The 45,385-nt window shown below is 69.6% G+C and carries 46 protein-coding genes (1 of these 46 cut by a window edge); 30 read left to right on the top strand and 16 right to left on the bottom strand.

All coding sequences use genetic code 11. The annotated features are described in order from the left end of the window. Positions 1–223: the 5' end (the start) of an RNA polymerase sigma factor gene (locus AB4030_RS11060; protein WP_442279271.1), read on the bottom strand. 563 nt of this gene lie to the left of the window's left edge; the window shows 223 of its 786 coding nt (coding positions 1–223); its start codon is at positions 221–223; its stop codon lies off the left edge, out of view. A gap of 184 nt (positions 224–407) precedes the next feature. On the opposite strand from AB4030_RS11060, the gene AB4030_RS11065 reads away from it, so the two are divergent. From AB4030_RS11065 to AB4030_RS11105, 9 genes are all read left to right on the top strand, one after another. Further along, positions 408–683 carry a glutaredoxin family protein gene (locus AB4030_RS11065; protein ID WP_442279272.1) on the top strand — a complete coding sequence of 92 codons (276 nt, stop codon included), beginning with the start codon at positions 408–410 and terminating at the stop codon, positions 681–683. A gap of 143 nt (positions 684–826) precedes the next feature. Then, positions 827–1,510 (top strand): redox-sensing transcriptional repressor Rex, encoded by a 684-nt coding sequence (locus AB4030_RS11070; RefSeq protein ID WP_442279273.1) that lies wholly within the window; start codon positions 827–829, stop codon positions 1,508–1,510. Then, positions 1,507–2,889 carry a glutamyl-tRNA reductase gene (gene hemA, locus AB4030_RS11075; RefSeq protein WP_442279274.1) on the top strand — a complete coding sequence of 461 codons (1,383 nt, stop codon included), beginning with the start codon at positions 1,507–1,509 and terminating at the stop codon, positions 2,887–2,889. The genes AB4030_RS11070 and hemA overlap by 4 nt, the downstream gene beginning before the upstream one ends. Beyond that, complete coding sequence (hemC, locus tag AB4030_RS11080) at positions 2,886–3,857, top strand: hydroxymethylbilane synthase (RefSeq protein WP_442279275.1); 972 nt, start codon at positions 2,886–2,888, stop codon at positions 3,855–3,857. Before hemA ends, hemC begins: the two co-directional genes overlap by 4 nt. Further along, positions 3,854–5,503: a uroporphyrinogen-III synthase gene (locus AB4030_RS11085; RefSeq protein WP_442279276.1), complete on the top strand. Its 1,650-nt coding sequence runs from the start codon at positions 3,854–3,856 to the stop codon at positions 5,501–5,503. The genes hemC and AB4030_RS11085 overlap by 4 nt, the downstream gene beginning before the upstream one ends. 14 nt (positions 5,504–5,517) lie before the next feature. Beyond that, a complete protein-coding gene (gene hemB, locus AB4030_RS11090; RefSeq protein ID WP_442279277.1) occupies positions 5,518–6,483 on the top strand; it encodes a porphobilinogen synthase in 966 nt (321 codons plus the stop codon). Between the two features lie 35 nt (positions 6,484–6,518). Continuing rightward, the gene (locus tag AB4030_RS11095; RefSeq protein ID WP_442279278.1) at positions 6,519–7,004 is read left to right on the top strand and encodes a MarR family winged helix-turn-helix transcriptional regulator; all 486 of its coding nucleotides are present in this window, start codon (positions 6,519–6,521) and stop codon (positions 7,002–7,004) included. Between the two features lie 46 nt (positions 7,005–7,050). Next, positions 7,051–8,388: a glutamate-1-semialdehyde 2,1-aminomutase gene (gene hemL / locus AB4030_RS11100; protein WP_442279279.1), complete on the top strand. Its 1,338-nt coding sequence runs from the start codon at positions 7,051–7,053 to the stop codon at positions 8,386–8,388. Between the two features lie 172 nt (positions 8,389–8,560). Next, positions 8,561–9,181: a putative quinol monooxygenase gene (locus AB4030_RS11105; protein ID WP_442279280.1), complete on the top strand. Its 621-nt coding sequence runs from the start codon at positions 8,561–8,563 to the stop codon at positions 9,179–9,181. Between the two features lie 13 nt (positions 9,182–9,194). Here AB4030_RS11105 and AB4030_RS11110 read toward each other — a convergent pair whose 3' ends face one another. After that, entirely contained in the window at positions 9,195–9,812 is a 618-nt protein-coding gene (locus tag AB4030_RS11110; protein WP_442279281.1) for a LysE family transporter, read from the bottom strand. A 129-nt stretch (positions 9,813–9,941) separates the two neighbouring features. Between AB4030_RS11110 and AB4030_RS11115 the strand changes: the two genes are divergently transcribed. The 6 genes from AB4030_RS11115 to AB4030_RS11140 are packed head-to-tail and all read left to right on the top strand — an operon-like array spanning position 9,942 to position 15,065. Continuing rightward, positions 9,942–10,610 (top strand): histidine phosphatase family protein, encoded by a 669-nt coding sequence (locus tag AB4030_RS11115; RefSeq protein WP_442279282.1) that lies wholly within the window; start codon positions 9,942–9,944, stop codon positions 10,608–10,610. Continuing rightward, positions 10,610–11,224, top strand: a complete 615-nt coding sequence (locus AB4030_RS11120; RefSeq protein WP_442279283.1) for a TlpA family protein disulfide reductase — start codon at positions 10,610–10,612, stop codon at positions 11,222–11,224. Before AB4030_RS11115 ends, AB4030_RS11120 begins: the two co-directional genes overlap by 1 nt. 7 nt (positions 11,225–11,231) lie before the next feature. Beyond that, positions 11,232–11,975, top strand: a complete 744-nt coding sequence (locus AB4030_RS11125) for a cytochrome c biogenesis CcdA family protein (RefSeq protein ID WP_442279284.1) — start codon at positions 11,232–11,234, stop codon at positions 11,973–11,975. Position 11,976: 1 nt separating this feature from the next. Continuing rightward, positions 11,977–13,740, top strand: coding sequence for a cytochrome c biogenesis protein ResB (gene resB / locus AB4030_RS11130; protein ID WP_442279285.1), 1,764 nt, complete (start codon positions 11,977–11,979; stop codon positions 13,738–13,740). Next, entirely contained in the window at positions 13,737–14,732 is a 996-nt protein-coding gene (gene ccsB, locus AB4030_RS11135; protein ID WP_442279286.1) for a c-type cytochrome biogenesis protein CcsB, read from the top strand. Before resB ends, ccsB begins: the two co-directional genes overlap by 4 nt. A gap of 6 nt (positions 14,733–14,738) precedes the next feature. Then, a complete protein-coding gene (locus tag AB4030_RS11140) occupies positions 14,739–15,065 on the top strand; it encodes a DUF4229 domain-containing protein (protein ID WP_442279287.1) in 327 nt (108 codons plus the stop codon). An 8-nt stretch (positions 15,066–15,073) separates the two neighbouring features. Here AB4030_RS11140 and AB4030_RS11145 read toward each other — a convergent pair whose 3' ends face one another. The 5 genes from AB4030_RS11145 to AB4030_RS11165 form a co-directional block, all read right to left on the bottom strand. Further along, positions 15,074–16,300 (bottom strand): flavin-containing monooxygenase, encoded by a 1,227-nt coding sequence (locus AB4030_RS11145; RefSeq protein ID WP_442279288.1) that lies wholly within the window; start codon positions 16,298–16,300, stop codon positions 15,074–15,076. 104 nt (positions 16,301–16,404) lie between these two features. Beyond that, on the bottom strand, positions 16,405–17,280 hold the full coding sequence (locus AB4030_RS11150) for a 1,4-dihydroxy-2-naphthoate polyprenyltransferase (protein WP_442279289.1): 876 nt from the start codon (positions 17,278–17,280) through the stop codon (positions 16,405–16,407). Between the two features lie 20 nt (positions 17,281–17,300). Then, positions 17,301–17,585, bottom strand: coding sequence for a PLDc N-terminal domain-containing protein (locus tag AB4030_RS11155; RefSeq protein WP_442279290.1), 285 nt, complete (start codon positions 17,583–17,585; stop codon positions 17,301–17,303). 47 nt (positions 17,586–17,632) lie between these two features. Beyond that, positions 17,633–18,817: an o-succinylbenzoate--CoA ligase gene (gene menE / locus AB4030_RS11160; RefSeq protein WP_442279291.1), complete on the bottom strand. Its 1,185-nt coding sequence runs from the start codon at positions 18,815–18,817 to the stop codon at positions 17,633–17,635. Then, complete coding sequence (locus tag AB4030_RS11165) at positions 18,817–20,478, bottom strand: MFS transporter (protein WP_442279292.1); 1,662 nt, start codon at positions 20,476–20,478, stop codon at positions 18,817–18,819. The genes menE and AB4030_RS11165 overlap by 1 nt, the downstream gene beginning before the upstream one ends. A gap of 140 nt (positions 20,479–20,618) precedes the next feature. On the opposite strand from AB4030_RS11165, the gene AB4030_RS11170 reads away from it, so the two are divergent. After that, positions 20,619–21,599, top strand: a complete 981-nt coding sequence (locus AB4030_RS11170) for an alpha/beta hydrolase (RefSeq protein WP_442279293.1) — start codon at positions 20,619–20,621, stop codon at positions 21,597–21,599. A 3-nt stretch (positions 21,600–21,602) separates the two neighbouring features. Here the strand turns inward: AB4030_RS11170 and AB4030_RS11175 are convergent, their stop codons facing one another. Then, complete coding sequence (locus AB4030_RS11175; protein WP_442279294.1) at positions 21,603–22,190, bottom strand: hypothetical protein; 588 nt, start codon at positions 22,188–22,190, stop codon at positions 21,603–21,605. 529 nt (positions 22,191–22,719) lie between these two features. Here AB4030_RS11175 and AB4030_RS11180 point away from each other — a divergent pair. Next, complete coding sequence (locus tag AB4030_RS11180) at positions 22,720–23,589, top strand: hypothetical protein (protein WP_442279295.1); 870 nt, start codon at positions 22,720–22,722, stop codon at positions 23,587–23,589. 29 nt (positions 23,590–23,618) lie between these two features. Here the strand turns inward: AB4030_RS11180 and AB4030_RS11185 are convergent, their stop codons facing one another. The 3 genes from AB4030_RS11185 to AB4030_RS11195 all read right to left on the bottom strand — a co-directional run bounded on the left by AB4030_RS11185 (position 23,619) and on the right by AB4030_RS11195 (position 26,561). Next, on the bottom strand, positions 23,619–24,257 hold the full coding sequence (locus AB4030_RS11185) for an NYN domain-containing protein (protein WP_442279296.1): 639 nt from the start codon (positions 24,255–24,257) through the stop codon (positions 23,619–23,621). 293 nt (positions 24,258–24,550) lie between these two features. Continuing rightward, the gene (locus AB4030_RS11190; RefSeq protein ID WP_442279297.1) at positions 24,551–24,901 is read right to left on the bottom strand and encodes a hypothetical protein; all 351 of its coding nucleotides are present in this window, start codon (positions 24,899–24,901) and stop codon (positions 24,551–24,553) included. A 286-nt stretch (positions 24,902–25,187) separates the two neighbouring features. Further along, positions 25,188–26,561, bottom strand: coding sequence for a hypothetical protein (locus AB4030_RS11195; RefSeq protein ID WP_442279298.1), 1,374 nt, complete (start codon positions 26,559–26,561; stop codon positions 25,188–25,190). Positions 26,562–26,660: 99 nt separating this feature from the next. Between AB4030_RS11195 and AB4030_RS11200 the strand changes: the two genes are divergently transcribed. Continuing rightward, positions 26,661–26,858: a hypothetical protein gene (locus AB4030_RS11200; protein WP_442279299.1), complete on the top strand. Its 198-nt coding sequence runs from the start codon at positions 26,661–26,663 to the stop codon at positions 26,856–26,858. Positions 26,859–26,891: 33 nt separating this feature from the next. Here AB4030_RS11200 and AB4030_RS11205 read toward each other — a convergent pair whose 3' ends face one another. After that, positions 26,892–27,317: a hypothetical protein gene (locus tag AB4030_RS11205; RefSeq protein ID WP_442279300.1), complete on the bottom strand. Its 426-nt coding sequence runs from the start codon at positions 27,315–27,317 to the stop codon at positions 26,892–26,894. Between the two features lie 400 nt (positions 27,318–27,717). On the opposite strand from AB4030_RS11205, the gene AB4030_RS11210 reads away from it, so the two are divergent. The 6 genes from AB4030_RS11210 to AB4030_RS11235 all read left to right on the top strand — a co-directional run bounded on the left by AB4030_RS11210 (position 27,718) and on the right by AB4030_RS11235 (position 34,253). Next, positions 27,718–28,971, top strand: coding sequence for an ABC transporter substrate-binding protein (locus AB4030_RS11210; protein WP_442279301.1), 1,254 nt, complete (start codon positions 27,718–27,720; stop codon positions 28,969–28,971). 59 nt (positions 28,972–29,030) lie between these two features. Continuing rightward, positions 29,031–29,978: a carbohydrate ABC transporter permease gene (locus tag AB4030_RS11215; RefSeq protein ID WP_442279302.1), complete on the top strand. Its 948-nt coding sequence runs from the start codon at positions 29,031–29,033 to the stop codon at positions 29,976–29,978. Between the two features lie 160 nt (positions 29,979–30,138). Further along, positions 30,139–30,927 (top strand): carbohydrate ABC transporter permease, encoded by a 789-nt coding sequence (locus tag AB4030_RS11220; protein WP_442279303.1) that lies wholly within the window; start codon positions 30,139–30,141, stop codon positions 30,925–30,927. Positions 30,928–31,032: 105 nt separating this feature from the next. After that, positions 31,033–32,040 (top strand): SDR family oxidoreductase, encoded by a 1,008-nt coding sequence (locus AB4030_RS11225; protein WP_442279304.1) that lies wholly within the window; start codon positions 31,033–31,035, stop codon positions 32,038–32,040. 68 nt (positions 32,041–32,108) lie between these two features. Beyond that, positions 32,109–33,140, top strand: coding sequence for an aldo/keto reductase (locus AB4030_RS11230; protein ID WP_442279305.1), 1,032 nt, complete (start codon positions 32,109–32,111; stop codon positions 33,138–33,140). A 108-nt stretch (positions 33,141–33,248) separates the two neighbouring features. Then, positions 33,249–34,253, top strand: coding sequence for a LacI family DNA-binding transcriptional regulator (locus AB4030_RS11235; protein WP_442279306.1), 1,005 nt, complete (start codon positions 33,249–33,251; stop codon positions 34,251–34,253). Positions 34,254–34,339: 86 nt separating this feature from the next. Here AB4030_RS11235 and AB4030_RS11240 read toward each other — a convergent pair whose 3' ends face one another. The 3 genes from AB4030_RS11240 to AB4030_RS11250 form a co-directional block, all read right to left on the bottom strand. Then, entirely contained in the window at positions 34,340–34,573 is a 234-nt protein-coding gene (locus tag AB4030_RS11240; RefSeq protein WP_442279307.1) for a hypothetical protein, read from the bottom strand. Between the two features lie 125 nt (positions 34,574–34,698). Further along, on the bottom strand, positions 34,699–36,321 hold the full coding sequence (locus AB4030_RS11245; protein ID WP_442279308.1) for a hypothetical protein: 1,623 nt from the start codon (positions 36,319–36,321) through the stop codon (positions 34,699–34,701). Beyond that, positions 36,314–36,742, bottom strand: a complete 429-nt coding sequence (locus AB4030_RS11250; RefSeq protein ID WP_442279309.1) for a hypothetical protein — start codon at positions 36,740–36,742, stop codon at positions 36,314–36,316. The genes AB4030_RS11245 and AB4030_RS11250 overlap by 8 nt, the downstream gene beginning before the upstream one ends. Before the next feature lie 556 nt (positions 36,743–37,298). On the opposite strand from AB4030_RS11250, the gene AB4030_RS11255 reads away from it, so the two are divergent. From AB4030_RS11255 to AB4030_RS11280, 6 genes are all read left to right on the top strand, one after another. Then, complete coding sequence (locus tag AB4030_RS11255; protein WP_442279310.1) at positions 37,299–38,333, top strand: DUF4192 domain-containing protein; 1,035 nt, start codon at positions 37,299–37,301, stop codon at positions 38,331–38,333. Between the two features lie 105 nt (positions 38,334–38,438). Then, positions 38,439–39,338, top strand: coding sequence for a hypothetical protein (locus AB4030_RS11260; protein ID WP_442279311.1), 900 nt, complete (start codon positions 38,439–38,441; stop codon positions 39,336–39,338). A 70-nt stretch (positions 39,339–39,408) separates the two neighbouring features. Then, entirely contained in the window at positions 39,409–39,678 is a 270-nt protein-coding gene (locus tag AB4030_RS11265) for a hypothetical protein (protein ID WP_442279312.1), read from the top strand. A 316-nt stretch (positions 39,679–39,994) separates the two neighbouring features. Then, positions 39,995–40,780, top strand: coding sequence for a hypothetical protein (locus AB4030_RS11270; RefSeq protein WP_442279313.1), 786 nt, complete (start codon positions 39,995–39,997; stop codon positions 40,778–40,780). Between the two features lie 316 nt (positions 40,781–41,096). Continuing rightward, positions 41,097–41,696 (top strand): recombinase family protein, encoded by a 600-nt coding sequence (locus AB4030_RS11275; protein ID WP_442279314.1) that lies wholly within the window; start codon positions 41,097–41,099, stop codon positions 41,694–41,696. A 1,136-nt stretch (positions 41,697–42,832) separates the two neighbouring features. Further along, entirely contained in the window at positions 42,833–43,219 is a 387-nt protein-coding gene (locus tag AB4030_RS11280) for a hypothetical protein (RefSeq protein ID WP_442279315.1), read from the top strand. 627 nt (positions 43,220–43,846) lie between these two features. Here the strand turns inward: AB4030_RS11280 and AB4030_RS11285 are convergent. After that, positions 43,847–44,077, bottom strand: a complete 231-nt coding sequence (locus AB4030_RS11285; protein ID WP_442279316.1) for a DUF7455 domain-containing protein — start codon at positions 44,075–44,077, stop codon at positions 43,847–43,849. Positions 44,078–45,385 lie beyond the last annotated feature (1,308 nt).

Below are 45,385 nucleotides of genomic sequence, written 5' to 3' on the forward strand. Positions count from 1 at the left end.
CGACGTGGCGCCGGGAGGTGTGCGAGCCGGGCGGCCCGGGGGCGGCCCGGGTGAGCTCGGCACGGTCGGCCCCCTCGTTGGCCAGGGCCGCCCAGACGGCGTCGAGCGCGGACCGCCAGGTGGGCACGACCGGCAGGCCGAAGCCTCCGGGGGCGGGCATCGCGAGCACGGGCGTGGCGGCCACGAGGGTCGGCGCGGCCCCGCGGACAGGTGTCAGCAGCACTCGCGCCGGGGTCGTTCCCGACGCGGTGACAGGTGGGTACCGGCGCCCCGGTGTCCTGTTCGCGCGCATCGTGCACAGTCTGTCTCACTACGCCCTCGGGCGGGACCCCCCACGCGGCGTCTGTGGCGCATCGAACGCGCCGCTGGGGCGTGCGTGCCCAGCGGGCGTGCCTACAGTGGGTTCCATGTCGAGCGAACCATCCGCCGAGGCTCCCGTGCCACGGTCGGCACCGCGCGTCGTCCTGCTCGGGCGCCCCGGCTGCCACCTCTGTGACGAGGCCCGCGCCGTGGTCGAGCGCGTGGCCGGCGAGCTGGGCGTGGCCTGGCAGGAGCAGTCCGTCGACGACGACCCGGAGCTGCTGCGGCGCTATGCCGAGCAGATCCCCGTGACGTTCGTCGACGGGAAGCGGCACGACTTCTGGCGGGTCGACGAGACGCGCCTGCGCGCCGCCTTGCAGTGACCTGCCTCAGCGGCGCGTCCCATGCCGTGGTAGGCCGCTGAAGTCAACTTTGTGCATGGGTTCACAAACGTCTAGCCTGAACGGGTCCCCACGTGCTCCGCGTTCGGGACAAAGCCTCGTTCGAGAGGAGCCGGTGAGCAAGAGTGACCGCCGACCCAGCACTGCGTCGAGAGATCCCCGACGCAACCGTCGCGCGGCTTCCCGAGTACCTCCGAACGCTCTCCCGCCTCGCTGAGGACGGCGTCCTCTCGGTCTCGTCCGAGGAGCTCGCGGCCGAAGTCGGAGTGCGCTCCGCGCAGCTTCGCAAGGACCTCAGCCACCTCGGCTCCTACGGCGTACGCGGCGTGGGCTACGACGTCGAGACGCTCGCTCTCGAGATCTCCCGCGCCCTCGGCCTGACCGAGGACTGGCCCGTGGCCATCGTCGGCATGGGCAACCTCGGACACGCGCTCGCCTCCTACTCCGGTTTCGTCACGAAGGGGTTCCGGATCGTCGGGCTCTACGACGACGACCCCGCGCTCGCCGACGAGCGCATCGTCGGCGTGCCGATCCGCCCGCTCGCCGAGCTCACCGCGCACCACGCCGTGGACCCGATCGCCATCGGTGTCATCGCGACGCCCGCGCCCGCCGCCCAGGCCGTGTGCGACGCCCTCGTCGGCGCCGGCATCAGCTCGATCCTCAACTTCGCCCCTGCCGTGCTGTCCGTGCCGAGCGGCGTGGACGTACGCCGTGTCGACCTCTCGACGGAGCTGCAGATCCTCGCCTTCCACGCCCAGCGCAAGTCCCTCGCCGCGGGCGACCTCCGGTCGGCGGTGGTGGCCCAGTGAACCTGCTCGTCATCGGACTGTCCCACCACACGGCACCCCTGTCGGTGCTCGAGGCGCTGTCCGAGCGCCCAGACCGAGCCGAGGCCATCTCGGCCTCGGTCCTCGGGTCGGCCACGGCCACCGAAGCGGTCGTGCTCTCGACGTGCAACCGCCTCGAGGTGTACGCGTCGGTGCCGGCCTTCCACCCCGCCGTCGCCGCGATCGGCGAGGCGCTCGCGCTCGCGGCCGGCATCGAGGAGCCGTCGCGAACCCGTCGGCCCGCCGAGCTGACGCCGGGCGCACCGGCGGATGCGTTCGCCGCCCGTGCCGAGGCGCTCGCCGACCACCTCTACGTCCGCTACGACGACGCGGCCGTCGCCCACGCCTTCACCGTGGCCTGCGGGCTCGACTCGATGGCCGTCGGTGAGGCCCAGATCCTCGGTCAGATGCGTGACGCGCTCGCCGGAGCCCAGGGCCGGGGACAGGTGGGGGAGTCGCTCAACGCGCTCTTCCAGGGTGCCCTCCGTGTCGGCAAGCGCGCCCACGCCGAGACCGACATCGACCAGCACAGCGTCTCGCTCGTGCAGATCGCTCTCGAGGAGGCGGCCTCCGTCCTCGGACCGCTCGACGGCGTCTCCACCGCGGTGGTCGGAGCCGGGGGGATGAGTGGCCTGGCCGCCGCGACCGCCCGCCGCCAGGGCGTCGAGTCCCTCACCATCGTCAACCGCACCCCCGAGCGCGCCGAGCGCCTCGCCGCCGCGACGTCCGGAGTGGCCCGGTCGTGGTCCGAGCTGCCCGACGTGCTCGCTGCGAGCGACCTCGTGATCACCTGCACCGGGGCGGTCGGCCACGTCATCAACGCCGACATGCTCACCGAGAGCGCAGCCCGTCGCGACGGTCGCCCGCAGGTCGTCGTCGACCTCGCGCTCCCGCGCGACGTCGAGCCCGTGGACTCCTGGCCGCACGCCGTGCCGGCTGTCACCCTCGTCGACCTCCAGGCCCTGGGACTCCTCCTCGAGGGGCGTGCCGACACGACGCAGGTCGTGCGGGTCCGTGAGCTCGTCACGGGCGAGGTGGCCGACTACCTGACGCGCCGCATGGAGAAGTCCGTGGCCCCCACCGTGGCCGCGCTGCGCGAGCGGGCCGCCACTCTCGTCGCGACCGAGATGGACCGGCTCGACCAACGGCTCCCGGGACTCGACGAGGCGACGAGGGCCGAGGTCGGCCTCGCCGTGCACCGCATCGTCGAGAAGCTGCTCCACACGCCGACCATGCGGGTCAAGGAGTTCGCCATGGAGGGGAGCGGGGACGACTACGCCGCAGCCCTTCGCGAGCTCTTCGACCTCGAGCCCAAGGACGTCGCCAACGTGTCCACGCCCCCCAAGCGGGCCCAGACATGAGCGCCCTGCGCCTCGGCACGCGCCGTTCGGCCCTCGCGACCACCCAGTCCCGCTGGGTGGCCGACCGCCTGCGCGAGGCCGGCCACGAGGTCGAGCTCGTCGAGATCACGACCGAGGGCGACGTGTCCGGTGAGCTGCTCACCGCCATCGGAGGCACCGGCGTCTTCGCCGCAGCCATCCGCCGTGCCCTCCTCGAGGGCCGCATCGACGTCGCCGTGCACTCGCTCAAGGACCTGCCGACGACGCCCGAGCCGGGGCTCGTGGTCGCCGCCGTGCCGGTGCGCGAGGACAGCCGCGACGTGCTCGTGGCTCGCGACGGCCTCACGCTCGGCGAGCTGCCCGCGGGTTCTGTCGTCGGCACCGGCTCGCCGCGTCGCACGGCCCAGCTCGCAGCGCTCGGGCTCGGCATCGAGATTCGTCCGATCCGCGGAAACGTCGACACGAGAATCGGATTCGTCTCCACTGGTGCACTCGACGCCGTCGTGCTGGCCCGGGCGGGTCTCGCTCGCCTCGGACGTCTCGACGAGGCCACCGAGGTGATCGACCCCATCCAGGTGCTCCCCGCCCCCGGGCAGGGCGCCCTGGCCGTCGAGTGCCGGTCCGACCGCGACGACGTCGTGGCCGCGGTCTCGGTGCTCGACGACCCCGACACCCGCGCCTGCGTCGTCGCCGAGCGCTCCCTTCTTGCCGCGCTCGAGGCCGGGTGCACCGCCCCCGTCGGGGCGCTCGCCGAGGTCGTCGAGGGCGACGACGGCCTCGAGCTGTCGCTGCGTGCCTTCGCCGGCACCGAGGACGGCTCCGTCGAGCTGCGTCGCTCCCTCGTCGGCCCCTACTGCGAGCCGGAGGTCCTCGGCTCGCGTCTCGCCCGAATCCTGCTGGAGGACGGCGCCGCCGACATCCAGATCGCCACCACGTCAGCTGGACCTGCCCCAGACCACGCCCCACACCAACCGGAGCAAGTTTCGTGACTCCTTCCCGCCAGCCGTCCGAGCAGACGGACCCGACTCCCACCCACGCGACGACGCCAGCGCGGGTCGCCTTCGTCGGCTCCGGCCCGGGCGACCCCGGCCTGATGACCCTGCGCGGTCGCGACCTGCTCGCCGCCGCTGACGTCGTGGTCCTCGACCGCATCGCCCGTGACGACGTCGTGCTCGAGCACGCCCGACCCGACGTCGAGATCATCGACGCGGGCCACGGCGAGCAGGGCCAGGAGCTCACCCACGCGGTGCGCGCCAAGCTCGTCGTCAAGGCGGCGAAGTCCGTGGCCCCCGGGGGCCTCGTCGTCCGTCTCATGGACGGCGACCCCGCAACCTTCAACGGCCTCGTCGAGGAGGTGCGCGCCTGCCGCAAGGCCGGCATCACCTACGACGTCGTGCCGGGAGTCTCGGCCCTCACCGCCGGGCCCACGTATGCCGGGGTCCCCCTGACGTCGAAGTCCACCGGGGCCGTCCACGTCGTCGGCGTCGAGCGTACGGGCATCGACTACTCCGCCTACGCGGCCGACACGGACACGCTCGTGCTACTCGGCGGCACCGAGGGCATCCGGAACGCGCTCGCCGCACTTCGCGCTGCCGGCCGGCCCGCGGACTCGCTCGTGGCGTTGACGGCCCACGGCACCACGGTGCGCCAGTCGTCCGTCGCCACGACCCTGGGCGAGGCCGACGCCGTCTTCGCCGGCAAGGAGCCGCTCGCGGTCACGCTCGCCGTCGTGTCGCCCACCGTCGCCCTGCGTGACGAGTTCGCCTGGTTCGAGTCCAAGCCGCTCTTCGGGTGGAAGGTCCTCGTCCCGCGCACCCAGGCCCAGGCCGGCTCGATGGTCGAGCGCCTCGCCGGCTACGGCGCGACAGCGGACGTCGTACCCACCATCTCGGTCGAGCCGCCGCGCACGCCGCAGCAGATGGAGAAGGCCGTCAAGGGCCTCGTCACCGGCCGCTACGAGTGGATCGGCTTCACGTCGGTCAACGCCGTGCGCGCCGTGCGGGAGCGCTTCGAGGAGTTCGGCCTCGACGCCCGCGCCTTCGCCGGCCTCAAGGTCGCCGCCGTCGGCGGCGTCACCGCGTCCGCCCTCCGTGAGTGGGGGATCAACCCCGACCTCGTCCCCGCGGGCGAGCAGTCGGCGGCCGGCCTGCTCGAGTCGTGGCCCGAGTTCGACGAGACCCTCGACCCGATCAACCGGGTCCTGCTGCCCCGCGCCGACATCGCGACCGAGACCCTCGTCGCCGGTCTGCGCGACATGGGCTGGGAGGTCGACGACGTCACCGCCTACCGCACCGTGCGCGCCGCCCCGCCGGCCGCGCACATCCGCGACGCCATCAAGGGCGGCGACTACGACGCGGTGCTCTTCACGTCGAGCTCGACGGTGCGCAACCTGGTCGGCATCGCCGGAAAGCCTCACGCCGCAACGGTCGTCGCCTGCATCGGACCGGCCACGGCCAAGACGGCGCAGGAGCACGGCCTCCGGGTCGACGTCCTCGCGCCGGAGGCGTCGGCCCTCAGCCTCGTCGACGCGCTCGCAGGGCACGGTGTCGGCCTCGCCGTCGCCGCGGCCGAGGCGGGCCAGCCGGTGCAGCGTCCCAGCGACAAGCGTCCCGCGTCGCGACGCCGCGCCCGCTGAAAGGGGGCGCCCCGATGATCGAGCGTCCTCGCCGCCTGCGGCAGAACCCCGTCCTGCGGTCCCTGGTCGCGGAGACCCGGCTGCACCCGCGCGACCTCGTGCTGCCCGTCTTCGTCGCCGAGGGCATCACCGAGCCGCGGCCGATCGCGAGCATGCCGGGCGTGGAGCACCACACCCTCGAGAGTGTCGTCGAGGTGGCCCACCGCTGTGTCGCTGCGGGGTTGGGCGGGATCATGCTCTTCGGCGTTCCCCAGCACAAGGACGCCACGGGCTCGGGCGCGGTCGACCCCGACGGCATCCTCAACGTCGCGCTGCGCGCGGTTCGTGAGGCGGTCGGTGACGACCTCGTCGTCATGGCCGACACGTGCCTCGACGAGTTCACCGACCACGGCCACTGCGGGGTCATCGACGAGCGCGGTCGTGTCGACAACGACGCCACCAACCTCCTCTACGCCGAGATGGCCTGCGCCCAGGCACGCGCCGGCGCCCACGTCGTCGCGCCCTCCGGGATGATGGACGGCCAGGTCGCCGTCATCCGCGAGGCGCTCGACGCCGAGGGTCTGACCGACACCGTGATCCTCGCGTATGCCGCCAAGTACGCCTCCGCGTTCTACGGCCCCTTCCGCGACGCCGTGCAGTCGAGCCTGCAGGGAGACCGCCGCACGTACCAGCAGGACGCGGCCAACATCGTCGAGTCGCTCCGCGAGATCGACCTCGACATCGCCGAGGGCGCCGACATGGTCATGGTCAAGCCCGCGATGTCCTACCTCGACGTCGTCGCGGCCGCAGCCGAGCGCTCGTCGGTGCCGGTCGCGGCGTACCAGGTGTCGGGGGAGTACTCCATGATCCAGGCGGCGGCCGCGAACGGCTGGATCGACCTGCGAACGGCGGCGATCGAGTCGCTGACGTCGATCCGTCGGGCCGGTGCCCAGATCGTGCTCACCTACTTCGCTCTCGACGTGCCCGAGTGGACCGCGTGACACCACTACCATCTGTGGAGTCACAGGAGGTCGACATGTCAGGTGCAGGGGACGACGGCGTGCGGTGGCTGAGCCACTCGGAGCAGACCTCGTGGCGCGCCATCCTGCGTGGGACGCGGCTGCTCGAGCGCGCACTCGACGACGCGCTCGGTGACGCCGGTCTGCAGCTGAGCGAGTACGAGATCATCTCGATGCTCTCCGAGAGCCCCCACCACCGGTTGCGGATGTCCGAGCTCGCCTCCATGGTCGTCCAGTCACGCAGTCGTCTGACGCACACCGCCAAGCGCCTCGAGGACCGTGGCTGGGTCACCCGCGAGCAGTGCTCCGACGACAAGCGCGGGGTCGAGCTCGTCCTGACGACGGGCGGCCTGGGTGCCGTCCGCGACATCGCCCGGGTCCACGTGCAGAGCGTCCGCGACAACCTGGTCGACATCATGACCCCGGCGCAGTTCACCGCGATCGGCGATGCCATGGCGATCGTGCGGGACCACCTCGACCCCAACGGGAGCACCGACCGCTGACGACCCGGCAGCACGGACGCCGGGCGACGGTTGAGAGACTGGGGGCATGAGCTCGCAGCCCGTCCCCGTCCAGACCGCCTCCGACGCCCCCGCGTCCGCAGCGCTGCTCGCGCGAGCGAGCGTCGTGATCCCCGGTGGGGTCAACTCCCCGGTGCGCGCCTTCCGCGCCGTCGGCGGCACGCCGCGCTTCATGGCGAGCGGCGCGGGACCGTGGCTCACCGACGCCGACGGCAAGCGCTACGTGGACCTCATCTGCTCCTGGGGCCCGATGATCCTCGGTCACGCCCACCCTGAGGTCCTGGCGGCCGTCAACGAGGCCGCCGCGCGCGGTTTCTCGTTCGGCACGCCGAGTGAGAACGAGGTGCGCCTGGCCGAGGAGATCGTCGCCCGTGTCGAGCCGGTCGAGCAGGTGCGCCTCGTCAACTCGGGCACCGAGGCGACGATGTCGGCCATCCGGCTCGCGCGCGGTTTCACGGGGCGCGACGTCATCGTGAAGTTCGCCGGCTGCTACCACGGCCACGTCGACGCGCTGCTGGCCTCGGCCGGCTCCGGGATCGCGACGTTCGCCCTCCCCGACTCGGCCGGGGTACCGCGTTCGAGCGCCGGCGAGACGATCGTCCTGCCCTACAACGACCTCCCCGCGCTCGAGGCCGTGTTCGCCGAGCGCGGGCACGAGATCGCCGCCGTCATCACCGAGGCAGCGGCCGGCAACATGGGCGTCGTCCCGCCGGCGCCCGGCTTCACCGAGGGCCTGCTGCGCGTCACCAGGGCCCACGGCGCCCTGCTCGTGTCGGACGAGGTGATGACCGGCTTCCGCTGCAGCGCCTCCGGCTTCTACGGCCTCGAGGGGCCGTATGCCGCGGGCGCGCCCGACCTCTTCACCTTCGGCAAGGTCATGGGCGGCGGCTTCCCGACCGCCGCCTTCGGCGGCCGCGCCGACGTCATGGCGCTGCTCGCGCCGCAGGGGCCCGTCTACCAGGCCGGGACCCTGTCCGGTAACCCCGTCGCCTCGGCCGCCGGCCTCGCGACGCTGCAGGGCTGCACGCCCGCGGTGTACGACCGCCTCGACGTCGTCTCGCGCGCCATCGCCGGCGCCGTCGCGAGCGAGCTGAGCGCCGCCTCGGTGCCGCACACGATCCAGTGGGCCGGCTCGATGTTCTCCGTCTTCTTCCGCGACGGCGCCGTCACGAGCTACGACGACGCCAAGGACCAGGACACCGGTGCCTTCCGCCGGTTCTTCCACTCGATGCTGAGCCAGGGCGTGCACCTGCCGCCGAGCGCCTTCGAGTCGTGGTTCGTCTCGGCCGCGCACGACGACGAGGCCGTCGACCACGTGCTCGCGGCGCTGCCGGCCGCGGCCCGCGCCGCCGCCACGCCCGACTGACGGCACGCCCGACTGACGGCACGCCCGACTGTCGGCACGAGCGAGCGGAGCCGGCCACACGGCATACGCGCCCAGGCGGCCCGGGGCATTGTGGTGGGCGGCCGGGGTGGAGGACGCTGGTCGGTGACGGCGGCGCCGTCCGGGCGTCGCCCCGACCGAGGGAGGTGGGGTCGTGCACGCACGCTCCACGACGGTCATGGGCCGTCCCGACATGATCGAGACCGGCATCACGCACGTGCAGGACGTGGTGATGCCGCAGGTCAGGGCGATGGACGGCTGTGTCGGCCTGTCGATGGTCGCCGACCGCGCCAGCGGCCGGTGCATCGTCACGACGGCCTGGCGCGACGAGGCGGCGATGCGGGCCACGGCCGACAGCGTCACCCCCCTGCGGCAGCAGGCGGCCGAGCTCCTCGGCGGTGAGGCCACGGTCGACGAGTGGGAGATCGCCTACCTCCACCGCGACCACCGCGTCGCGGACGGCTGCTCGGCCCGAGTGACGTGGGCCGAGGGGGACCCGTCGAAGATCGACTCCATCCTCGACGCCTTCCGGATGGGGATCATGCCGCGGGTCGAGCAGCTCGAAGGCTTCTGCAGCGCAAGCCTGTTCGTGGACCGGATGTCCGGTAGGTGCTGTGTGACGGCGACGTACGACTCGCCCGAGGCGATGGTGGCGACCCGCGACGCGGCGATGGGGCTGCGGGCGGACCTCGTGCAGGACACCGGCATGAGGATCACCGAGATCGGCGAGTTCACCCTCGCCATCGCCCACCTGGACGCGCCCGAGCTCGTCTGAGCCCGCTGCGCCTCTAGTGGACGGCGGCGAGCAGCACGCCGACGCCCACGAAGAGTCCGCCGAAGACGCGGTTCAGGGCGCGCTGGCCCGACTCTCGCTGGGTCAGCCGCCCGAGCCCGCGTGCCGCCGCGGCGAAGAAGAACCACATGACGACGACGTCGATGGCGACGATCGTCGCGGCGAGCACGGCGTACTGCGCGACCAGCGGCCGGTCCGGGCGGACGAACTGCGGTGTGAAGGCCAGGAAGAAGACGACAGCCTTGGGGTTGGTGAGGTTGACGAGGAGGCCCCGGCGGAACATCGACGACGCCGGTTCGCGATCCACCTTCCCGACCCGGGCAACGGCTGCACGCGAGCGGAACTGCCGCACCCCGAGGTAGACGAGGTAGGCGGCCCCGGCATACCGGATGACGTCGAAGAGCACGGGGGAGCCCGCGACGAGGACGCCGACCCCGGCGGCCACGACGACGATGTGGGCGAGCAGCGCCACCTGCTGGCCCAGGATGCCCCAGATCGAGCGGGTCCAGCCGGACCCCAGCGAGTTGGCCATCGTGTTGACGGCACCGGCCCCGGGGGTGAGGGAGATGAGCACGCCCGCCCCGACGAGCGCCAGCCAGACAGACCACGACACGTCGTGGAGTGTAGGCGGGGCAGTCAGGTCGCCGCCCGGTGTTCCACTGGCGTTGCAGCACGTCACAGGGGGTGCACAGGCTCGGACGCGGATTCGGTCCTGAGCAGGACGTTTGAGAGACTGTCGTCCATGGGTCAGAGCACGAGCGGGGAGTCGGCGAGCTCCGGCGACCTCACGGTCGTGCACCTCATGCGACACGGTGAGGTCCACAACCCCGAGGGCGTGCTCTACGGCCGCCTCGACGGCTTCCACCTGTCCGAGCTCGGCCGCGAGATGGCGCGACTCGTCGCAGCCCACCTCGAGACCAACGACATCACCCACGTCGTCGCCTCGCCGCTCGAGCGGGCCCGGGAGACGGCGGCCCCGATCGCGACCGGCCATGACCTGCAGGTCGCCACGGACGTGCGCGTCATCGAGTCGGAGAACGAGTTCGAGGGTCGCAGCGTCAGCCTGAGCGACCTGATGCACCCGCGCAACTGGCACCTCTTCACGGACTTCACGAAGCCGTCATGGGGCGAGCCCTACGAGGACATCGCCACCCGCATGCTGGCGGCGATCGCCGACGCCCGCGACGCCGCCCGCGGCCACGAGGCCGTCGTCGTCAGCCACCAGCTCCCGGTCTGGACGGTCCGCAACAAGCTCGAGGGCCGACGCCTGTGGCACGACCCCCGCAAGCGCGAGTGCACCCTCGCGTCGCTCACCTCCCTGACCTACCACGGTGACGAGCTCGCCTCGATCACCTACTCCGAACCGGCCGCCGAGCTGCTCGCGAGGGCGAGCAAGAGCGTGGGCGCCTGATGGACCACCTCGACCGACGCACCGCGCTGCGGTGGGCCGCCGTCGCCATGGCCGGAGGCATCGCCACCTTCGCTGCCGGCTGCTCGACCGACCCGAACTCCGTTGCGGACCAAGCCCGCTCGGGTGACCGCAAGGGTTACGTCGCCGGCGACGGCTCCATCGAGCAGCTGCCCGTCACCGATCGTGGCGAGCCCGTCAAGCTCGAGGGCACGACCCTCGACGGCAAGCCGTGGAGCAACGCCGAGCGCGTCGGCACCGTCCTCGTCGTCAACGTGTGGGGCTCCTGGTGCCCGCCGTGCATCGAGGAGACACCCGCGCTGCAGAAGGCGTGGGAGAGCGTGCAGGCCAAGGGCAAGAAGGTCGAGTTCCTCGGCCTCGACAAGCTCGAGAGCCCGGACACCGGCCGCGCGTTCCTCACCGCCAACAAGGTCACCTACCCCTCGCTCGCCTACGACGGCGGCGTGCCGATCCTCTCGCTCCAGGGCAAGGCATCGGCCACCCCGACGACCCTCGTCCTCGACCACGAGGCCCGCATCGCGGCCCGGGTCTCCGGCCCGGTCTCCACCTCGACGCTGCTCGGGCTCATCGACGACGTCCTCGCCGAGAAGGCCTGAGACCGGCGTGGATACCGAGCTCGCCACCGGTTCGCTCCTCGTGGCAGCGCTCGTCGCCCTCGTGGCCGGGTTCGTCTCGTTCGCCTCTCCGTGCGTGCTGCCGCTGGTCCCGGGCTTCCTCGGCTACGTCACCGGCCTGTCCGACGTGTCGCTCGAGAAGCGGTCACGGGGGCGGCTCGTGCTCGGGGCGCTGCTCTTCGTCCTCGGCTTCACCGTCGTCTTCCTCGTCGCCGCAGCCGCCGTCTCGGCCGTCGGGCTCGCCTTCCGTGAGCACCAGAGCGCGCTGCTGCGCCTCGGCGGCGCCGTCGTCCTCGTCATGGGACTGCTCTTCCTCGGGGTCGGGCGGTCGTATGCCGTCCCCGTCAGCTGGCGCCCGCGCGCCGGTCTCGCGGGCGCACCCCTGCTCGGCGCCGCGTTCGCGATCGGGTGGTCCCCGTGCATGGGTCCGACGCTCGGGGCGATCCAGGCCATGGCCGCGCCGATCTCGGCGGAGTCGGGCTCCATCGGGCGGGGCCTCGCGCTCGCCGCCGTCTACTCGATCGGGCTGGGCCTGCCCTTCGTCCTCATGGCCGCCCTGTGGGAGCGCGCCGGCACCGCGAGCGACTGGCTGCGCCGTCACCACAGGGCGCTGCAGAACGTCGGAGGACTGCTCCTCGTCGCGGTGGGGCTGCTCATGCTGACCGGGGTCTGGGAGGACGTCATCGTCTGGCTCCAGGTGCGACTCGTCAACGGCTTCCAGGTGGCGATCTGACATGAGCACCGACACGAACCCGGCCACCGACCCGGCCACCGACCCGGCCACCGACCCGGCCACCGACCCGGCCACCGAGCAGGGCTCGAAGGACGGGGCGCGCACCCAGGGAGCCCAGCGACTACGCAACGGGATGCGGCCCGACCGTCAGGAGCCGACGCTGCCGACCCTCGGCGTCTTCGGGATGCTCCGTTGGGGCTGGCGCCAGCTGACGAGCATGCGGACGGCGCTCTTCCTGCTCCTGATGCTCTCGATCGCCGCCGTGCCGGGCTCGATCTTCCCGCAGCGCAACATCGACGCCGGCCGGGTCGCCGACTACATCGCGCAGAACCCCAAGACGTCGCCGTGGCTCGACCGGCTCGGCTTCTTCGACGTCTACGCGTCCCCGTGGTTCTCGGCGATCTACCTGTTGCTCTTCATCTCCCTCGTCGGTTGCATCGTGCCCCGCACCAAGGTGCACCTGTCGGCCCTGCGCTCGACCCCGCCGCGCGCCCCCGCCCGGCTGAAGCGGCTCGACGAGCACACGGAGCTCACGACCGCCCTGTCGCCTGACGAGGCCCTCGATGCAGCGCGGAAGGTCCTGAAGCGCAAACGGTTCCGTGTGCACTCACACGACGGCACGAGCATCTCCGCGGAGTCCGGCTACCTCCGCGAGACCGGCAACCTGCTCTTCCATCTCGCGCTCACGGGGATCATCATCGGCATGGCCGTCGGTCACCTGTTCGGCTGGCGCGGCGACGTCATCCTCGCCGAGGGCGACAAGTTCGCGTCGTCGGCGGGCACCTACAACACGATCTCGCCGGGGCCCTGGGTCGACACGGAGACGTTGCCGCCCTTCGTCCTGTCGCTCGACAAGCTCCACGTCGAGTTCAACGACACCCCTGGGCGCAACTTCGGCAAGCCGCGCTTCTTCGACGCCCAGACGACCCTGCGCAGCTCGCCCGGCGCGCCGGCGACGAGCGAGAGCGTCTCGGTCAACCACCCGATCACCGTCGACGGCGCCGACATCTTCCTGCTCGGCAACGGCTACACCCCGGTCATCACGGTGCGTGACGCGAAGGGCGCCGTCCTCTACCGCGAGGCGACGCCGTTCCTCCCGCAGGATCCGAACTACCGGTCCGTCGGCGTCATCAAGGTGCCGTCGGCGTCGCCCAAGCAGCTCGGCTTCACCGGCTTCTTCCTCCCGACGGCCGAGCCGACCTTCACCAACGGCCCCGTCTCGCTCTTCCCCGATGCGAACAACCCGGAGATCGCGATGTCGCTGTGGGAGGGCAACCTCTTCCCCGGTGGTGCACCCCAGTCGGTCTACACGCTCAACACCGAGCAGATGAAGCAGGTGCTGCAGCCGGGCGGCTCGCCGGCCCTGTTCCGCCTCAAGCCCGGACAGACCAAGCAGCTGCCCGGCGGCCGCGGCTCGATCACGTTCGACAGCGTCAAGCGGTTCGCGGGCCTGTCGGTGCGCACCGACCCGGGTGCCCCGATCAGTCTCGTCAGTGCCATTCTCGCCACCCTCGGCCTCATCCTCGGGCTCACCATCAAGCGCCGCCGCGTCTTCGTCCGCGTCCGCCCGGCCCCGGTGGGCGCCGGTGGCGAGCCCGACGCCGGGGGCACGTTCGACAGCCCTCCCGGCGCCGACGGACGACCGGCTACCGTGGTGACCATCGGTGGCCTCTCGAAGGACTCCGACCCCGGGCTCGCCGCGATCGTCACCGCGATCACGACCGGCGTGCACGACCGCCTTGCAGAACGGACCGACCGCTCGTGAACCTCGCAGCCAACGCCAACGCCGCGCTCTACGCGTCGATGATCGTCTATACCCTCGCCATGCTCGCCTTCACCTGGCACCTGGCGGCGCGCGCCCCCAAGGCGGTCGACTCCGAGGTCGCCGCCGTCCCGGCCGACCAGCGCGCGGGCGTCCTCGTCGGGGCGGGGGCGCCGACGACGACCGAACGTCCTCGGGCGGCGCACGATGCCGCTGGGCCGGCTGTCGAGGAGAGCCTGAAGAGCCGCCAGCGCGGCAGCATCGCGTTGATGCTGACCTACCTCGCGTCGGCGCTGCTCGTCGCGTCGGTCCTCATGCGCGGGCTGGCGGTGGGTCGCCCCCCGTGGGGCAACATGTTCGAGTTCGCGACCGCCGCGGCAGCCGCCGTCGGTGCGGCCTACAGCGTGCTGGCCAAGCGCAACCGCTGGCAGTGGCTCGGCGTCTTCATCGTCGCCCCGATCCTGCTCGTGCTCGGCCTCGCGCTGACGGTCCTCTACACCGAGGCCGGCGAGCTCATGCCGGCCCTGAAGTCCTACTGGCTCGCCATCCACGTGACGGTGGCCTTCCTCGCCGTCGCCTTCTTCACGCTCGCGTTCGCGGTCGGCGTGCTCTACCTCGTGCGCCTGCGCCGCGAGGAGAAGCCCCCGGCCAAGGCCAGCTTCATCGAGTCGCTGCCGAGCTCGACCTCACTCGAGCACACGGCATACAGCCTCAACATGGTGGCCTTCATCCTCTGGACGTTCACGCTCATCGCGGGAGCCATCTGGGCCAAGCAGGCCTGGGGCGCCTACTGGCAGTGGGACCCCAAGGAGGTGTGGACCTTCGTCATCTGGACGGTCTACGCCGCCTACATGCACAGCCGCGCGACGGCCGGCGTCGACCACCGCAGGTCGATGTACATCGCGCTCGCGGGCTACGTCGCCGTCCTCATCAACTTCACGCTGGTCAACCTCGTGTCGACCTTCGTGGGCATGCACAACTACTCAGGCATGTGATCTGACATGGTCCGCTACTCCCTGCTCCGCATCCTGATCTTCTTCGGGTTCCTCTTCCTCTTCTGGCTCATCGGCCTGCGCAACAACCCGGTGCTCCTGCTCGGGGCGTCGGCCATCGCGTCGGCCGCTGCGTCCTACATCCTGCTGCGCGGCATGCGCGACGAGATCACGGCCAAGCTCGTCGACCGGCACGAGGCCAAGCTCGTGGCGAAGCAGGAGGTCGACCCGACGAGCGACGAGTTTGCCGAGGACGCCGAGGACGAGCGCCCGACGCGCGACGCGGACGCCACGGGAGCGGCAGCCGCCGAGGACCCCCGCAAGGCCGACCACTAGGCCGACCACTAGGCCGGCAGGCCGCTCCGGATGGCGATGCGAGTCGCCGTCGCGGTGGCGTCGTCGCCGACACCGAAGAGCAGTGACGAGCGGCGCCGACGCAGGAAGTGGACGCCGACGAAGTGCAGGTCGGGTGCCACCACGCTCTCGCCGTCGACGTGCACCGGGAAGCCCTGCTCGTCGACGAGACCTGGGATGTCGATCCACTCGGTGTAGCGCGAGCGGAATCCGGTGGCCACGACGACGGCGCCGAAACCGCGCAGGTCCAGCGAGGTCGGCGCCGTCGTGTCGAGCCGTCCGGGCTCCGGGATGTCCGGGGCCGGCACCCCGACCCGTCGGCACACCGCCTCGATCGTGTCGCGCACGAACCGGAACCCGGCGTCTCCGGCGGCGATGACCTCCGGCAAGTCATGCGCGAATGTGGCGGTGTGCCCGTCGATCGCGACGAGGTGCCCCACGAGGCGCACGCCGAGTGCGGCCAGCGTCCGGTAGTGCAGGTCGTGGCCGCCGCCGGCGCCCGTGGCCTGGATGTTGGCCCCGTGCCGCGCCGCGGGGGCCGGGAGCTGGTCTGGGGTCTGCTCGTAGAACGTCGAGTCCAGCAGCCAATCGAAGAGGTCGCGGCCGCCGACCCGGCGCAGGAACCAGGGCGCCCGCCCGCACGCCATGACGACGTCGCGTCCCGTGAGCGCGAGCTCCTCGGCGATCTGGCAGGCGCTCTGCCCGCTGCCGACGACCAGCACCGCGCCGTCCCGCAGGGCCGCCGGGTTGCGGTAGCCGGACACGTCGACGTACGGCACGTCGGGCGAGAGACCCGCCACGGCGGCCGGCACGAGCGGCCGCTGGTAGGCGCCCGTGGCGACGACCACGATGCGGCTGCGGATCCCCTCGCCGTCGGTGCGCAGTTCGAACCCGCCGCCGGCATGCCGCCTCAGGCCGCGCACCGGCACGCCTTGGCGAACGCGGCCGAGCCGGCCGGCATACGCCTGGAGGTGTCCGGCCACCTCGGAGCCGGTCATGAAGCCGCCCGGGTCGTCGCCGTCGTAGGCGGCGCCCGGGAGTCGCACCGTGTGGTTGGGGCCGACGAGGGTGAAGCTGTCCCACCTCCCGAGCCACGACGAGCCCGGGACACTCGCCTCGAGGACGACGTGATCGACGCCGCGCATCCCGAGCTCGTGGCTCGTCGCGAGGCCGGCCTGACCGGCCCCGATGACGACGACGTCGATCTCCTCGACCACGCGTCCACGGTGGCACCGGGACGTGGCCCCCGTCAGCCGAATGCGGATGCATGCCGTTGCGCCGGGTCGCGAGGGATCACCTCGACCCGCGGGGGCGGAGGGTGTCAGGCCCGCCCGAGGGCGAGGCCGACCGCGAGCAGCAGCGACCACGCCAGCTGGAACTGGCCCGTGCCGGCCAGGGCCGGGATCAGACCCGCGCCGGTGGCGCGCCCGATGACCGCCTGCATCGGCCGGACGACGAGCGGTGCGGCCAGGACCGCGAGCAGCGCCCACGGTGAGGTGAGCGCGGCGAGACCGGTCATGACGAACGCCACCGCGACGAGCGCGACGTAGAAGGCTCGCGTGCCGGACTCTCCCATCCGCACGGCGAGCGTGCGCTTGCCGTGCTCGCGGTCGGTCGGGATGTCGCGCAGGTTGTTGGCGACGAGGATGGCCGAGGCGAGGGCACCCACCCCGATCGCTCCCCACCAGCCGGCTGCCGTCGGCGGCGTCATCGTCGCCATCGTGCCGAGGGTCGCGACGAGGCCGAAGAAGACGAAGACGAAGACCTCGCCGAGCCCGAGGTAGCCGTAGGGCCGTGACCCGCCGGTGTAGTACCACGCCGCGACGATGGCGGCCGCACCGATCGGGATCATGATCCACAGGCCGGAGAGGCCGACGAGCGCGAGGCCCATGAGACCCGCGAAGAAGAAGCACGCGAAGGCCGCGATCTTGACCGAACGCGGCGCCGCGAGCCGCTGCCCCACGAGGCGCACCGGGCCCACCCGCACCTCGTCGGTGCCGCGGATTCCGTCGGAGTAGTCGTTGGCGAAGTTGACCCCGACCTGGAGGGCCAGGGCCACGACGAGGGCGAGCACGGCATACGCCCAGACGACGTGGCCGGTCTGGTAGGCGGCACCGGTGCCGACGAGGATGGGGGAGACGGCGGCGGGCAGCGTGCGAGGGCGGGCGCCCTCGATCCACTGGGACAGAGTGGCCATGGAGTTCTCGGGGCGTCCTTCTACAGCTTGCGGAGGAAGTCGGGGTCGTCGTCGGGCCCTAGTGGCCCTCTGGGTCCTCGCGGCCCGGACGGGCGGCGACCCGGCCCTCGTGGTGCGGGGCCGCCGCGGGCACCGGCTCGGCCGGCCACGAGCCAGCCGATCGGGCCGAGGACGGGCACGAGGACCGCGATGAGCCAGACCGGCTTGGGCATCGTCCGCACCACCCGGTGGTCGGTCTGCACGCAGTCGACGAACGCATAGATGGAGGCGAAGACGACGAGGGCGACGAGCATGACGCGCAGCACGACGACCTCCTTCGGCGAGGGTGGGAACACCCTTATCTTGCCACCGCTCAGGCGGGACCCTGAACGGCGCGTCGGATGGCGGCCCGGTCAGGCTTGCCGGGCCCGCGTTGCGGGATGGAGGCGAGCACGAGGACCCGGCGCGGCAGCGCCGCGTCGGGGAGTATGCCGCGCAGGCGCTCACGCACCTGGCGCGTCGTCAGGTGCCCGGTCGGGTCGACGAGCGTCACTGCGGCACAAACGGACTCGCCCCACTCCGGGTCGGGGAGGCCGAGGACCACCACGTCGAGGACGTCGTCGAGGTGCCGTGTCATGGCGTCCTCGACGACGCCGGGGTTGATCTTGAGGCCGCCGGTGTTGATGACGTCGTCGGCCCGGCCGTCGATGACGAGCAGGCCCCCGTCGTCGAAGTGGCCGAGGTCGTCGGTGCGGAACCACCGGACGCCGTCGGGGTCGACGGTGAACGCGTCGCGGGTCAGGCCCGGCTCGCCGAGGTAGCCGTGGGCGACGGTGTCGCCGCCGAGCACGACGTGCCGGTCGTTGTCGACGTGGACGCGGCTGACGGGCAGCGGGATGCCGTCGTAGACGCAGCCACCGGCCGTCTCGCTCATGCCGTAGGTGAGGCTGAGCACGACCCCGAGGGCGCGGGCGCGCTCGACGAGCGCGGGAGGTGTGGCGGCGCCGCCGACGAGCACGCCGTCGAAGCCGCGCAGGGCTGCCACCCCCGCCGGGTCGTCGACGAGCCGCGACAGCTGCGTCGGCACGAGCGCCGTGTAGCGCCGCGCGGCCGCGCTCGTGGGGTGGACCCGGGCTGACGCGGCGGCGAACGCCTCGACGGAGAAGCCGTCACGCAGGTCGAGCACGGCCGGGGCGACCCCGGCGGCGATCGAACGGAGCAGCACCTGCAGCCCGGCGATGTGGTGGGCCGGCATCGCGAGCAGCCACGCGCCACTGCCGCCGAGGACCTGGTGCGTCGCCCACGCCGACCGCTCGAGCGCGTCCGCCGTCAGCAGCGCCCGCTTGGGACGGCCGGTCGATCCGGACGTGCCGATCGCGACCGCCAGGCCGTCGGGCAGGTCGGCTGGGGCATGGGACGGTACGGCCGGCGGCGACTCGTCGACGGCATACGGCAGCACGGGGGAGCGGCCCGTGAGGGACGCCTCGAGGGCGGGCAGCACGTCGAGGACGGCGGGTCCGGCGGGGATCGCCAGCGGTCGGGGGGACGGCGCGGCCATCAGGCACGTCTCGCTCTCGGTCGGGCGGTGGGCAGGGCGCGGCGGCGCTGCCGGGCCGCCATGGCAACGGTCCACACGAGCACGACCGCGCAGACGGGGAACCCGACGTACGGGTTGAGGGGGAGCACGATGCCGAGGGTGCCACCGACGACCCAGAGCACCTGGAGCATCGTCTCGGACCACGCGAAGACCGACGTGCGGACGTTCTCGGGGACCTCGCGCTGCACGAGCGCGTCGAAGCAGAGCTTGGACAGCTGCGCCGAGTGCCCCTGGACGAAGCCGAGCAGGGCGAGGGTCCACACGCCGTACCAGATGCCTGTCGCGGCGCAGCAGACCGTCGCCGCGAGCACCGACACCATGGCGATGCGCTCCGGCCGCTGGTCGCGCACGACGTTGCCGACGACGCTCCCGAGGCAGTTGCCGACCCCGATGGCCACGGCGATGATCGCGAGGACGACCTCGCCGCGGACGCCGTCGATCGGGTGCTCCTTGGCAAGGAACGCCATGAAGAGGATGAGGAAGCCGGTGAGCACGCGCGTGCCACCCGTCGACCACATGGCGTGCATGACCGGCCACGGGATCGCCTGCTTGCGTCGACGGAACCGGCCCAGCGGTCCCAGAGAGTCGACGGTGAGGGTGTCCCCGTCAGCGGCCGTATGCCGTCGCGCCGAGGAGTCCGACCAGCCGCGCTGGGTGCCGCGGAGCGAGCTGGCGACCGGCGGGGTCCCCATGCCGGTGCCGTCGGTGCCGTCGGTGCCGTCGGTGCCGTCGGTGCCGTCGGTGCCGTCGCGCGGTGGGGCGCTGAGGGGGATCGGGGTCGTGTCGTCGATGGACATCTCACCGAGGGAGGAGTCGACACGCTCCGGCAGCCGGATGGCCTGGACGGTGCCGACGACGAAGACGACGAACGCCACCCGGAGCGCCCAGGCCGGCCCGGCGAGCATCGCCACGCCGCCGAGCACACCGCCGATGAGCGCCCCGACGACCCCGGCCATCGACACGCGCGAGTTCGCCTTGACGAGAGTGGTGCCCGGTGGCAGCAGGCGCGGGACCGCGGCTGCCCGGGTGATGTTGTAGGCCCGGGACGCGACGAGGCAGCCGAGCGCGGCGGGGAAGAGCCAGCTGCTGTCGTTGGTGATCGCCTCGCCCAGGACCCAGCAGAGGAAGGCCCGGACCGCGAGCGTCGTGCCGATGGCCCACCGCCGACCGTGCCTGAAGCGGTCGAGCAGCGGGCCGATGAGTGGCGCGACGAGGACGAACGGGACCATCGTCAGGAGCAGGAAGGTCGCGACGTCGCCGCGGGCCTGGGCCGTCTGCGGGTTGAAGAAGAGGGTGCCCGCGAGGGCCAGCGTCATGATCGTGTCGCCCGCGGTGTGACTCGCGTGCAGCTCGGTCATGCGCGCCAGCCCGGTCTCGCCGGCGCCGCCGGAGTGGGTGTACGCGTGGGCCTTGGCGGCGGCGAAGCGGCCCGAGCGCGCTGTCAGCCGGGCCGTCCCGGTGGCGGCGCGACCGAGTCCTCGCCCGATGGCGCGTGTCGCGTTGGCCGCGGTGGTGCGAGGTGGCTGACGGAAGTCCGCGGGGCGGCCTCCCTCGGGAAAGTCCGGTGAGGCGCCGGGCGCACTGCGGCCAGAGCTGGCGCGGCGGTCGTCGCTCGGTTCCACCCCAACATCCTGCCCTGTCCGGATGTCCGGCGTGCGACCGACACCGGCTTCGACGTGGCGCCGTCCCGGGCGGCTCGTTCATGCCGTGAAGAAACCGTCCGCGGGCACCGCGGCACGGCCGGCGTCGTTACGCTCGGTACGTGACGAGCGTGCCGGGCGAGGGGGAGCTCGGCCCCGAGCCAGCCGTCCGTCCTCGCCGACGGGTTCGGTTCTCCGTCGTGCTCGGAGTCCTCTGGCTCGTCGTGCCCCTCATGCTGTTCCTGCTCGACCGGTCCGTGCTGCTGGCCGGCAACCCCGCCCAGGTGATCGCGCTCGCGGCCTGCGGCCTCATCGGCGTGGTGCTTGTCGTGCGGGACCACTCCGAAGAGGTGGCGCGGGGGAGGCGCCCGTGGACGGGGTGGCGGCTCGTCGGCCGCACTCTCGGGGTCGTCGTGACCGTCCTCGTGCTCGGAGCGCTCGTCTGGCTGCGGCCCTTCGGCGCGACGCCCGAGGCGGTCGCGGCCATGTCGGGCAGCGCCGACGTGCGCATCACCGACGCGCCCGACCACATCGTCATCAGGCCGGCGAGTGGCACCCCGACCCGGGGACTGGTCTTCCAGCCCGGCGCCCGGGTGGACTCCCGGGCCTACGTGCCGATGTTGTCGGAGGTGAGCAGGCAGGGCGTCCTCGTCATCGTCGTCAAGCAGCCCTTCGGCATCGGCTTCCTGGCCATGGGCGCGCCGCAGACGTTCATCGACCGCTACCCCGAGGTCACCGCCTGGGCCGTCGCCGGCCACAGCCTCGGCGGCGTCGTCGCAGCGACCTTCGCCCACGACCACCCCGGTGAGGTCAGGGGACTCGTGCTCTGGGCGTCCTATCCCGTCGGCTCCCTCGCCGACCGCACCGACCTCGCTGTGGCGTCGGTGAGCGGCAGCCGCGACGGCTTCACGACCCCGGCCGACGTCGAGGCGAGCCGGTCGCTGCTCCCGGGCGACACGGCATACACCCGCGTGGAGGGTGCGGTGCACTCCTACTTCGGCGACTACGGCGAGCAGCCCGGCGACGGCACGCCGACGGTCAGCCGCAGCGAGGCCCAGCGGCAGATCGTCGCCGCCACCGTCGCCTTCATGAACGCGCTCTGATCCTCAGAAGTACCAGGGGAAGTCCGCCTGCGCGGCGTTCAGGTGACGGCAGTCGTTGGCAACGTTGGCCTGACCTGCGGAGATGCGTTGGGGAGTGTTGACCGTAGCTGGTCTCGGCTGGACATCTTGCGGACTTTCTGCGGACTGATGATGGGATCCAGTGGCTCGTGGACCGACCTCTGCGAGGTACGCCGGATGGTCGGAGAGCGCACCGTCGCGCGCGGTGGGGAGTACGCACATCGCCGACACAGTGTCGAGGTGGTGCGCCACAGCGATGTGGTCGATCGCGTACGCGTTGCTCGCGATGACTCGAGCATCCCGGGTGACCACACGCAGGTCGAGGCTCTCGAATGCCGCGCCAAGAGCCTGCCGCCCAGAGCTGCTGCCGACTTCCTCCGTGCCCGAGAGCGTCTGATTGAAGTCCCCGCCCCAGACGACGACGTCGTCTTCCCTCGCTTCGAGGATCGCTGCCTGATGCCGCGAGAGCACGCGTGCGAACCGGCTCTGGAAGTCGTGGTCGTCCCCCGGGGGCCAGTACTTGCCGGCTGCCCGCCACGGCAACACGGACGAGGCGAGGAGCGCACCTCCCAAGCCCGGCACCTGTGCTCGAGCCAACACCAAGGTGGGGTGTCCGCTCTCCACCGGCTCGACGGGCCAGGTGGACGCGACCCCGGACCAGTACCGCCCTGGCATGCCCAACCAACGGATCTGCGATCTCAGGTGTGGGCATCTACGGCCATGGTCGGGGTGCATGATCGACTCGGGCCAGACCGACTCGGCACTTCGCTTGTGTCGCAGTCGATCTCGAGGCTGAGGAGGCCTGGGCGTGCTGATCCGGTGCTACAACTACGCGGCCATGATCCCGGACCGCTATAGCGCCTCCCTGGGCCAGCTTCAGGGCACCTGGCTCGTGACGCCGACGTTCGCTGGTTGACCGCCCCTCTAGCGTCTGGCGTCAACGTCACCATTGGCCCTTTCCGAAACGACGGCCGGGTAGGGCTCGACTGATAAGCCCCGTGACCCGACCTGCGCCAGCACCGCCGACACCCCCGCTACTTGCCCGAGTGGCGGGGGTGTCTGTGGTTGAGCGCATGACTACAGCAGTCGGTGAAGGTGGGGGATGGTCGGGGCCTTCCAGGACTTGGCAGTCAGCCTCGTGGACGGAATGCACATAGCGATGGCCCAGACTGAGAACCAGAGCATGAACCATGCCAGAAAACCGAAGAGAACGACCATAAGCACGGTCAACTTAATAGTGATTCTCAGCATAAGTGCGAAAAGCCCGATCATGGCCGGAACCCTAGCCGTCCCCGGATGGGCACGTGGCCGGAATAGCCACGTTTGGTGGGGTGCATCAAGCCAAGTGGGATCTCAGTTCGGCTCGGGTGGCATTCTCACCGTTTGGTGCCGGAGGGGCACTAGCGTGAGTGCCACACTCTGGGCGCGGATGGAGACCAGCATGCACATGGCGGGGACCGAAGTAGACGCACTCACTGAAGAGCTTTTGGTAGTCGGAAGCTACACCCCGCACGTGTTGATAGTGCAGGCGCTGCGGTCGGTTACTGCCGACACCGCCGCCCCCGGTGTGACATCCGTGTTCACGGATCGGCCATCAGGCGACCGCACCCACTGGGTGGTCATGCGACTCGCCGGCGAGTCGCTGGCCTACCTCGACGTCACCCTCCACCCCTCCCGGCCTGACGTCACCATCCGCTCCTCCTCCCAATCCGACCTCACCATCCACAACTCCCGGCCCGACCTCACCATCGAACAGTGCTGGAGTCGTCCTTTGTCCTCTGTCCTCGCCCTCCACCTGGTGAAGTTGAATAGCTCAGGGCACCAAGACACTGACGGCTTCTGGTGGGCTCCCACGTGGGAGGTTGAGATCCAAGGCGTCGGGAGGGTCCAGATCCCGCGTTCCGAGGGGCTGACCGCTATGGACGCGTATGAAGCACTCGCGTTCGCGCTGGCGGCTCGAGCAGGCGCCTGACCATTGCCCTAATCCGTGCAAGAGTGCCGCTATCGTGACGGCTGGGTGTAGTCCGTGTCGTCTCGGATGTGGGCATACGTATCCGCACCAACCCAGTGGCAATAGACCTTGCGCTCCCCCGGGAGTGACAGCCGACGTGAGTGCCCGTTGACGCTCGACCAGGCGGCGACCTCCGGGACTGGAGTACCCCAAGCGCGCCTCTTGTCGGCGACATGTTCGAGGGCTGGCTTGAGGTCCGTGTCCGCCGAGAAGACGATACCTACGTCGTAGCGCTTCTCATGGCCCATGATGGCGAAGTCCAAGGCTAGGGCGACGTCGATGCCCTTCTCTTGTGGCCGCTCCGACGGGTCGCAAGCATGCGGCCACCCGTCGGGATACCGAAGGGCTCGCGTGATGACCTTGACCCTGTCGTCAAGCGTCCAAGCCGCGATCTGGCGACGCGCAGCTCCGTATGCCTTGGGATCTCGAGCCGAGGCCGGCAGCCCGCGGTAGACGCGCACCTCTGCGAGTTCGCGAGGCTCGCGAGCGTCAGACGCCAGATGGAGACCCAGCTTGAGTGGGTCTATTTGACCAAAAAAGTGCGGATCCCAAGCGTGGGTGTGGAAGGCCGAGCGCGCGCCACGGTAGACGTTTTGGTAATCCACGAACACGACAACGCTCTTCGTCACTGAAGGCCGCCCAACGGGAAAAAGTAATCCCCACCAGTGCAGCCCGGAGGCTGGACGGTGGGGAGGAGTAGGTACAACCTAGCACGGAGCTAGAACCCGCGCATAACTTCGGAGACATCGTGTCGAGGCCCCGCCCGCCAGGGTGAGCGGGGCTCTGTTGCTGGCCGCTCGTGTGGCGTGGGGTGCCGCGGTCAGTGTGTTGCGATTTGGTCGCTAGGGGAGCCTACGAGGCGCCACGGACAAGACAACGCCCCGACCGGAGGGCGCGGTCGAGGCGTTGTCGCCGGCCACGCTTAGCCGCAGGTGTCGTTGAAGAACTTGCGGGCGACGTCGCGGTCGAAGATCTGTTGCCCGCTCCTGACGAACGAGTTCAGCATCCCGTCCTGCATGGCGGGGATCTTCCAGGCATCGCAGATCTGTGTCTGCTGGGTGGCCGGCAGGCTGTTCCATGTCGACAGCAGGGCTCGCTGCTGGGCGTCCGAGAACCGGGTGGACGCCGCAGCGGTCTCGGTGACCGTCACCGTTGGGCTGGGGGTCTCGAGCGTCTGGGTGACCGTCTGGGTGGGCTGTGCCGGGGCTGTGGTGCCGCAGCCCGCGAGCAGTGCGGTTCCCATGAGTACGACAGCGGTCTTTCTGTTCAGCATGATTTGCCCTTCTTATGCCCGTTTTGGGTCAAGGGTAGGGCGCGGACGCCCTAGCCCGTTGGGGGAAGCGGCTAACGCGATACCAACGAACGTGCGCAGCCTGCCGAGACAGGGAGGCTCGGCGAGCGCGCGTCCAGGAGCGCGCCACAGCCGACCCCCGACCCTTTTTCCAACGGGCGGGCCGGGGTGCCTAACGGGGCCTACGACTACGCCCACCGCAAGCGCCGGGCACAGCCCCTGCCGAAAGCGTTGGGGCATCCCTGCCCGCTGTGTGACCTCGTCATGCTCAAAGATCAGGCCCTGCCGCCCCGCGCTCAGCGTCCCGTCGACGCCAGTCTCCGATGAACTCGTTCACCTTCTCGTCGTGCGTCTCCCACAGGCCCCAGCGGAACTGCATCACCTGCCGCGCCTCGTCCGAGGCGCCAGCCATGGCCCTCCCGAGGTTGTTGTTGTCGACCTCTGGCAGCAACGAAGCCCGCATGGCGTCATCCCGAAGCAGCCGTGCCCAATACGGCTCGGACCGCCTGGAGTAATAGTGCCCGAAGGAGGGGTAGTACTGGCTGGCCCAGAACCCCCGGTTGGCGTCCAGGGAGGTCAGCACTACCAGCGCCGCCAGAGCGTCGAAGGCGCACAGCGAATCCAGGACGGGGTCACTCTCCGGGATCGGAGCATCGGGTTCGGCATCGTACGCCTCGTCGTCGACGACATACGGGCGCAGCGCTGGCAGGTGGTGAGCTGCGCGACGCGCCAGCGGTATCAGCGAGGCGTTTCGCTGGCCGGGCGCGGTGGTTGGGAAGGCTCCAGCGCGTGCAGCCTCGGTGAGCCCATGACGCAGCCAGGAGGCGTAGTAGGGGTCCGGCGCCGACTGGATCGCCAGGGTGCGGACGGTCGCCCACTCTTTGAGGACAACCGCGAGACCTCCCAGGGCCATCACGCGGCTAAGGATGTCGAGCCAGACGAGTTGGGCAGGGAGCATCGTCCCGGCGCCGTTGAGCCCGGTGGAGCGGTAGAGCTGGGCGAGACACTCGATCACGTCGGTCACGACATCTCCACGCCCGAGCGTCAGGGCGACCGCACCGAGGGACACGATCCGGTCGAGGATGGAGTCAAAGACGTCACGATCACCACTGTTCACAGCGGCCAACGCTTCGCCGGGCACGCGCACCAAGAAGAGGCGGATCGGCACGGTGTCCGCACGGCGGAGGAGCTCGACGACGGCGCCGTCGAATGTGCCTTGGTCGAGTTGCCACACGAGTGCCTGCACCGGCCCCGCCGCGACTGACTGCCCCTGGGCGCCTGTCTGGATGGCCGCGACCATCGCGGCGAACTCGGTGCGGTGAGCCTCACGCTGGGCGGAGTCACGCGGGGCGAGGAGCCGTTCCACGTCACCTTCGGCCCAGCGCTCGCTGGATGTGCCGTTGCGGACGAACACGTCGCCAGGTCGCATCACCGTCTTCGGTCCGCGCGCGCCGGGTCGGTCGTAGTCGCCCAACGCCTTGACGACGGTGAATCCGAGCGGGTGCCGTGGCACGTAGACCAGCACCATGTAGTGGTCGTCGATGACGTGCTGCGCGGACACGACGTCCGTGCGGTGCAGCAGGCGCTCCACCTTCGGACGGAGGTTCGCCTCGTCGAATTTCTTGGACAGCGCCTCGTCCATGAGGTCGTTCGGGGTGCCCTGGTCGTCTGCTCCGATGACCAGGTAGCCGCCGCAGGACCGCATCGCGGCGACATCCTTGGCGAACTCGACGAGCTCGCCGTGTACGTCGAGGTCCACGCGCCGCTTGTAGTCGAGGTTCGACACCTCGCAGCCGACGGCCAGCAGAGCGCGCAGCTTCTCGACGGTCACGACTGGTTCGACCACCACGACGTCATCGCTCACAGGCGGCATTCGATCACGTGGGACCGACATGTTGGCGGTCCGACGCTGTTCATCGCCGTTCTCGCCCCGGAGTGAGTCCTGCAACCCAGGACATGCAACACGTACGAATCAGACCCCGAGCACCTCGCGGTCCTCGGCCGACAACACCACCGTCCGGGGCGACCACGCCGTCGGCCGCTCCCCCCTGTCGTCGAGGCCCAGTAGCCGGCATCGAGCCATGATCACGGCGCGCACTTCGCGGGCCGCCTCGACATTGCCGGCCATGGCCTTGTCCCACAGAGCGGCCTGCAGGGCGTCCAGCCGTGCCAGCTCGAGCTGCTGATGATCCTCGACGGCGTTCTTGCGGTCCTTGGCCAGCGCGTCGTGGACGATGTGGTGCACCGTGCCGCGGTTGGCGTAGCCGAGCTCGTCGGCGATCTGCTGGTACGTGCGGCCTTCGGTCGCCAGCTGGACGGCACGGGCCTGTCGAGCCGTGGCGAGGGCTCGGTTGCGGTGCTTGCCGGAGACAAGAGGGATGGCGGCGGGGACGCTCATGAGAACCATTTTCGGGCGTGTAGAAGGTTGGGGCCCGGACGACACTCCCTCGGTGGGCCCGCGGGCCCGATCACGCCGTCCCCGAAGGACCCGAAGGACCGACTCGGGGTCACCTCGTGGGTGACCGCTTGGCTGTTCAACCGCAGCGGTCCTTCGCGTCCTTCGCGGCGGTTGCGGCCTGAGAAGTCGTTTGCCGCCGACCAATGCGCGGACAAATGTAACCGATTACTTGACAGTGCCCGTTCGGTGCCCCCAGACTCCAGGCAACCGCTTCGCACTGGACCTGCGTGCGGCCATTCCTGTGGCGTGTCCTTCCCAAGACCCTTGTGGCCCAAGGCGGTTCGCCATGCCCGCGTTCTCGCGTCGACACCGTCGTCGTGCCTGAGTCATGGAGTGTCCAATGCCCATCACCAAGTTTTCCGCTGCCCTCGCAGCGGTCCTCACGATCGGCGCCCTGAGCCTGAGCGCCTGCGGCACCAATGAAGCCGCCAGCGGCAGCAGCGACTCGGGTCGGGGCCCGATCACCTTCGCCTCCGGCAAGGACTTCACCAAGGAGATGCAGGCTCTCCTCAACAAGTGGAACACCGCGCATCCGAGCGAGAAGGTCACGATGCTCGAGCTCTCGGCGTCGCCCGACGAGCAGCGCACGTCCTTCGTCCAGAACTTCCAGGCCAAGTCCAGCGCCTACGACGTGCTGTGGTCCGACGTCGTCTGGACCTCCGAGTTCGCCTCGCGCGGCTGGATCGAAGAGCTCGACCCCAAGGTCTACGGCGGCTCTGACATCATGCCGGCCGCGGTGAAGACCGCGATGTACAAGGGCAAGATGTACGGCGCCCCGTTCATCACCAACGGTGGCCTGCTGTTCTACCGCTCCGACCTGGTCAAGACCCCTCCGAAGACGTGGAAGGAGCTCTTCAACTCCTGCAAGGGCCGGCCGGCGGGCATCGACTGCTACGCCGGGCAGTTCTCGCAATACGAGGGCCTGACTGTCAACGCAGCTGAGGCCATCAACGCCGCGGGTGGCTCCTTCCTCAGCGCGGACGGCAGGTCCGTGGCCGTGAACTCGCCTCAGGCGCGGGCCGGGCTCCAGACCCTCGTGGACGCCTTCAAGGCCGGTGACATCAACAAGGAGGCCATCACCTACAAGGAGGAGGAGAGCCGCCGGGCCTTCGTCGAAGGCCGCCTGATGTACCTGCGCAACTGGCCGTACGTCTACACCTCGGCCAACGAGGACGGCTCGGCCGTCAAGGGCAAGTTCGCCGTGACGACCCTGCCCGGGGCCACCGGTCCCGGCACGTCGTCGCTCGGCGGCATCGACCTAGTCGTGTCGAAGTTCTCGAAGCACAAGCAGACCGCTAAGGACTGGATCGCCTTCATGCAATCGGAGGAGAGCCAGCGCTCGGTCGTCAAGGACATGAACCAGGCGTCGGTGCGCACTGCGCTCTACGACGACCCGGAACTCGTGAAGTCGGCGCCGTACCTGCCGATCCTCAAGCAGTCGATCCTCAAGGCGGAGCCGCGACCGGCGACGCCGAACTACAACGCGGTCAGCCTGGCGATTCAGAAGAACGTGTATACCGCGCTTCAAGGCCAGGCCACCGTCGATCAGGCCATCACCGCGATGGCCGACGAGCTCGGCCGCGCGGTCGGCTGACCAACACGGCACCAGCACGGCACCAGCACCGCACTACAACGCCACCGGAGGCGAGTCGCTTGTCCACTGTCCTGTCACTCCGCAGCCGCTCCCGTGCCGGCTCCTCACCCGAGGAGCCGGGCCGCGGACGGCGGCCCGGGCGCACCGGTGACGGGCGGCTCGCCTTCTGGCTCGTCGTGCCGTCACTGGTTGTCCTGGGCATCGTGATCGCCTACCCGGTCCTGCAAGGCATCGGGCGTTCCTTCTTCGGGGACACCATCGGCGAGACCCCAGCCTTCGTCGGCATCGACAACTACGCCCGCGCGCTGTGGGGCCCGGACAGCACGGAGTTCTGGGCGTCCTTCAAAGTCACCTGGTTCTTCACCATCACGACGGTCGTCCTCGAGACGGTCATCGGCATGGCGATGGCGCTTTTCATGAACCAAGCGTTCCGTGCACGCGGCCTCATGCGCGCCAGCGTGCTGGTGCCGTGGGCCATCCCGACGGCGGTGGCCGCGGTGCTGTGGCGCTGGGCGTTCGACCCGCGCGGCATCATCAACCACCTGTTCGGCACCTCGGTCACCTGGACGGGCAGTGAGTGGCCCTCCAAGCTCGCCATCGTCTTCGCGGACACCTGGAAGACCGCACCGTTCGTGGCGCTGCTCATCCTTGCCGGGCTGCAGATCATCCCCGACGAGGTGTATGAGGCCGCCGCCATGGACGGTGCCGGACCAGTCAAGCGGTTCATGTACATCACCCTGCCGCTGGTGCGCCCCTCACTCCTCGTGGCCATCCTCTTCCGGATGCTCGACGCCCTGCGGATGTACGACCTGCCGGCGATCTTCACGGGCGGCGCCAACGACACCACCACCCTGTCGATCCTGGTCGTTCGGGCCAGCCTCGGGAACCTCGAGGCCGGCTACGGGGGAGCGCTGTCGACGTTGACCTTCCTCATGATCTTCGCCGCTGCATACCTTTTCGTACGGCTGCTCGGCGCCAACGTGACCGGCTCGGACAAGGAGGCCTGAGGTGAGCGTCGCACTCCCGACATCTGCAGGGAAGCTGGAGGGCTCCACGGACCAGCCGGCCGGCGGTGAGGTTCGCGGCCGCGGGGCGCCAAAGGGCGCGAAGGGCAGGTCGGGCCGAGCCCGGCGCCCACTGGGCCAGTCCCTGCGGTTCTGGGTCGGAATGGCAATCATCGCCTTCTTCTGCTTGGCGCCCTTCTACTGGATGCTGGTCTCGAGCTTGAAGGCGCCGGCCGCCATCTTCGACAACCGACTGGTGCCGAAGGACCCGTCATGGGTCAACTACGCAGCGGTCTTCGGGGACGAGAACAACTTCGGCCTTGCACTGCGCAACAGCTTGGTGGTCGCGGGGACGGCCACAGTGGTGTCCCTGCTGATCGGGGTCATGGCGTCCTATGCCCTGGCGCGGCTGCGGTTCCGGTTCAAGAACGTCGTGCTGGGCCTGTTCCTCGCGACGTCGATGTTCCCCGGCGTGGCCATCCTGAGCCCACTGTTCCAGCTGTTCGCCGACCTAGGCTGGATCAACACCTACCAAGCGATGGTGGTCCCCGACATCAGTTTCACCCTGCCGCTCGGGGTGTGGATCCTCACCGGCTTCTTCGTCGCCATGCCGTGGGAGCTCGAGGAGGCCGCGCGCATCGACGGCTGCACCCCAATCCAGGCGTTCCGGAAGGTGCTGCTGCCGCTGGCCGTCCCAGGCGTCTTCACCACGGCCATCCTCGTCTTCATATCGGCCTGGAACGAGTTCATGATCGCCAGCGCGATGACCCAGACCCCCGATGCGCAACCGGTCACCGTGGCCATCGCCAAGTTCACGGGCGACTCGCAGTTCGACCAGCCCTTCGGGACGCAGATGGCGGCCGGCGTCGTCGTCACAGTGCCGTTGGTGATCCTCGTGCTGCTGTTTCAGCGGCGCATCATCAGCGGCCTCACGTCCGGCAGCGCCAAGTAGCCACGAGTATGCCGCGAGCACGCGGCATACCCCCCGACGTCCGGGGCAGTGGGTGGGGACCCACTCGACGGCCCCGAGCACCAACACACCAGCGAGCGGAGCACCATGAACACGCAGCGAGTCCTCTTCATCGGGGGCACCGGCATCATCAGTACCTCCTGCGTCCACGAGGCGGTCTCCGCCGGGATGGAGGTGAGCGTCCTCAACCGCGGCGTTAGCACCGGCAACGGGCGGCGGCCGCTGCCCGCCGAGGTCACCGTCCACACTGCCGACGTGCGCGACCCGGCCATGGTGCGGGAGGCCCTCGGCGACACCACCTTCGACGTCGTCGTGAACTTCCTGGGGTTCACGCCGGAGCACATCCAACAGGACCTGGACCTCTTCGACGGACGCACGGGGCAGTACGTCTTCATCAGCTCCGCGTCGGCATACCAGACGCCGCCCACCCACCTTCCGGTGACGGAGTCGACGCCGCTGCGCAACCCCTACTGGGAGTACTCGCGCAACAAGATCGCCTGCGAGGACCTCCTCGTCGCCGCCTACCGCGCGAGCGGGTTCCCGGTGACGATCGTGCGGCCCTCGCACACCTACGACCCGACGATGGCCCCTTTCGACGGCGGCTGGACCGTGGTCGAGCGCATGCGCCAGGGCCGTGAGGTCATCGTGCCCGGCGACGGCACCTCGTTGTGGACCATCACCCACCACGAGGACTTCGCCCGCGCGTTCACCGGCCTGCTGGGCCGCCAGGCGGCCATCGGCGAGGCGTTCCACATCACGTCCGACGAGACGCCGACGTGGAACCAGATCTACACGACCGTGGCCCACGCCGCGGGCGTCGAGCCGCGCCTGGTGCACGTGCCGTCCGACGCGATCGCCGCCGCGGACGCCGAACTCGGCGCCGCCCTACTGGGCGACAAGGCCAACTCCATGGTCTTCGACAACAGCAAGCTGCGCACGATCGTCCCCGAGTGGCGCGCCCGAATCCCGTTCAGCCACGGCGCTCGCGAGATCGTCGCCTGGCACGACGCCGACCCCTCGCGCCGGGGGGTTGACGCCCGCTACGACGCCCTCTTCGACGCGCTGGCCGACCGCTTCCGCGTCAGCCCGAACTGACCGACGCCCCGTTTGACCCACCGCAGCTGACCCACCACAGCTGACCACCCAGATCAGGAGCCCCTTCCATGGACTACCGCCTCCTCGGCCGCAGCGGCTGCGCCGTCTCGGCCTACGCGCTCGGCACGATGACTTTCGGCAGCGAGACGGACGAGGAGACCTCCTTCGCCCAACTCGACGCCTTCGTCGAGGCGGGCGGCACGCTGCTGGACTGCGCCGACGTATACGGTGCCGGCGCGGCCGAGACGATCGTCGGGAGATGGCTGGCACAGCGTCCCGCAGACGTCGTCGATCGGATGGTCATTGTCACCAAGGGTCGTTTCCCGGCGACCTCCGTGTTCGGCGCCGAGGGCACCAGCCGGCGTCACCTGCGGCGCGCTCTGGAGGCGTCACTGCGCCGGCTGGGCCGCGGCCACGTCGACATGTACATGGTGCACTCCTGGGACCCGCTGACTCCGCTCGAGGAGACCCTGGGCTTTCTCGACGACGCCGTCCGGGCCGGCCTGATCAGCTACCCGGGCCTGTCGAACTACCTGGGCTGGCAGGTCCAGAAGGCCGCTGACCTCGCACAGGCCCGTGGGCTCGCGGCACCGGTCGCGCTCCAGCCCAGCTACAGCCTGCTAGTGCGCGAGATCGAGTGGGAGATCGCACCGGCCGCCGCGCACAACGGTCTCGGCCTGCTGTGCTGGTCGCCGCTGGGCGGGGGCTGGCTGACCGGCAAGTACACCCAGGACCACCGACCGGTGGGCGCCACCCGCCTCGGTGAGGACCCGGGCCGCGGGCTGGAGGCCTACGACCGCCGTGCCGCCAACCCCCGGACCTGGCAGGTCCTCGAAGCCGCGGCCAAGGTGGCTGCCGACCGAGGGGCGACGATGGCGCAGGTCGCCCTCGCCTGGGTCGCCCAGCGACCCGGCGTCTCCAGCGTGCTCCTTGGCGCCCGCTCCGTGCCGCAGCTGCTGGAGAACCTTGGCGCGGCGGAGCTGACCCTCAGCGCCGAGGAGATGGAGCACCTCACCGCGGTCTCCGCGCCAGACGCCGCGCCGTGGCCGTACGGTGCCGACGGCGTCGAGCAGCGCACCCGTGACCTGCCGCAGCGCTGACGGGGCCCGTCCGCCCGTGAGGAAACCTATGATCCGAGCAGGGGGCCAAGCCGGCCCCACCACGAGCTCAACCCCGCGCTCCGTCTGCCCTGAGGGGAGGAAGTGCCCATGGGCGTGACCGTAAAAGACGTCGCGAAGGCGGCCGGCGTGTCCACCGCGACGGTGTCCCGGGCGCTGCGGGGGTTCGACACGGTGGACCCCGCGACGCGCGAGCACGTCCTGCGCACGGCCGAGACGCTCCACTACGTGGGGTCTCCGGCCGCGGCAGCGCTGACCACCGGGCGAATGAACAGCGTCGGCATCATCACGCCGTACATCTCCCGGTGGTCCTTTGCCCGAATGCTGAGCGGCATCGAGCGCGAGCTGCGCGCCTCGGACCTCGATGTCGTCCTCTACTGCCTCGGCGACCCGAGCGACCCCCACCCCGCGCCGCCCATCCAGCGCCTCCGGAAGCGGGTCGACGGCTTCATCGTCATGTCGGTCGCGGCCGAGAGCCCCGATTTGCGTGGCCTCTTCGAGCTCGACGTGCCTGTGAGCCTGATCGGCAGCTCCGCCGAGGGGGCGTCAAGCGTCATGATCGACGACACCGCCGGCGCCCGGACCGCCACCGAGCACCTCATCGGGCTGGGCCACCAGCGCATCGGCCTGATCTACGGCCGGGAGAACCGTGACCCGCTCGTCCTCGAGCGTCCGCGGTACCTCGGGTTCGTGGCAGCGTTGGAGGAGGCTGGACTGACCGTCGATCGCACCCTTGAGGAGGCCGGTCACTTCACGGTCAGCGGCGGGGCCGAGGCGATGCGGCGCCTCCTCAAGGCACCGGAACCGCCAACGGCCGTCTTCGCGATGTCGGACGAGATGGCCTTCGGTGCCATCAGCGCCCTGCGGGAAGCCGGGCTCGAGCCGGGGCAGGACCTCGCACTGGTTGGCTTCGACGGCCACGACATGGCCCAGTTCTTCGGCCTCACCACGGTGGTCCAGCCCCTCGAGGACCTCGGCGCGCACGCCGCCCGCAGATTCGTCGAGGCACTCGCCCGTCCGGGGCGGCCGCCGATCCACTCGGTGCTCCCGACCGAACTCGTTGTGCGCCACTCCTCGACCGGGTCTCCGGTCTAGCGAAGGACCCGAAAGGACCAGTTGGCATCACCCTCAGGAAGCGACCCTCGGCCGGTGAACCGCGATGGTCCTTCGAGTCCTTGGCGTCAGCCAACTCTCGTCAGCAGCCCTGCCGACAGCCACTGCTGCACAAGGACGCGGTCGGGCTCGATCAGGTAGGCGACCAGCGCGAACCACGCACCGTCGCGCTGCTGCCACTCGACGACGATGCCGGGGTGGGGGCCAGGAGCGTCGGGGCCGCCGCGGACCCAGCAGTGCCGTCGGCTCGGTGGGACGGGCGGGATGGGGTGCTCGTGCCCCCGTCCTGATCCGCCAGCCATGGCAACAGTGTGGCGCATTCTAGAACTGGTGTTCGACTCGTCGGCGAGGACATGCTCCAAACTTGACCACTAATAGGGATGGTGGTCGGCCAGTGCGTGTGGGTGTTGCAGGGAGGTGCGTTGGGTCAAGCGCCGCAGATCCCGGAGTAACTAGCCGCCACCCCCTTCGGAGTCGTGTCGCACAGCTCGATGGGCGGGATGCTGCTGTACGTCGACTCGCCCTTGTATCCACCGCCAACCATGACCGTGCCAGGCACGGAGTTCCTCCACAGGTCGAGGTAGTCGCCGACGTTGCCCCAGACGCGGGGAGAGGTCTGCTTCCAGTAGCTGTCTGGGATCGGGGATTGGGCGCCGCTGCCGTCGTTGGGGACGTAGTACGCGCGGGTGACGGTGACGCGCAGCTTGGACCCGACCACCGCCCAGGTCCCGTCGGCCATCTGGGAGCAGGAGTCGTTCGGCAACCATCCGCTGCAGCCCCAATTCAGGATGGTGGCGGTGCCGTCCTTGCGCAGTTTGAGGTTGAAGTCGTGCCGCCCGTACTCCTGCACCGGGACAGGGGTCGCCACCTGCGTGGTGGGGACCAAGGTTACGGTGCGCGCGTACCGTGACCCGGTGCGCTCAGCCCAGTAGTTGAGGCCGTCGAATAGCGGCCCAGTCACGGCCAAGACCATGGTGGCACGGCCCACGATCTTGCCGGCGAGCTGACCGGGGTTGGCCCTCCCTCGCTTGAGCAGGTAGAGCCCCAGCTGGCGGGCGACGCCTTCATCCACGGTCGAAAGGCAGCTGATGGCGGCCTTCGCGGCGCCGCCTGCAGTCTTGGCACCGCGTAGGTCGACTGCGCACTTCGCGAGCACGATCGCGGCGACGACGGGTCCCTCGGCCTTGGTCATCAGGTCGGTGCCGACCAGGGATCCGAGAGTGCCGGTCAGGAACCCGAGGGTGTCCTGCGGGGTGAGCTCGAGGACAGGGTTCGTCCCGGCAGACCGGCCTTGGGTCTCACTGAAGCCGACGTCGATCTCCTCGCCCGCGTTCACGAACTGGTTTCCAGCCACGACGGCTCGCCCGGACGCGGCGAAGATGGCGTCGAGCCCGCTGAGGGCGTTCAGGATGTCCTGACGGGCGGAAGGGTCGTTGCCGCTGTTCCACGTCCACACGGACGTGGTGGGGCTTGTCCAGGTGAAGCCGAAGCCCCGGTTGACTCGCGCCTTGACCACGACGGTGGTCGCGTCCTTGGGGTCCTGGCCGGTGCAGAACAGGATGGGGTTGTTCCGGTTCGCTTGGATGGTGATGACGTCCTTGACCCAGGTGGGCCGGGGGCTGGTGCAGGTCGGCGCGTCCACACGCGTGTCGAACACCTTCCCGACCTGGTAGTACGCCCAGTCGGCGGCCGAGGTTGCTGCGTTCGTCACCACCTGCGTGGTGCCGGAGACGAAGTCGTCCCACAGGGACAGGTGGTGCACCGTGGCTGACACGCTGGTGCGGTCGGGGGACAGGGTGCTGGGGACAGCGACCCAGGTCTGCCAGGTCGGATCGAAGTACGCGAGTGTGGCTGCTGCGCCGGCGGGCAGCGGGTGGTTGTACCTGCGGGTGATGGTGACGCCGGCGGGGCCTACGGGTCCGCTGCTGGTGATCTCGATGGGCTGGCCGACTGCGACCGGGAGCTGGGCTGCGAGCGCGACCGCTTCCGTCTTGGGCGTGCCGACCAGGGGCTCGGCCGTGACGGTCGCCCGGTGGGTGGCGTCACCCACCAAGGCCACCGTGGTGCGCCCGCTGGTGACAGACCCCGGGGTGGCCGATGGGGCAAGTGCGGTGGACACCGTCGTTCTGGGCCTCACCGGACTCTGCTGGGGGCGCTCGGCTGTCGGGGAACTGCTGCACCCGGTCACGGTGAGCACTGCGGCCGCGGTCAAGGTCACGACGGAACGGTGGATGCGGCGCCTCGCGCTGGCATTTCCCCTGCTCACAGTTGGTCATCGTGCCACTGTCCAACTGGAGGTGGTGGACGTATCGCTCAATGTCCGCCCGTGTGACGGTCAGCGGCTCGTACGCCTGAACGTCGCACCAGTCGAGGTACCGGCCGAGGTAGTACGTGTAGAGCTGCCGTGCGCCGCCGACGTAGGGCAGCAGGTACTCATCGCGAAGGACTTGCACATCCGGGTTGAGGGCCATCTCCCCGATGGAACTCCCCCTGAGACGGCCGGTGCCAGAGGCGGCGACGGCCCCTTTCAACGGAGACTCGAGCACAGGTCCCATTCCGCGGCCCTGACTCGACTGATACAGATCCCAGCGGCCTACGTGCCGTCGAAGGTGCTCGGCCTAGGGCTGTTGCCCACGCGAGCTCGCCTGCGCCAGGCGTCAACCATCCTTGCTTCGGACTCGCGGTGTTCCTCGGCCATCGCGACCGAGGCGGCTTCTGCTCGAGCAGACCAGGCCGACCATGTCCGTCGCCACTGCTGCCACCGCTGCTGGAGTCTGCTCATGCACCTTCCGTAGAGTCGTCGGCCGCTCCACCGCTGTTTCCCCGCCGCTACCGGCATGGTCGAATCACCATGTGCGGCAACGGAATTGGATGGTAAAATGAGTACCACGAGGCATCGGGATAACCACGTCCACCACCAGCGGACTGGAGAAACCCCCTCGCACAGAGTTCGCGAAGGGCCCGTCACATCGGTGGCGGGCCCTTTCGCGTGCCCGGAATCCGCCGGGCCTCACCGAAAGGAAGACCATGACCGCACCACCCATCAAGCTACGCAGTCCCGCCGAGCTGCTCGCCGTCATCCCACACTTGCTCGGTTTCGAGCCCCGCCAGTCCATCGTCGTTCTGGCACTGAAGGACAACAAGATCGACCTGACCCAGCGCATGGACCTGCCGGACCCCAACCGCGTCGACGAGGTGGCACTGGCGCTACAGCGTCACGTCCTCAAGGAGAAGGCTGCAGCCGCCCTCCTTGTTGGTTACGAGAACACGGCCGGCGACTCCCGGCCCCTCATTGAGGCACTCGGCGAGCGACTTCGCGCCCAGGACGTGTCAGTGCGTGACCGGATCATCGTCCACGACGGACGTTGGCGCTCGCTCGACTGCACCGACCCCTCGTGCTGTCCGCCACAAGGCACCGCGGTGCCGCCGCCAGCAGAGGCGTCATCCGTGCTCGCCGAGTTCGTCGGGGTGGGTAGCGCTCCACTGGCCGACCGGCGTGCCCTCGCGGAGCAGCTCAAGCCCGCCCCGGCCGCTGCCGACGTCAACGAGCTGCTCAGGCACGAGCGAACGGCACCAACGTTGCTGACGGGCAGCCGAAGCCACCGACTCGCCGAGGTCTGGAGTCGGGTCCTCACGCGGCCGACCGGCGCGCTGCGCATCGCGGACGCCGCGGTCGCGCTGCAGTCCCTGCAGGACGTGCCGACCCGAGATGGGATCGCGGCAGTGCTAATCCCTAACGGCCTTAAGCTCGAGATCCTGCCTCAGGACACCCAGGCGCTGGTCCTGCAGTGCCGCAAGGCCGTTCGCACAGCCGAAGATACCCAGGACGTGGACCTGACGACCGGCGCGATCAAGTCCCGCCTCATCGGCCTGTGCCAGCACGCGACCGACGAGCACGCCGCGCCCGTGCTGACCCTGACCGGTACCTACTCGTGGTGGCACGGCGACGGAGCCCTCGCCCGGGTGGCCCTCGACCGGGCACTGCGGTGCGACCGGGACTACCGGCTGGCCCAGTTGCTCCGGCTGATGCTCGACGAGGGCATCCGCCCCGAACGCCCCTGACCCACAACACCACTCGGAAACCGAGGCCTGCCGCACGACGCGGCGGGCCTTTCTCATGCCCGGACGCACCCACGCTGCCGGGCTTCAACCAGAAGGAGATCCACCGTGTCCACCGCCACACCCATCGACGGGCGGCTCTACGCCGTCCCCGCCCCGCCACAGCAACAACGGTTCGCGCTCCTGCTCCGCCTCCGACAAGCCGCCAGACGCGCCCTCGACACCATCCTCGCCCTGCCTCGCGGCGCGGCCGGCTGGGTTCTGCGACAGGCCCGCACCGTCCTGTCCGCGCTCGGCGGCAACCCCGCGCTGCAACGCCTCGGCGCGCGGCTGACCAGCCTCGGTGACCTGATCAGGTCCGTCGGGCCCGTCACGGCCGCCGCCGCGATCTTCAGCATCCCCGCCGTCTGGAGGGGGACAGTCCGGGTCGGACGTTTCTTCGGCTCAAAGATCGCCGCCGGCGCGAAGGCGCTGTGGCAGCAGACACGCTCGCTGCTCGGCATGTGCGGACCGACCGGCTCCCGCATCGCGACGGGACTCGCCAACGCCGGCACCGCCGTACGGCGCCTGTTCGTCGCAGTCGCCGCCCACCGAGTCTCGCAGGCCGTAGGCCGGGCGGTCACGTCCCTGGCAGTTCTGGTCCGGCCGGTCAGCCAGTCCACCGTCTTGCACCGCCTCCTGGGCGGGCTCGTCGGCGGCTCGTGGCTGCGCTGGGGCGTCCAGCTGCTCCTGCTGCCGCTGGTCCTCGCTCCGAGCGTGCTCGTCGACCTCGTCGCCGGACTCCGCACTGCTTCAACATCATCGGCGCGTTCATCGTCACAGCCAGCACAGCGCTCCACGCCGTTCGCCACTGAGCCTTCGACGAACATGGGCGACGAAGGGTGGCCGCCGGCCGAGCCGGACGGACACGAGGTGTGGGCTGAAGGGTTCGAGCCCCGCAACCGGGCCGAGCGGCGCGCCGCGCAGCAAGCCCAGTCCCACGCTCGGCGCACCCGCGCCCGGCACTGACTATCCGCACCACTGCAGGAGGCTCGCCGGTTCCTCGGCGGGCCTCCTGCCCTGTCTCAGAGGAGAACCCATGATCATCGTCATGTCCGTGGCCGCCGCAGCGGCCCTCACCGTCGTGGCCTACGCCAAGCTCCGAGAGCACGAGCCCGAGACGGCGACGGCGGGCCTACGCGCGGTCCGTGACCTCGCCGACGTCGTCCTCGTGTGCGTCAAGGCCGTCGAAGGCGTCGTCGCCGTCCTGTCCCGGCCCTCGAGCCCCAACAACGGAGCCCCATCTCGCCGTTGGTCCTTCCGCCCCGACTACGGCAGCAGCTACGACCTCGAGGACGAGCCGCTGTGAACGGCACCCAGGCCAGCCTCGCGGTGTCCAGCAAGGTAGACCACCATCCAGACGACGCGCTCCCGTGCCCCTGATCGGAATCATCCAGAATCAGCGGATTGCCCGAGTTTATCTCGCTCGTTGGAAAGAGATCGTGACGATGGGACTCAGCCAGATGAAAAGGGCATTGAACCCAAATTGCAGGCGTACGCCTCGCTTCCGCACCCCAAGTAGGCGAAACAAGCACATTCTCCTGCTCGACTGGTACTAGCCTCGAATTCCTGGACATGCCTTCGACCGGCAGAAGACTTGGACTCCGTCAAGAACAGGGGCGGCCGTGAGCATCAAGGATCACCCGGTGTGGATCGCCGCGGCAGTTGTCGCTGGCTTCGGGACTGCTTGGTGGGGCGGGGACCTGCGCCATGCGGCGTGCTCCAACGCCCCGCTCTACGGTTCAATGGTGGCTACGCCACCAATTTGCGCGGCAAGTGATCTGCGCATCCCTGACGTTGAGGCGAAGGACTTCATAGATACGTTCCTGGGTCGAGCTGGAGCGGCGCGGCCCGACGAAGCCTGGAAGATGCTGGACAAGCCAGTGCAGGATGAAATTGGAAAGGAAACGTTTCTCAGGGACTGGACCAATATTCTCTGGGCTGAGCGCCTAGGACCTATCCGGCCTGGTGCTAATCACAATACATACATCGTCCACTACCGCACCTTTCCCGGCAAATCCAATGAGGCGTCGCGAGGTCAAGTGGTTGAGTATCAAGTCACGGTAAGCCTTGGCTTGACAGACCAAAACAAAGTATTGATGACCGGGATATCCCTACCGGACTATGTGACGGGGTATGAATTGTCGTACCTTGCGATTTCTCCCATGAAAAGCGCGAACACCTTCAACCGCATCACAACCACCTCAAGGGTCGCTTACCGCGCCCCGGCCGGCAGTCTTCTTCGCGCCCTGTGTCAGACCGAGGACCAGTCAGGTGCCCTCTGGATTCGCACTCCACTCGGCTGGATTCAAGGCGAGGACATAAGTCCAACTGCGGATGCAACCGAAATCGTCCGATGTGACGGCCACCATGCAGATTCAGCCACCCGTGCCGAGCTGCCGCAGTACTAGCCACCGCGGCGCCCTCTAGTTATGCCTGCACGTGTGCTGCAGCACGAGTCCGTTTGGCGTGCGCTCCACTCCACCGCCTCCTCGCGGTTGCTTCGGCAGCCCACGCTCTTCGACCGAGCGACCTAATTCCCGTCGCGGCAGGACTATGGCTCGAACACCGGACTGCTGGTCGAAGGGCTCCAAACTCTTGGTCGCAGCAAGAATGGAGCGCACAAACGAGCGGTTCTGAGACGCCCCGCCACCAGCCCTGGTGGCGGGGCGTTCTGCTGCCCCACAACCCATCTCCAGATTCAACGTCTCAGAAGGAGGCTCAACCATGAGAAGTGAGACACCCAACGCCGGCTACCTCGTCGGGTACGCCCGCGTCTCGACGCTCGAGCAGGATGCAGCCCTGCAACGGGACGCGCTCGAGGCCGCTGGTTGCCAACGCATCTTCACCGACCAGGCGTCGGGGAAGCTCGAACATCGACCGGCCCTCGACGCGATGCTCGACCAGCTCCGCCCCGGAGACACCGTGGTGGTGTGGAGGCTCGACCGGCTTGGCCGCAGCCTGCGGCACCTCATCGACACGGTCCAGATGCTCGAGGGCCGCGGCGTCGCCTTCCGCAGCGTCACCGAGAGCATCGACACCTCGACCCCCGGTGGGAAGCTCATCTTCCACGTCTTCGGCGCCTTGGCAGAGTTCGAGCGTGACCTGATCCGCGAACGGACCATGGCCGGCCTTGCAGCAGCCCGCGCTCGTGGACGCAACGGCGGCCGACCAACGGTGTGGACGCCGGAGAAGTTGAACGTTGCCCGGAGCATGTACGAGAGCCGGGAGCACGACGTCGCTGCCATTGCACGCGTGGTCGGCGTGAGTCGAGCGTCCGTGTACCGAGCCCTGGGGCAGTCCAATCCAGACCCACCGAGCCCATGACCGTCTCTGGCCGGCTCCACTCGTCCTCCGGACGGGCGGGGCCGGCCAGGCGGCCTTTTTTTTGCGTTGAGGCGCAGTTCTTCGGCGTGCCCAACTGGGGTGACGAGCGGCTCGATCTGGCGACAGCTGTGAGATGTGAGACCGCATAGGCCCTTCGACTGTCGACCATCAGAGGACATGAGTGCCCAGATGCCTGGGGGTGTGTCGACAGGCGGCAGGCTGAGGCAGCCGTCCCGCCCCCAAGTCCAATGCCGTCGGGCGCGGGCAGCGCAGGATCGGGTCGCCTCGTACGCAACGTCACGCCCTTGTCCAGGGGGCATCCGTGACGACCGCGACCACGACCGACCCCTAAAGGGGATCGGGTCGTGGTCGTGGACCCAGTCTTCGTCAGTGGTGTCCATACGTCCGGACATGCCGATGTGAGGACGTTTTGCAATGCGCCATGCACTAGCGCCTTCGGGGCGGCTGGGCGCTGCCTCTCCCACTACCGGGCGCCTGGTCAACGCCGTGGCTCTGCGTGAACTGCCGAACGGGTTAGATCAACCTCTTGGGAGGACCGCTCGGTCCATACCGAATCAACACGAAGATGTACCAGAGGTTGATGGCAATGCCGGGACCGAAAGCCAACAGCATCCAGGGGCTGAATCGCACCGCCGCCACCAGCGTGATGACTACCAGCCCCGCGGTAAGCAAGATCCGCAGCCCCAGCACGAGACGCCATCAGCGAGGCGAGAGATTGCTGGCTGACACGGGCACTCCCTGGCGGGCTCCAAGATCGCTGATCAGTATTGACGCTAAACAGTTGCACAGTCTTCTCCGCAATGTCAGGAAATGCTGCGCTGCAGACGAACACCCGACCCTGTCGGTGGCGGCGCCTCGTCCGGTGAGGGGGCGCCTGCCTCGCCCGTCCGGCTCAACGCAAGCTAAGGGCCCGTGCGATCCCCCGCGGCCTTCGAGTGCAGTTCGCTGCCGCGTCGACAGCGAGAGCGCCTCGGCTCACCAGGGGCCCACAAACCCCAGCAGGCCCGGGGAAACGGCAGACTGAAGGTAGCCGATCGCACTCAGGAGACGTCATGCCGGGACAAGGACAGCCGAGCTCCGCCCGGCGCCGATGGGCCATCGCATGGATCGTGCGTGTGGCGTTCGTGGTCGTCGTCGCCGCGGCGGCCTGGCTCGCAAACCGGGTCTTCGACTCCGGCTGGGTCGCCCTGGCCGTGGGCTGCCTCGTCCTCACGACGCCCTGGACTCTCTACCTGCTCATCACGCATGGCCAGCCCCAAAGCGGGCAGGCAAAGCAGATGGCCGCGACGACTCCACGCGAGACGTCTGACGCCTCGGACGTCTCGGCAGCCCGGCGGGCGGCCTACCGGAAAGTCCGACAGGACCTCTTTCCACTGGCCAGCCGCCCGGAGCTGCTCTGGAAGCCTTTGGCCGGTGCTCGGGAGGTCTGGGAGCGAAGCGACCCGACGCCGCCGTCCAAGGATGTGAATGGAGGATACGGGCCGACTGCTCCTCCTCAGTGAGGGCATCAGGCGCTGAATCGGATCGCACGCACATGCCGCAAGTCGCACGGCTTGCGCTCAGTTCAGCCCGCATGTCCGCGCAACCTTTCGCTGCCTCCAAGTGTGGGAGGGTCGTGACGTCACATCCGCTGTGCCGGCTGAGGCGCGGAGTCGCCCTCCTGTTCCTTCTGTATGCCGTGACAACCTGCGCGACGCCGGCATCTGTCACTCCGGTGACATTCCATGAAGGAGTCGCTTCGGGGACCGAGGCGACAACGATCACCTTGTCGGCCGAGGGATGCCGACGACAGCCCTACGGCTCACGCATCTCGGAATCGGCCGACCAAGTGCGGGTTGCACTGAGTGCCGTCCCGCCCGCCGGGGAAGCCGCGCCGTCGTGCAGTGATCTGGTCGTAGTGCGTCTCGAACGCCCGATAGGAGGCAGGGCGCTGGTGGACGCCAGCACCGGGCGCCAGGTGCCTCTAGTTCACAGAGTCGTCGGCCGCAGGTCGTAGCCGGGACGATGTCCCTGAACCACCCTCAAACGACGCTCCTCGACGTCCGATTTGCCGCGATCCGAGCGATAGACCCGACCGCGCAGGTCAGGCCCCGGAAAGGGCTACCCTGCGGCACGGGTTGTCGCCGGGCTCAGTTCGCGGACGGGCTCGGCATCGGGTTGATGAGCTCGCGCTCGTCGGCCTCGACGACGTGAGCCTTCTCGATCAGGGCGGGCTCGTGGAGCTTGAAGTGGTGCCCGCACCACAGCAGCTTGAGGCCCTCGGGGCTCCGCGTCTGCGCGTAGGCCCGCGAACCGCACCGGTCGCACCGGTCCGTGATCCTCAGCTGGCGGATGGGGGTCTTTATGACGGCGGCGCTCATGGCGCTCCTTCCCGGCGGTGCGAAGTGGACGGCGCCCGCTCAGCGAACCTGAGTTGTCGATATTCGTTGTCCAACTCCACCGTGGCCGCGCCCACAGCGAGGGCAATCACGACGGACCCCCTGGCCTCCTGTCCATACCCCCTTCACGCTCTCCCCGGGCCACTCACGCGCTGTGCGACCCCGGTCTGCAGTCGTCCGTGGCGGGCGAATCCGCATATGTCCGACGGGCTGCGGAACCGCCGGATTCGCCTGCAACTCCAGCGGAGACGGTATCGGCCTGGTGCCAGCTCGCCCGGCTGCGACCCCGCGCTGTTCGCGCTGACGACAGGGGCCGACGGGCGGCGCGTGCCCTGCGAGAAGCGAAAGCAGGCTCGGCGATGCCCTCGCCCTCGCAGCCCGCTGGAAGGGAGCGCCACGCGGGAAGGCATGACCCGCCCACCCTGGACACCACTCGCCCCACGCGTGAACGCGAGTCCGCGCGAACGTACGGAAATGCCGCGGGCGGTGAAACCGATCGTGTCCATGACAGGGCGTTGATCATCTTCGCGCTTGAAAGGCAGATCCCTCCGATGGCTCGCTACCCTCGCCTGAGAGCGGAAGCGTTGGGGGGAACATGGGAGACGGATCTCGTTGGCAGCGTTGGGGACGCTGGCCCTACCAAGTGTTGGGTTGGGGGTTGCTGCTGTTGCCGTTGGGAATCCGGTTCCTGCGAAGCATAGGCCCCGCCTCCGCTGCACTTTCGGTTGTGGGCTTGATGTGCACAGTCGCTGGGTTGATCCTCGTGGTTGGCCCGTGGTGGCATCGCAACCGTCGAGCTCAAGACGAGGAGATTCGTCGCAACCCCACCGGTAAGCCGGTCCCGATGGAAGAGCGTCTAGCCGCCGTCAGCTACCCCCGCGCCCGCTGGGCGTTAAGCCTGTTCACGACCTTGGCCCTCGCCGCCGCAACAGTCTGGGCAATCTATGAGACGGCTACGCAGCACAAAAGTGCGTACGTCGCATTCGCGATCCTCTTCTTCGTCCCGGTCCCGGTCTTTGCTTGGATCGCTTGGCGAACACGTGCTTTGAGGCACGGCCGGCCGTCGCCGTAGCGGGGCGCGGCATCCACTCTTGGTGGACGTGAGTGGGGCGTGAGTGCTCCTTCGCGGCCGTGGGTTCGTCCGGACATCAGCGTGAGGTGTTTAGCGTCAAGGGCTGAGCGGGTGCCGGTGTCCTCGTCGTCGGTCCCTGCATAGCTAATCGAGGTCGTGCTCGGCAGCGTGTGATCGGGTTGTGTCGACGACGGGACGGGGCGGCCTGCGATGTCCGA

It is taken from the genome of Terrabacter sp. 2YAF2 (assembly GCF_052114705.1).
GTDB lineage: Bacteria > Actinomycetota > Actinomycetes > Actinomycetales > Dermatophilaceae > Terrabacter.

Excerpts from the sequence above, each read along its gene's own strand:
- hemC (WP_442279275.1), top strand. The coding sequence starts at position 2,886 with ATGAGCGCCCTGCGCCTCGGCACGCGCCGTTCGGCCCTCGCGACCACC.
- AB4030_RS11190 (WP_442279297.1), bottom strand. The coding sequence starts at position 24,901 with ATGCTGAACAGAAAGACCGCTGTCGTACTCATGGGAACCGCACTGCTC.
- AB4030_RS11265 (WP_442279312.1), top strand. The coding sequence starts at position 39,409 with ATGATCATCGTCATGTCCGTGGCCGCCGCAGCGGCCCTCACCGTCGTG.
- AB4030_RS11275 (WP_442279314.1), top strand. The coding sequence starts at position 41,097 with ATGAGAAGTGAGACACCCAACGCCGGCTACCTCGTCGGGTACGCCCGC.
- AB4030_RS11235 (WP_442279306.1), top strand. The coding sequence starts at position 33,249 with ATGGGCGTGACCGTAAAAGACGTCGCGAAGGCGGCCGGCGTGTCCACC.
- AB4030_RS11150 (WP_442279289.1), bottom strand. The coding sequence starts at position 17,280 with ATGGCCACTCTGTCCCAGTGGATCGAGGGCGCCCGCCCTCGCACGCTG.
- AB4030_RS11285 (WP_442279316.1), bottom strand. The coding sequence starts at position 44,077 with ATGAGCGCCGCCGTCATAAAGACCCCCATCCGCCAGCTGAGGATCACG.
- AB4030_RS11095 (WP_442279278.1), top strand. The coding sequence starts at position 6,519 with ATGTCAGGTGCAGGGGACGACGGCGTGCGGTGGCTGAGCCACTCGGAG.
- resB (WP_442279285.1), top strand. The coding sequence starts at position 11,977 with ATGAGCACCGACACGAACCCGGCCACCGACCCGGCCACCGACCCGGCC.
- hemB (WP_442279277.1), top strand. The coding sequence starts at position 5,518 with ATGATCGAGCGTCCTCGCCGCCTGCGGCAGAACCCCGTCCTGCGGTCC.
- AB4030_RS11250 (WP_442279309.1), bottom strand. The coding sequence starts at position 36,742 with ATGGCCCTCAACCCGGATGTGCAAGTCCTTCGCGATGAGTACCTGCTG.
- AB4030_RS11230 (WP_442279305.1), top strand. The coding sequence starts at position 32,109 with ATGGACTACCGCCTCCTCGGCCGCAGCGGCTGCGCCGTCTCGGCCTAC.
- hemL (WP_442279279.1), top strand. The coding sequence starts at position 7,051 with ATGAGCTCGCAGCCCGTCCCCGTCCAGACCGCCTCCGACGCCCCCGCG.
- AB4030_RS11120 (WP_442279283.1), top strand. The coding sequence starts at position 10,610 with ATGGACCACCTCGACCGACGCACCGCGCTGCGGTGGGCCGCCGTCGCC.
- AB4030_RS11115 (WP_442279282.1), top strand. The coding sequence starts at position 9,942 with ATGGGTCAGAGCACGAGCGGGGAGTCGGCGAGCTCCGGCGACCTCACG.
- AB4030_RS11140 (WP_442279287.1), top strand. The coding sequence starts at position 14,739 with ATGGTCCGCTACTCCCTGCTCCGCATCCTGATCTTCTTCGGGTTCCTC.
- AB4030_RS11225 (WP_442279304.1), top strand. The coding sequence starts at position 31,033 with ATGAACACGCAGCGAGTCCTCTTCATCGGGGGCACCGGCATCATCAGT.
- AB4030_RS11065 (WP_442279272.1), top strand. The coding sequence starts at position 408 with ATGTCGAGCGAACCATCCGCCGAGGCTCCCGTGCCACGGTCGGCACCG.
- AB4030_RS11180 (WP_442279295.1), top strand. The coding sequence starts at position 22,720 with ATGGTCGGGGCCTTCCAGGACTTGGCAGTCAGCCTCGTGGACGGAATG.
- AB4030_RS11255 (WP_442279310.1), top strand. The coding sequence starts at position 37,299 with ATGACCGCACCACCCATCAAGCTACGCAGTCCCGCCGAGCTGCTCGCC.
- AB4030_RS11210 (WP_442279301.1), top strand. The coding sequence starts at position 27,718 with ATGCCCATCACCAAGTTTTCCGCTGCCCTCGCAGCGGTCCTCACGATC.
- AB4030_RS11240 (WP_442279307.1), bottom strand. The coding sequence starts at position 34,573 with ATGGCTGGCGGATCAGGACGGGGGCACGAGCACCCCATCCCGCCCGTC.
- AB4030_RS11205 (WP_442279300.1), bottom strand. The coding sequence starts at position 27,317 with ATGAGCGTCCCCGCCGCCATCCCTCTTGTCTCCGGCAAGCACCGCAAC.
- AB4030_RS11220 (WP_442279303.1), top strand. The coding sequence starts at position 30,139 with ATGGCAATCATCGCCTTCTTCTGCTTGGCGCCCTTCTACTGGATGCTG.
- menE (WP_442279291.1), bottom strand. The coding sequence starts at position 18,817 with ATGGCCGCGCCGTCCCCCCGACCGCTGGCGATCCCCGCCGGACCCGCC.
- AB4030_RS11195 (WP_442279298.1), bottom strand. The coding sequence starts at position 26,561 with ATGGACGAGGCGCTGTCCAAGAAATTCGACGAGGCGAACCTCCGTCCG.